Source organism: Bacteroidales bacterium (assembly GCA_016709865.1).
Classification (GTDB): Bacteria; Bacteroidota; Bacteroidia; order Bacteroidales; family VadinHA17; genus LD21.
Genome location: JADJLX010000001.1, coordinates 57,672 through 115,342, shown reverse-complemented (window position 1 = coordinate 115,342; position 57,671 = coordinate 57,672). Strand labels below are relative to the sequence as shown.

Annotated in this window: 56 protein-coding genes (2 of these 56 cut by a window edge); 42 read left to right on the top strand and 14 right to left on the bottom strand. The window is 37.3% G+C overall.

The features are described from left to right. Nucleotides 1-1,772, bottom strand: partial view of a fumarate reductase/succinate dehydrogenase flavoprotein subunit gene (locus tag IPJ16_00595; protein MBK7625698.1) — the 5' portion only. 148 nt of this gene lie to the left of the window's left edge; the window shows 1,772 of its 1,920 coding nt (coding positions 1-1,772); it begins with the start codon at nt 1,770-1,772; its stop codon lies off the left edge, out of view. 25 nt (nt 1,773-1,797) lie between these two features. Further along, nucleotides 1,798-2,442 carry a succinate dehydrogenase cytochrome b subunit gene (locus tag IPJ16_00590; GenBank protein MBK7625697.1) on the bottom strand — a complete coding sequence of 215 codons (645 nt, stop codon included), beginning with the start codon at nt 2,440-2,442 and terminating at the stop codon, nt 1,798-1,800. Nucleotides 2,443-2,665: 223 nt separating this feature from the next. Here IPJ16_00590 and IPJ16_00585 point away from each other — a divergent pair, with 223 nt between their 5' ends. After that, nucleotides 2,666-3,457 (top strand): alpha/beta hydrolase, encoded by a 792-nt coding sequence (locus IPJ16_00585; GenBank protein ID MBK7625696.1) that lies wholly within the window; start codon nt 2,666-2,668, stop codon nt 3,455-3,457. Between the two features lie 106 nt (nt 3,458-3,563). On the opposite strand, the gene IPJ16_00580 is transcribed toward IPJ16_00585, so the two are convergent. Both IPJ16_00580 and IPJ16_00575 read right to left on the bottom strand, forming a co-directional pair. Beyond that, nucleotides 3,564-5,162, bottom strand: a complete 1,599-nt coding sequence (locus tag IPJ16_00580) for a S41 family peptidase (GenBank protein ID MBK7625695.1) — start codon at nt 5,160-5,162, stop codon at nt 3,564-3,566. Then, nucleotides 5,149-5,619, bottom strand: coding sequence for a dCMP deaminase family protein (locus IPJ16_00575; protein ID MBK7625694.1), 471 nt, complete (start codon nt 5,617-5,619; stop codon nt 5,149-5,151). Before IPJ16_00575 ends, IPJ16_00580 begins: the two co-directional genes overlap by 14 nt. Before the next feature lie 294 nt (nt 5,620-5,913). Between IPJ16_00575 and IPJ16_00570 the strand changes: the two genes are divergently transcribed. The 14 genes from IPJ16_00570 to IPJ16_00505 all read left to right on the top strand — a co-directional run bounded on the left by IPJ16_00570 (nt 5,914) and on the right by IPJ16_00505 (nt 15,101). Continuing rightward, the gene (locus tag IPJ16_00570; protein MBK7625693.1) at nt 5,914-6,486 is read left to right on the top strand and encodes a hypothetical protein; all 573 of its coding nucleotides are present in this window, start codon (nt 5,914-5,916) and stop codon (nt 6,484-6,486) included. Nucleotide 6,487: 1 nt separating this feature from the next. Then, a complete protein-coding gene (locus tag IPJ16_00565; GenBank protein ID MBK7625692.1) occupies nt 6,488-7,180 on the top strand; it encodes a DUF4918 family protein in 693 nt (230 codons plus the stop codon). A gap of 71 nt (nt 7,181-7,251) precedes the next feature. Next, complete coding sequence (locus IPJ16_00560) at nt 7,252-7,554, top strand: winged helix-turn-helix transcriptional regulator (GenBank protein MBK7625691.1); 303 nt, start codon at nt 7,252-7,254, stop codon at nt 7,552-7,554. Between the two features lie 38 nt (nt 7,555-7,592). Further along, entirely contained in the window at nt 7,593-7,826 is a 234-nt protein-coding gene (locus IPJ16_00555; GenBank protein MBK7625690.1) for a TM0996/MTH895 family glutaredoxin-like protein, read from the top strand. Between the two features lie 23 nt (nt 7,827-7,849). After that, on the top strand, nt 7,850-8,272 hold the full coding sequence (locus IPJ16_00550; protein ID MBK7625689.1) for a hypothetical protein: 423 nt from the start codon (nt 7,850-7,852) through the stop codon (nt 8,270-8,272). A 4-nt stretch (nt 8,273-8,276) separates the two neighbouring features. Beyond that, a complete protein-coding gene (locus IPJ16_00545) occupies nt 8,277-8,975 on the top strand; it encodes a sulfite exporter TauE/SafE family protein (protein ID MBK7625688.1) in 699 nt (232 codons plus the stop codon). A gap of 16 nt (nt 8,976-8,991) precedes the next feature. Beyond that, nucleotides 8,992-10,008 (top strand): permease, encoded by a 1,017-nt coding sequence (locus IPJ16_00540; protein MBK7625687.1) that lies wholly within the window; start codon nt 8,992-8,994, stop codon nt 10,006-10,008. Nucleotides 10,009-10,054: 46 nt separating this feature from the next. After that, nucleotides 10,055-10,477: a rhodanese-like domain-containing protein gene (locus tag IPJ16_00535; GenBank protein ID MBK7625686.1), complete on the top strand. Its 423-nt coding sequence runs from the start codon at nt 10,055-10,057 to the stop codon at nt 10,475-10,477. Nucleotides 10,478-10,547: 70 nt separating this feature from the next. Then, nucleotides 10,548-11,318, top strand: a complete 771-nt coding sequence (locus IPJ16_00530; GenBank protein MBK7625685.1) for an NAD(P)-binding domain-containing protein — start codon at nt 10,548-10,550, stop codon at nt 11,316-11,318. Nucleotides 11,319-11,363: 45 nt separating this feature from the next. Further along, nucleotides 11,364-11,789: an arsenate reductase ArsC gene (locus IPJ16_00525; GenBank protein ID MBK7625684.1), complete on the top strand. Its 426-nt coding sequence runs from the start codon at nt 11,364-11,366 to the stop codon at nt 11,787-11,789. Between the two features lie 2 nt (nt 11,790-11,791). After that, nucleotides 11,792-12,826 (top strand): acetyl-CoA synthase subunit gamma, encoded by a 1,035-nt coding sequence (locus tag IPJ16_00520; protein MBK7625683.1) that lies wholly within the window; start codon nt 11,792-11,794, stop codon nt 12,824-12,826. An 8-nt stretch (nt 12,827-12,834) separates the two neighbouring features. After that, nucleotides 12,835-13,134 (top strand): 4Fe-4S binding protein, encoded by a 300-nt coding sequence (locus tag IPJ16_00515; protein MBK7625682.1) that lies wholly within the window; start codon nt 12,835-12,837, stop codon nt 13,132-13,134. 16 nt (nt 13,135-13,150) lie between these two features. Further along, nucleotides 13,151-14,221 (top strand): ACR3 family arsenite efflux transporter, encoded by a 1,071-nt coding sequence (gene arsB, locus IPJ16_00510; protein MBK7625681.1) that lies wholly within the window; start codon nt 13,151-13,153, stop codon nt 14,219-14,221. A gap of 43 nt (nt 14,222-14,264) precedes the next feature. Then, the gene (locus IPJ16_00505) at nt 14,265-15,101 is read left to right on the top strand and encodes a LysE family transporter (protein ID MBK7625680.1); all 837 of its coding nucleotides are present in this window, start codon (nt 14,265-14,267) and stop codon (nt 15,099-15,101) included. Here IPJ16_00505 and IPJ16_00500 read toward each other — a convergent pair. Together IPJ16_00500 and crcB are read right to left on the bottom strand one after the other, a co-directional pair. Continuing rightward, nucleotides 15,091-15,444, bottom strand: a complete 354-nt coding sequence (locus tag IPJ16_00500) for a DUF190 domain-containing protein (protein ID MBK7625679.1) — start codon at nt 15,442-15,444, stop codon at nt 15,091-15,093. The two genes, IPJ16_00505 and IPJ16_00500, sit on opposite strands and share 11 nt — an antisense overlap. 4 nt (nt 15,445-15,448) lie before the next feature. Next, nucleotides 15,449-15,826 (bottom strand): fluoride efflux transporter CrcB, encoded by a 378-nt coding sequence (gene crcB / locus IPJ16_00495; protein MBK7625678.1) that lies wholly within the window; start codon nt 15,824-15,826, stop codon nt 15,449-15,451. Between the two features lie 174 nt (nt 15,827-16,000). Here crcB and IPJ16_00490 point away from each other — a divergent pair, with 174 nt between their 5' ends. Further along, on the top strand, nt 16,001-16,444 hold the full coding sequence (locus tag IPJ16_00490) for a hypothetical protein (GenBank protein MBK7625677.1): 444 nt from the start codon (nt 16,001-16,003) through the stop codon (nt 16,442-16,444). 228 nt (nt 16,445-16,672) lie between these two features. Further along, the gene (locus tag IPJ16_00485; protein ID MBK7625676.1) at nt 16,673-17,551 is read left to right on the top strand and encodes a hypothetical protein; all 879 of its coding nucleotides are present in this window, start codon (nt 16,673-16,675) and stop codon (nt 17,549-17,551) included. On the opposite strand, the gene IPJ16_00480 is transcribed toward IPJ16_00485, so the two are convergent. After that, entirely contained in the window at nt 17,552-19,756 is a 2,205-nt protein-coding gene (locus IPJ16_00480) for an alpha-galactosidase (GenBank protein MBK7625675.1), read from the bottom strand. Between the two features lie 174 nt (nt 19,757-19,930). Here IPJ16_00480 and IPJ16_00475 point away from each other — a divergent pair, with 174 nt between their 5' ends. From IPJ16_00475 to IPJ16_00465, 3 genes are read left to right on the top strand one after another with little or no spacing between them, the layout of a single operon-like run. Further along, on the top strand, nt 19,931-22,597 hold the full coding sequence (locus tag IPJ16_00475) for a carbohydrate binding family 9 domain-containing protein (GenBank protein ID MBK7625674.1): 2,667 nt from the start codon (nt 19,931-19,933) through the stop codon (nt 22,595-22,597). A gap of 20 nt (nt 22,598-22,617) precedes the next feature. Further along, nucleotides 22,618-24,906 (top strand): carbohydrate binding family 9 domain-containing protein, encoded by a 2,289-nt coding sequence (locus tag IPJ16_00470; GenBank protein MBK7625673.1) that lies wholly within the window; start codon nt 22,618-22,620, stop codon nt 24,904-24,906. A 23-nt stretch (nt 24,907-24,929) separates the two neighbouring features. After that, nucleotides 24,930-25,421 (top strand): GNAT family N-acetyltransferase, encoded by a 492-nt coding sequence (locus tag IPJ16_00465; protein MBK7625672.1) that lies wholly within the window; start codon nt 24,930-24,932, stop codon nt 25,419-25,421. 3 nt (nt 25,422-25,424) lie between these two features. Here IPJ16_00465 and IPJ16_00460 read toward each other — a convergent pair whose 3' ends face one another. Further along, nucleotides 25,425-28,205 (bottom strand): TonB-dependent receptor, encoded by a 2,781-nt coding sequence (locus IPJ16_00460; GenBank protein ID MBK7625671.1) that lies wholly within the window; start codon nt 28,203-28,205, stop codon nt 25,425-25,427. 5 nt (nt 28,206-28,210) lie between these two features. Further along, nucleotides 28,211-29,020, bottom strand: a complete 810-nt coding sequence (locus IPJ16_00455; GenBank protein MBK7625670.1) for a hypothetical protein — start codon at nt 29,018-29,020, stop codon at nt 28,211-28,213. A gap of 163 nt (nt 29,021-29,183) precedes the next feature. On the opposite strand from IPJ16_00455, the gene IPJ16_00450 reads away from it, so the two are divergent. The 3 genes from IPJ16_00450 to IPJ16_00440 all read left to right on the top strand — a co-directional run bounded on the left by IPJ16_00450 (nt 29,184) and on the right by IPJ16_00440 (nt 33,597). After that, on the top strand, nt 29,184-30,407 hold the full coding sequence (locus tag IPJ16_00450; GenBank protein MBK7625669.1) for a DUF4249 domain-containing protein: 1,224 nt from the start codon (nt 29,184-29,186) through the stop codon (nt 30,405-30,407). 135 nt (nt 30,408-30,542) lie between these two features. After that, on the top strand, nt 30,543-31,766 hold the full coding sequence (locus IPJ16_00445; protein ID MBK7625668.1) for a DUF4249 domain-containing protein: 1,224 nt from the start codon (nt 30,543-30,545) through the stop codon (nt 31,764-31,766). 1 nt (nt 31,767) lies between these two features. Continuing rightward, nucleotides 31,768-33,597 (top strand): hypothetical protein, encoded by a 1,830-nt coding sequence (locus IPJ16_00440; protein MBK7625667.1) that lies wholly within the window; start codon nt 31,768-31,770, stop codon nt 33,595-33,597. On the opposite strand, the gene IPJ16_00435 is transcribed toward IPJ16_00440, so the two are convergent. The 3 genes from IPJ16_00435 to IPJ16_00425 form a co-directional block, all read right to left on the bottom strand. After that, a complete protein-coding gene (locus tag IPJ16_00435; GenBank protein MBK7625666.1) occupies nt 33,572-34,666 on the bottom strand; it encodes a hypothetical protein in 1,095 nt (364 codons plus the stop codon). The two genes, IPJ16_00440 and IPJ16_00435, sit on opposite strands and share 26 nt — an antisense overlap. Nucleotides 34,667-34,786: 120 nt before the next feature. Further along, nucleotides 34,787-35,899: an SPFH domain-containing protein gene (locus IPJ16_00430; protein ID MBK7625665.1), complete on the bottom strand. Its 1,113-nt coding sequence runs from the start codon at nt 35,897-35,899 to the stop codon at nt 34,787-34,789. 50 nt (nt 35,900-35,949) lie between these two features. Then, nucleotides 35,950-37,515, bottom strand: a complete 1,566-nt coding sequence (locus tag IPJ16_00425; GenBank protein ID MBK7625664.1) for a Gfo/Idh/MocA family oxidoreductase — start codon at nt 37,513-37,515, stop codon at nt 35,950-35,952. A gap of 547 nt (nt 37,516-38,062) precedes the next feature. Between IPJ16_00425 and IPJ16_00420 the strand changes: the two genes are divergently transcribed. Continuing rightward, nucleotides 38,063-39,361, top strand: coding sequence for a tyrosine-type recombinase/integrase (locus IPJ16_00420; protein MBK7625663.1), 1,299 nt, complete (start codon nt 38,063-38,065; stop codon nt 39,359-39,361). 187 nt (nt 39,362-39,548) lie between these two features. On the opposite strand, the gene IPJ16_00415 is transcribed toward IPJ16_00420, so the two are convergent. Both IPJ16_00415 and IPJ16_00410 read right to left on the bottom strand, forming a co-directional pair. Continuing rightward, nucleotides 39,549-40,514, bottom strand: a complete 966-nt coding sequence (locus IPJ16_00415) for a nucleotidyl transferase AbiEii/AbiGii toxin family protein (GenBank protein ID MBK7625662.1) — start codon at nt 40,512-40,514, stop codon at nt 39,549-39,551. Further along, the gene (locus tag IPJ16_00410) at nt 40,499-41,224 is read right to left on the bottom strand and encodes a hypothetical protein (GenBank protein MBK7625661.1); all 726 of its coding nucleotides are present in this window, start codon (nt 41,222-41,224) and stop codon (nt 40,499-40,501) included. The genes IPJ16_00415 and IPJ16_00410 overlap by 16 nt, the downstream gene beginning before the upstream one ends. A gap of 657 nt (nt 41,225-41,881) precedes the next feature. On the opposite strand from IPJ16_00410, the gene IPJ16_00405 reads away from it, so the two are divergent. The 18 genes from IPJ16_00405 to IPJ16_00320 all read left to right on the top strand — a co-directional run. Then, nucleotides 41,882-42,934: a DUF1738 domain-containing protein gene (locus tag IPJ16_00405; GenBank protein MBK7625660.1), complete on the top strand. Its 1,053-nt coding sequence runs from the start codon at nt 41,882-41,884 to the stop codon at nt 42,932-42,934. A gap of 329 nt (nt 42,935-43,263) precedes the next feature. Next, the gene (locus IPJ16_00400; protein MBK7625659.1) at nt 43,264-43,677 is read left to right on the top strand and encodes a hypothetical protein; all 414 of its coding nucleotides are present in this window, start codon (nt 43,264-43,266) and stop codon (nt 43,675-43,677) included. Nucleotides 43,678-43,760: 83 nt separating this feature from the next. Further along, nucleotides 43,761-44,291, top strand: a complete 531-nt coding sequence (locus IPJ16_00395; GenBank protein MBK7625658.1) for a hypothetical protein — start codon at nt 43,761-43,763, stop codon at nt 44,289-44,291. A 109-nt stretch (nt 44,292-44,400) separates the two neighbouring features. Next, nucleotides 44,401-44,526, top strand: coding sequence for a hypothetical protein (locus tag IPJ16_00390; GenBank protein MBK7625657.1), 126 nt, complete (start codon nt 44,401-44,403; stop codon nt 44,524-44,526). Between the two features lie 276 nt (nt 44,527-44,802). Then, nucleotides 44,803-46,146: a DNA phosphorothioation system sulfurtransferase DndC gene (dndC, locus tag IPJ16_00385; protein ID MBK7625656.1), complete on the top strand. Its 1,344-nt coding sequence runs from the start codon at nt 44,803-44,805 to the stop codon at nt 46,144-46,146. Next, nucleotides 46,146-48,332: an AAA family ATPase gene (locus tag IPJ16_00380; GenBank protein MBK7625655.1), complete on the top strand. Its 2,187-nt coding sequence runs from the start codon at nt 46,146-46,148 to the stop codon at nt 48,330-48,332. The genes dndC and IPJ16_00380 overlap by 1 nt, the downstream gene beginning before the upstream one ends. Then, nucleotides 48,298-48,696 (top strand): DndE family protein, encoded by a 399-nt coding sequence (locus tag IPJ16_00375; protein MBK7625654.1) that lies wholly within the window; start codon nt 48,298-48,300, stop codon nt 48,694-48,696. The genes IPJ16_00380 and IPJ16_00375 overlap by 35 nt, the downstream gene beginning before the upstream one ends. After that, nucleotides 48,697-50,892 carry a DEAD/DEAH box helicase family protein gene (locus IPJ16_00370; protein ID MBK7625653.1) on the top strand — a complete coding sequence of 732 codons (2,196 nt, stop codon included), beginning with the start codon at nt 48,697-48,699 and terminating at the stop codon, nt 50,890-50,892. Between the two features lie 35 nt (nt 50,893-50,927). Continuing rightward, nucleotides 50,928-51,110, top strand: a complete 183-nt coding sequence (locus IPJ16_00365; protein ID MBK7625652.1) for a hypothetical protein — start codon at nt 50,928-50,930, stop codon at nt 51,108-51,110. A 4-nt stretch (nt 51,111-51,114) separates the two neighbouring features. After that, the gene (locus IPJ16_00360; protein MBK7625651.1) at nt 51,115-52,416 is read left to right on the top strand and encodes an AAA family ATPase; all 1,302 of its coding nucleotides are present in this window, start codon (nt 51,115-51,117) and stop codon (nt 52,414-52,416) included. A 20-nt stretch (nt 52,417-52,436) separates the two neighbouring features. Beyond that, the gene (locus IPJ16_00355) at nt 52,437-53,192 is read left to right on the top strand and encodes a hypothetical protein (protein ID MBK7625650.1); all 756 of its coding nucleotides are present in this window, start codon (nt 52,437-52,439) and stop codon (nt 53,190-53,192) included. Further along, entirely contained in the window at nt 53,189-53,620 is a 432-nt protein-coding gene (locus tag IPJ16_00350) for a hypothetical protein (protein MBK7625649.1), read from the top strand. Before IPJ16_00355 ends, IPJ16_00350 begins: the two co-directional genes overlap by 4 nt. A 51-nt stretch (nt 53,621-53,671) precedes the next feature. After that, on the top strand, nt 53,672-54,226 hold the full coding sequence (locus tag IPJ16_00345) for a hypothetical protein (protein ID MBK7625648.1): 555 nt from the start codon (nt 53,672-53,674) through the stop codon (nt 54,224-54,226). Next, nucleotides 54,213-55,520 (top strand): DGQHR domain-containing protein, encoded by a 1,308-nt coding sequence (locus tag IPJ16_00340; protein ID MBK7625647.1) that lies wholly within the window; start codon nt 54,213-54,215, stop codon nt 55,518-55,520. The genes IPJ16_00345 and IPJ16_00340 overlap by 14 nt, the downstream gene beginning before the upstream one ends. 233 nt (nt 55,521-55,753) lie before the next feature. Next, nucleotides 55,754-56,341, top strand: coding sequence for a recombinase family protein (locus tag IPJ16_00335; protein MBK7625646.1), 588 nt, complete (start codon nt 55,754-55,756; stop codon nt 56,339-56,341). Nucleotides 56,342-56,361: 20 nt separating this feature from the next. After that, entirely contained in the window at nt 56,362-56,559 is a 198-nt protein-coding gene (locus tag IPJ16_00330; protein ID MBK7625645.1) for a hypothetical protein, read from the top strand. A gap of 9 nt (nt 56,560-56,568) precedes the next feature. Then, nucleotides 56,569-57,072, top strand: a complete 504-nt coding sequence (locus IPJ16_00325) for a hypothetical protein (GenBank protein MBK7625644.1) — start codon at nt 56,569-56,571, stop codon at nt 57,070-57,072. 343 nt (nt 57,073-57,415) lie between these two features. Next, nucleotides 57,416-57,671: the 5' end (the start) of a hypothetical protein gene (locus IPJ16_00320; GenBank protein MBK7625643.1), read on the top strand. Its footprint extends 350 nt past the window's final position; 256 of the gene's 606 nt are visible here — the first part of the coding sequence; its start codon is at nt 57,416-57,418; the stop codon falls past the right edge of the window.

Below are 57,671 nucleotides of genomic sequence, written 5' to 3'. Positions count from 1 at the left end.
TGAAACTCTTCCCTGAAATGCGCACCACACGACTCTCGTCTGTTAAGAGCATCTGTAACAAGCAGTTCTGCGAGTTCGAAATAATCCGCAACACGTCCTGCTTTTTCGAGTTCCATATTGAGTTCATTAGCCGGGCAAGGAATATTCAGGTCTTTATAGAATTCTTCTTTCAGATCGTTGATCAGACCAAGCGCCTTTTTGAGACCTTCCTCATTCCTTATCATTCCGCAATAATCCCACATAATCTTACCGAGACGTTTATGAAATGATCCGGCTGATTGTTTCCCTTTTATTGATATCAGTTTATTGATCCTGTCAACAGCCGCTTTTTCTGCTTCAGCGAATTCAGGTTTATCCGTAGAAATTTTTGCCACGCTTATTTCATTCGACAGGTAGTTGCTTATAGTATTCGGAAGAATGAAATATCCATCACCTGACGCCTGCATCAGAGAACTGGCTCCAAGTCTGTTTGCACCATGATCAGAGAAATTGGATTCACCGATTGAATATAATCCGGGTATTGTTGTCATCAGCTCGTAGTCGACCCATAATCCGCCCATTGTATAATGACCGGCCGGATAGATCCGCATTGGTTCCTCGTATGGATTTATTCCGGTAATGTTCCTGTACATTTCAAAGAGGTTGCCATACTTGTTCTCAATTGTTTTCACTCCCTGCTTCTTAATTGCGTCCCTGAAATCAAGATTTACGGCAAGTCCGGTTTCGCCAACACCATATCCGGCATCGCATCTCTCTTTTGCTGCCCTTGAAGCAACGTCACGTGGCACAAGGTTGCCGAATGTAGGATATCTGCGTTCGAGATAATAATCTCTTTCATCTTCCGGGATCTCGTTCGCTTTACGCTTGTCCCCTTTTGTTTTTGGTACCCATATACGACCATCATTACGTAATGATTCCGACATCAGGGTAAGCTTTGACTGGAACTCATTTAACTGAGGAATGGAAGTTGGGTGGATCTGGACAAAACTAGGATTAGCAAAGAAGGCTCCTTTTTTATGGGCTTTCCATGCTGCAGATGCGTTGGAATTTACTGCCAGTGTAGAGAGATAATATATAGTTCCATAACCACCTGTAGCCAGTACAACAGCATGAGCAGCATGCCTTTCAATTTCACCTGTTAAGAGGTTTCTTGCAATTATGCCCCGTGCTTTACCGTCGATTAGTACAAGGTCGAGCATTTCACGACGGGGGTACATTGTTACATTACCTTTTTTTATCTGCCTGTTAAGAGATGAATATGCTCCGAGAAGACACTGCTGACCGGTCTGACCTTTTGAATAGAATGTTCTTGAGACCTGCACTCCTCCGAATGACCGGGTATCGAGTGTGCCTCCGTAATCGCGGGCAAAAGGAACACCGAGTGCGGTGTAATGATCAATGACTTCATTACTTACTTCAGCCGCCCGGTATACATTCGCTTCACGAGCCCTGAAGTCTCCTCCTTTAATCATATCATAGAAAAGACGGTACACACTGTCTCCGTCGCTCTGGTAATTTTTCGCAGCATTGATACCTCCCTGGGCGGCGACTGAGTGTGCGCGGCGGGGGGAATCCTGATAACAGAATGTTTTTACGCTGTACCCGAGTTCTCCCAGAGCCGATGAAGCACCAGCACCTGACAGACCGGTACCAATTACGATAATCTCAAGCTTTTTCTTGTTGGCCGGATTGACCAGTTTTACCGATGCTTTATATTTTGTCCACTTCTGTGCAAGCGGACCATCTGGTATCTTAGAATTTAGTTTTCCCATGATTTAATATTTTTTCTTTTCTGTATTACCTGAAAAGCCATAAAGAAATTGATATGAATGCGAAACCTGCAGGAAGCAGAATTGCATAAATAATAGATATTACCTTAACAACCGGAGTCCAGATTCTGTGATTTAGTCCAAGTGTCTGGAAAGCTGATCCTAATGCATGATAGAGGTGAAAACCCAGCAGTGTAAAACATGTCAGATAGATATAATTATACATCGGAAGCTTGAAAAGGTTGTGTGCAATTGAGTAAAAATCTTCAGCATCTCCGGGGACTAATCCCAGCTTTACGAAATAGAAATTAAAGAAGTGAAGCACAAGAAATATCAGTACTGAGGACCCAGTCCATATCATAAACCTGGAGAAAAAGGAAGTATCTGCCTTGCTGCCACTTACATAACCAACAGGACGGGCAAGCCAGTTCTGTATCTGAAGCATAATCCCCCATGTAATATGGATCATTATTGCGCCAATCAGGACAATTTCGAAAACTTTGACCAGAGGGAAAGTTGCCATAAAATGGGCCGCCTTATTAAATGGTTCCGGATCGCTTTTAAGAAGCATAAAATTTATCAGAAGGTGAACTGGCAGGAACAATAACAGGAATAGTCCGGCAGTTGCCATCACAAATTTTTTCGAAATAGAAGAAAACAGAATCTTATTCATTGGTTGTGAGCTGTTTGTAAATTTTCTTATTGATGAAAGCCGAAGTTAAACAAAGTTAGGTTTATTATATCATAATTACAATTTTATGCTAATTATCACAACCTTCGGCGCCAATAATTATCTTTACAAGAAGGAAGTGACTAAAGTGCCTAGAGTGCCTAAAGTACTTAGAGTGCCTGGAGAACTAATAATTGAAAAAAAGATTTGGAAATAATTATAAAGTATGATTCATTTATTTGAAGACCATAAAATAAACTACAATGATTCAGGTAAGGGTATTCCGATTGTACTACTTCACGGGTACCTTGAATCCTCGGAAGTTTGGAATGGATTTGGAGAGAAGCTGGCTTCAGAATTCAGGGTGATATCAATAGATTTGCCCGGACATGGAAATTCTGAAGTTATAGGTGACGTACATACAATGGAATTGATGGCATCCATTGTTAAGGATCTTATTGATAATCTTGGACTTAAAAAAGTGTTTCTTGTTGGACATTCGCTTGGAGGGTATGTAACACTTGCCTTTCTGGAATATTTCCCGGAGTACCTGATTGGATATAGTTTGTTTCATTCTCAGCCATTACCGGATACTCCTGAAGCTATTGAAAAGAGGATGCGTGAGATTGCTATTGTAATTGCAGGGAAAAAGCATCTGATGTATCCCGACAATGTTACGAGAATGTTTGCGACTTCAAATCTTGATAAATTTTCAGTGGCTCTTCAGCGGTCGAAGGATATTGCATCGGGGATCCCCGGCAAAGGAATTATTGCAGCCCTTCAGGGAATGATACAGCGACCCTCAAGGCTGACATTTATGGAGGAAGGAAGGGTGCCTTGCCTGTGGATTTTAGGTTCGATGGACAACTATATCCCGGTTGAAGCTATTCAGAAAAGGGTAAAATTGCCCGGGAATGCTACCGTGATCGTACTTGAAAACTCCGGGCATTTGGGATTTATTGAAGAAGAAGGGCTTTCAGTAAAAATATTAAGTGAATTTGTTACCAGATTTTCTTGATTTTTGCCCCCCAACCCCCCTAAAGGGGGGCTAAATATCCACATTTAATGATTGATGATAAGTTGCAGAAATGAACCCCCCTTTAGGGGGGCAGGGGGGCAACATCTTATTTTTTCAAATACTCAATCGCATATTTCAGAGTGGTGTCTATGCTTTCCCATATTGGATAGAAACCTTTATTATCCAGAATATTACGGGCGATGTAGGCTTTTATCTGAGTATGGATTATTTCTCCGGAAGTTTTAAGTCCTGCTGCATCTTTGTTTATGCCATTCTTTGCAGCAAACTGAACAAACTGATCGAGAAGAGCCTGTTTGTCGAGGTATTTTTCCATCTCATCTGCCTCTGTATACTTCTTCAGTGTCTCCCTGTTTTTTTCAGTATAGTTCATGGCAAACCTGTAGATCTGCGATCTCACCTTCATGAAATATGAGGATACTCCTGAAGTATCTACTGGTACAAACTTATCAGGCATGATACCTCCGCCCCCATATACTGTGCGGCCCCCGATTGTTGTAAATTTCAGTGAATCTGAAAAATGTATACTGTCTGAAACTTCAAATTCGCCTCTTGAATATCTTTCGTTCAGATCGTCATAGTATTTGTCAAATCCATCTGAATAAGGCTTTTGTATAGATCTTCCTGATGGTGTATAATAACGTGCGATAGTAAGCCGCATTCCTGATCCGTCGGAGAATGATACAGGCTCCTGGACAAGACCTTTCCCGAAGGAACGGCGGCCAATTATGGTACCCCGGTCATTATCCTGAACCGCACCGGCAAGAATCTCACTTGCAGAAGCACTCCACTCATCAATGAGTATAACAAGGTCACCTGTTTCAAACTCACCATTGCCTGTTGCCCTGGCTTCACTTCTTGGCTGTGCACGTCCTTTTGTGTAAACAATCAACTGATCTTTTTTCAGGAACTGGTTGGCAATCTGAATGGCAGCTTCCATTATTCCGCCGGAGTTTCCTCTCAGGTCAAGGATCAGACTGGTCATTCCCATGCTCTTAAGGTCGCGCAAGCCTTTCATGAATTCATCAAAGGTTGTCATGGCGAAAGTGTTGATCCTCAGATAACCAATTGTGTTGGTAATCATATAATCAACATCGACGCTGTACATCGGGATCTTATCGCGGGTAATCTCGAAGGGTAGTAACTCCTTATGACCGTTTCTGAGTATTTTTATTCTGACAACGGTTCCTCTGGGCCCTTTCAGAAGACTCATTACTTTTTCATCGCTTATATTTTTCCCGGCAACAAGTGAGTCATTCACATAAAGAATCTTATCGCCAGCCTGTAGTCCGAGTTTTTCAGATGGACCGCCTGGTATTGTGCTTATTACTAGAATAGTGTCGGTGAGCATGTTGAAGGAGATGCCTATCCCATCGAAGTTTCCCTGAAGCGGTTCATTGGCTCTGGCAAGGTCTTTTGCAGGTATATAGATTGAATGGGGATCAAGCTTTTTCAGGATTGCAGGGATAGCAGTTTCGATTAAGTCAACTCTGTTCACAGAGTCAACATAGTTCGACTCAACAATATTGAGAATGCTGTTCAGCTTGTCATTTCTTGACCTGATATTCGAATTTTTTGGCTGTTGATCCTCGCCCGGAAGATATCTTCCGATTAATACGCCAATGGCAAGCGATATCCCCAGTAATAAAGGCAGAATAACACTTTTTGTTGAGTTATTGTAGTTCATAGATTTCTTTTTCGGGATCAATAAATACTAGTTCAATACCGGCCCGTTTCAGGAGATCAAGTCCGTCTGTTATACGGTAACGGTTACAAAACACTACGCGTTTTATTCCCGACTGGATGATAAGTTTGGAACACTCCATACAGGGAGATGTTGTTACATAAAGAGTAGAGTCTTCACTGGAATTATTTGACTTGGCAACTTTTGTTATTGCATTAGCCTCAGCATGCAAAACATATGGTTTAGTGATGTTGTTTTCGTCCTCGCAAACATTCTCAAAACCTGAAGGTGTTCCATTATACCCGTCTGAAATAATCATTTTGCCTTTTACAATAAGAGCACCAACCTGTCTCCTTTTGCAATATGAGTTCTGAGCCCATATCAGCGCCATTTCAAGATAGCGTCTGTCGAAAACTTTCTGCTTATCGCCATATGGTCTTATTAAATCCTTTTTTGGCATTTACCCTGAAAATTACACATATTATAAAAGCGAACAAAGATAATTATAAAACTTAAATTACTAATAAAAAGTCAATTGTCGTGCAGTCGTGCGGTCCTGCTGTCGTGCAGTCGAACTGCCGCTTGACGCCAGCTGCCTACTGCCTATTGCCTGGCAATGTTTATAACATTTTAACTTATCAACTGTTTTATATTATTGCATGATATAATTTTGCAAAGATAAATTCATATGGTACGAATTTTGCTTAATTGGTTTGTTGTTTCGGGATAATGTTATCTGAAAAAATTAAATGATATGAAAAAGATCTTATTGTTATTTGGTTTGTCAATAGTCTTTTCAGCTTTATCGGCACAGGAGAAATTTACAGATAAGAGGGATGGAAATGTCTACCGGACGGTAACTTTCGATGGTATTACATGGATGGCAGAAAATCTCAGATTCAAATCCCTTGATGGCGTATATTTTGATAACGACTCTAATAACAGCCCCGGATACGGAGTACTATATGAATGGAAGGCTGCAATAAAAGCTTGTCCTGATGGATGGCATCTTCCGACAGGACATGAATACCTGACTCTTTTCAACCATTTTGAACATAAGGAATCATGGGGCAAAAACGGATCGGATCCTGACGCATTTAATATTCAGCTGGGTGGGATGCAGGATTTTGAAGGTGTTTTTTCAGAAATGGATGAGAGCGGGTATTATTGGACATCAACAGAATATGGAACATATAATGCAGAATATTTCAGTTACCTCATTATTGAAGACAAGGCTGTAATTGATATATCCAGAAAAGAGGATGCAGAGGACATACACGGTACTGAAAAGATCAACAGGTATTCAGTAAGGTGTGTTAAGAACTGAGATGACATTTGCAGAGAAGATCATTTCATTCTATAAAGAAGTAGGTTACTCAGGCACCCTGCCTGACGGAATATCAATAATGAATCCTTTCAGGGAGAATCCGGAAATCTTACCTGTTACAGCACAATTTTATCACAAATTTTATAATGATCATAATCTGAGGCATCTCATTCTGGGAATCAATCCCGGACGACATGGTGCCGGGGTTACCGGAATTCCATTTACAGATACTAAAAGACTTATCGAAAAGTGCGGATTATCAATAGCCGGAGTTCAGACTTTTGAGACATCCTCGGTATTTGTTTATGAGATGATAGAGGCGTTCGGTGGAACTGAAAGATTCTATGGAAATTTTTATATAAGCTCTGTATCTCCCCTTGGATTTACATCAACCGGTAAGAATGGCAACGAGCTAAATTATAACTATTACGACAGCAGGGAACTGACTGATGCCGTATATGATTTTATGATTGAATCGATTGAAAAGCAACTGAATTTCGGTATAATCCGGGATGTCTGTTTTTGCCTGGGTACGGGTAAAAATTATAAATTCATCCATGAACTTAATAATGAGAAAAAGTACTTTGGCAAAATAGTACCCCTCGAACATCCAAGGTTTATAATGCAATATAAATCAAAACAGAAGCAGCTGTATATCTCAAAATACATCAAAGAATTATCTTCTGTTCTCTAAAATTTTCCTGAAACTGTGCGACTTTCAATTCTTATTGTTTATTTTTGTTTCGTAATTAGACGAAATACAAAATGAAAGTGAAAGTATATACTGAAAAGCAGGAGAGGCTGGCAAGGTATTCAAAAGCTTTAGGTCATCCCGCCAGGGTATTTATCATGGAATTTCTTGTGAAGAATACTGACAAGTGCTGTTACAGCAGTGACATGGTTGAGGAATTGCCTATAGCCAGATCGACTCTGTCACAGCATCTTAAAGAGTTAAAAAATGCCGGACTGATACAGGGTGAAATAAATCCGCCATATATAAAGTATTGTATCAACAAGGAAAACTGGGCTGATGCAAGAGAGATGTTTGGTCAGTTCTTCAACAGATAATTCAGGACAATTGGATGCAAAAAAATAAAAATACAGAAATGGAAATAAAAATTTTGGGCACCGGGTGTACTAAATGCAAAACACTGGAGCAACTGACACGGGATGTGGTAAGTAAGAATGCTATTGATGCTACGATAACAAAGGTTGAGGATATCATGGAAATAATGAAATACAACATCATGACAACACCTGCGCTAGTTGTTGACGGAAAAGTCGTTTTGAAGGGACGTATCCCTTCAGCTGATGAGATAAAACAATTGTTAATTAAATAACGGTACTTAAATCTTTTGATCAAATGAAAAACTTATTTATTGGAGGAATTCTATTGTTGCTTTTATCGGGAGTTTCATGTAATGCACAGACAGATAAAAAACAACAGATAGTTACTGCAGCCGGAAACGATGTGGAAGTTTATTATTTTCACATGACCACGCGTTGTGTAACCTGCAAAACCATTGAAGCTGAAGCCAGAAGAAATGTCGAAATGCTTTATCCGGAACAGTTTAAAGCCGGTAAGATCAGTTTTACAGCATTGAATATTGAAGAGCCTGCCGGAAAAGCAACCGGTGAAAGACTCGGTGTTAACAGTCAGACTCTGCTCATAGTTAAAGGGGATCAAAAGATAAATATTACAAACGAAGGTTTTCTTTATGCTGTTGCAAAACCAGATAAATTCAGAGACGTAATTAAAGAGAAAGTAGATCCTTTGATTAAGTAGGTACATGGAATTTCTTACAAATCTTCTTGATAGCAGTTCAATGCCATGGCTGACAGCTGTTTTGCTTGGACTAATGACAGCCATAAGTCCATGTCCCTTAGCCACAAATATTACTGCGATCGGATTTATAAGCAGAGATCTCGAAGACCGGAACAGGGTGTTTTATAATGGATTGTTTTATACCCTTGGCAGAGCAATTTCTTATACTTTGATTCCTTTGATAATATTTATTGGGGCAGATCAGTTTAAGTTTTCAGGGTTTTTCCAGAGGTACGGTGAAAAAATCATGGGGCCATTGCTGCTTATAATCGGAGTGTTTATGCTTGATTTCATCAGAATCAACTTTCCCGGATTGAGCGGATTGATATCCAGGATGGAAACAAGAAAATCCTGGCGTTATATCGATGCTCTACTTCTCGGAATGGTCTTTGCACTTGCTTTCTGTCCTTATAGCGGGGTACTCTATTTTGGTATGCTGGTTCCAATGACTGTAGTAAGCTCATCAGGTTTATATCTGCCTGTTTTGTTTGCAATAGCAACCGGAATTCCGGTTATCCTCTTTGCATGGTTGCTGGCTTATACAGTATCAGGGATCGGAGGCATCTACAATAAGATTAAAATTTTTGAGAAATGGTTCAGGAGGGTAATTGCGGTTTTATTTATGATAGTGGGGATATATTATATTATCAGAGTGTTTTTGTGATTTTCAAATAAATATAATGGATTGGAAGAAGATTTTTAAAATAGTTGGGGGGGTTGCAATATGGTATACTTTATATCATTACCTGCAATTCATTACCGATTTTATTGTTGATGATATATTTGGTATGCAAAAGGGAATGCATCTGACTGAGTCTCTTAGGTTTTTCATTTTTGAAGTGCCGAAGGTTCTGATGCTGTTGATCCTTATCGTCTTCTTTGTAGGAATTATCAGAACATATTTTACTCCGGAAAAAACAAGAAGGACTCTTGAAGGGAAATCTTTATTCACAGGCAATGTTATGGCTGCGCTGCTGGGAATAGTCACACCATTCTGCTCATGCTCTGCAATACCGTTGTTTCTTGGCTTTGTTCAGGCAGGTGTACCGCTCGGCGTTACCTTCTCTTTTCTGATTTCTGCACCTATGATTAATGAGGTTGCAGTAATACTTTTATTTGGATTGTTCGGATGGAAGGTGGCTCTGATTTATGTTGCCACCGGTCTCGTAATTGCGATTTTCTCAGGCTATGTTATCGGCAAACTTAAGCTTGAAAGACATGTTGAGAACTGGGTATATGAGAAAATGGGTTCATCAGACGAGGAGGCTGAGGAAAAAATAACATTCCCGCAGCGAATGGATATGGGATTTACAGCTGTTAAAGAGATAGTTGGTAAAGTCTGGATTTATATTGTTATCGGTATCGCAGTCGGAGCCGCAGCGCATGGTTATGTGCCGGAAAGTTTCATGACAAACCTTATGGGGAAATCTGTATGGTATTCAGTTCCTCTTTCGGTCCTGATAGGCGTGCCCCTTTATTCAAATGCTGCAGGTATTATACCAATTGTCAGCGTTTTTATTGAGAAAGGTGTTCCCCTGGGTACAGCACTTGCGTTCATGATGGCAGTGATCGGACTCTCACTTCCCGAGATAATTATTCTGAAAAAGGTTTTGAAACTTCCTTTGATACTGACATTTATTGGGATTGTCGCTTCAGGAATTATGATTGTTGGTTTTCTTTTTAATTCAATTTTTTGATGGATTTAATTCTGGCTTCGATTTTACGGACCCAGACTAAGATGTTATGAAAGACTTGTTTGAAGGTTTCGGAATTGTCAGCTGCGAAATTCTTAATGTTTCGCCCGGGGAAGCCTTTGAACTGGTTAAAAAGGGGGCGCTTCTGATAGATGTCAGGGAGGAAAACCTTAGAGGATTCAAATCATTTGATGTTCCCGGATTAATCTTATTCCCTAAAAGTAAGATTATTAATGAGTACGGAAATTTGCCTGTTGACTCCTGCTTAATTTTTGCTGATACTGTTGGGCTCAGAAGTAAGGAAGTGGTTATTTTCCTGAAAGAAAAGGGATTTAAAAAGATAGCAAACATGGCAGGAGGAATTGTTGACTGGGAAAGAGATGGTTTGCCTGTAACTATTGACATTTCAAGCCGTTTGACAGGTTCATGTATGTGTCAGCTTAAGCCCAGAGAGTCGGGAAAAGACAAATAAAAAAGTATACACAAAAGTTGAGTTATTGTATGCAATGATCAGCATTAAATTCATTTAAATTCAAATCATTATGAAAAAGTCAATTGGATTTATCGGCGGCGGAAGAGTAACAAAAATTCTTCTCCGGGGATTTAGTAACAAGAAAGTAAAATTCGGTAAGGTTGTCGTTTCAGATACAAATCCGGAAGTTCTGGCATCACTCAAAAAGAAATTTCCTGAAGTTGAAGGCGCTGATTCTTTAAATGCTGCAGGTCAGGATATTGTTTTTATATCATTACATCCTCCTGTTGTTATGGATACGCTTGAATTAGTTAAAGGGAGCATAAAGGCAGATTCAACCGTAATTTCGCTGGCACCGAAAATTAGTATCGCGAAGATGGCATCAAAACTGCCACACATTAAGAACATCGCAAGATTAATCCCGAATGCAACTTCTTATATCAATGAAGGGTACAATCCTGTTTGCTTTTCATCAGAATTTGAAAAGGGGGAAAAAATGGAAATTCTGGACTTGCTTAAAACCCTTGGTGAAACATTTGAAGTATCTGAAGAGAAACTAGAGAGCTATGCAATAATGTCGGCAATGCTGCCCACATATTTCTGGTTCCAGTGGAGAGAACTCGCTGCTATTGGACAGAAAATCGGACTTAACGAAAAAGAAGCAAATGCTTCAATAAATGATACTCTTATTGCGTCATTAAACTTAATGTACAAATCAGGCTTAACAGCACAGGATGTAATAGACCTGATTCCTGTGAAACCTATAGGCGAACATGAGTCCCAGATAAACGAATTTTATAACACCAAACTAATAGGTCTGTTTGAGAAGATAAAGCCTTGATAATATAATATTTGTAAGGGATAAACAATTGAAATATTTTTATATATGAAGATTCTAATACTTTGCACCGGCAACAGTTGCCGTAGCCAGATGGCACATGGATTTTTGCAGTCATTTGATAAAAGGCTGGAGGTACACTCTGCCGGAACCGAGCCTGCACGAAAGGTAAACCAGATGGCTATTGACGTTATGAAAAAGGCTGGTGTGGATATCAGTCATCATAAACCTAAAAATGTCGATCAGTATCTGAATGAAGAATGGGACTATGTGATAACTGTGTGCGACCATGCGAATGAAGTTTGTCCCGTTTTTCCCGGAAAAGTAAGGAACAGATTGCACATGGGATTTGAGGATCCTTCGGAAACAAAGGGAAACTATACCGAAATACTGAACGAATTCTACAGAATAAGAAATGATATCAGGGATGAGTTTTTTAATTTATTCGAAATTGAAATGAAGAAGAAATTATAGTCATGATTAATAAATCTTATTATAACGGAAGTATATCTGTTTCAGATACAACTGTTCCTGTTGTACTTGACTATCTTGGCTATAAAGATTATTTAGGAGCTATAATGGTACGCTGGGGGATCAACCGTAATAATTACAGAGTTAACCCCGGACTTTACGCTGTTGGCAAACCAAACGAATCATCTGATGTTTTTGTAACAGCCAATTATAAACTGACTTTCGACCATGTGCGAAAAAATCTTTACGGTATTGATGGCTGGATACTAGTTCTTGATACAAAAGGTGTAAATGTCTGGTGCGCTGCAGGCAAGGGAACCTTCAGTACCAATGAGCTTGTTAAAAGAATAAGGTCCGTTTCTCTTGATAAAGTTGTTGCGCACAGACGAATAATTCTTCCACAGCTTGGAGCCACCGGTGTTGCTGCTCATAAAGTAAAGGAGCAAACAGCCTTTAATGTACATTATGGACCAGTCCGTTCTTCGGATATTCAAAAATTTGTGGGCAATGGATACCGGGCTGATAAAGAGATGAGGAAGGTCACTTTTAATCTTTCTGATCGTGTTAAGCTGATCCCTAATGATTTTATGTATGGGAAATACTATCTCCTGGGAGCTATGGTAATACTTTTCTTGCTTTCAGGACTATCTGGTAAAGGATTATCCGTTGCGGATTTTTCAACAAATGGGTTAACTGCAATAGTAAATGTATTATTTGCTTATATGTCAGGAATTATTATGACCCCTGTTTTACTCCCTTTTATTCCAGCCAGGCATTTTTCAATTAAAGGTTTTTATACCGGATCGATGGTTTACCTTATTCTTTTTGTACTGGATTTTACCGGGGATAGTTTATTGGAAAACTTTTCCTGGTTTTTTATTATAACTGCAATCTCTTCATTTCTTGCGATGAATTTTACAGGCTCATCAACATATACATCACTTTCGGGTGTTAAGAAGGAAATGAAGTTCAGTCTTCCGTTACAGATAGCATTTGCTGCGTTGGGTGTGGTTTTACAAGTCATTGGCAAACTAATATGATCTTTACTATGAAAGAACTTGTTTATTTGTCGGATGTTGTGACTCTCGAATTATGTGAGGAAAGCTGCAATGGATGCGGAATGTGTATAAAAGTTTGTCCGCATGAAGTATTTGAATTATCCGGAAGGAAGGCACATATTGTCAGGCGAGATTATTGTATGGAGTGTGGAGCATGCGCTTTAAACTGTCCCCAAAATTCAATTAAGGTAAATTCCGGTGTCGGATGTGCTGCGGGAATAATAAATGGAATTCTGAATAATACAGAACCATCATGCGGGTGCTCCGGTTCGGATTCAAATTGTTGTTAATTTTCAATGTTATAATATGAAGCCAAAACTTAAGATTCTTGACAGGTACCTTACTCTTTGGATATTTCTTGCAATGTTTACAGGAGTATTTAGCGGATATTTTTTCCCCGGAATAGCCAGATTCTGGGATTCCTTAAAATCCACACCTGAGAGTACAACTAATATTCCTATTGCAATAGGATTAATACTGATGATGTATCCTCCTCTTGCAAAAGTTAAATATGAAGAGCTTGGTGGTGTATTCAGGAATTTTAAAATTCTAGGTCTTTCCCTGGTTCAGAACTGGATCATCGGACCGGTATTAATGTTTACACTGGCGATTGTCTTCTTCAAAATCCTGCCTGGTGAAAACAATGCCAACCTTCCATATATGTATGGAATAATAATGATCGGGCTTGCCCGCTGTATTGCTATGGTGATAGTCTGGAATGATCTGGCGAAAGGTGATACTGAATATTGTGCAGGATTAGTTGCATTTAACTCTGTATTTCAGGTTCTTTTCTTTTCGGTTTATGCATATGTTTTCATAGCTATTCTGCCGGGTTGGTTTGGTGTTCCGACAAATACCATTGTTGAAAACATAACAATCGGGCAGATCGCAAAAAGCGTCTTTATATACCTTGGAATCCCATTTATAGCTGGATTTCTCACTCGTTTTATTCTGATCAGGGTGAGAAATAAGGAGTGGTACCATACTAAATTTATTCCCAGAATAAGTCCGTTAACATTAATTGCTTTACTTTTTACAATTGTTGTAATGTTCTCATTGAAGGGAGAGTACATAGTCAGGTTGCCTCTCGATGTTATTTCAATAGCTATCCCTCTGATTATTTATTTCCTGGTAATGTTTATCTCTTCATTTTTCATGAGCAGGAAAGCCGGAGCAACCTATAGCCAGACAGTTACTCTCTCTTTTACTGCAGCCAGTAATAATTTTGAACTTGCAATAGCGGTGGCAATCGCAATATTCGGAATTAATTCCGGAGAAGCATTTACGGCCGTGATTGGACCACTGGTAGAAGTTCCTGTTATGATAGCCCTGGTTAACGTTGCCTTATACTTCAGAAAAAAATATTTTCTAATTTAGTACCCATTTTATGGTATTATCCGTTTAAGTATAAAAAGGGTTAATGTTCGAGAGTATACTTACAATTTGCATAACCGGGTTACTTGCCGGTTTTATCTTCGCTATGCCAATAGCTGGTCCTGTGAGTATTCTTATCACTTCAAATGCATTAAAGGGACGGTTGGCGTACTGTTTCCGTGTAAGTCTGGGTGCATCTATTGCCGATTTCACATTTGTTTTTATTGCGGTATTCGGGCTTACAAAACTGTATTCCTTTTATACCCCGATTATACCCTACATGTTTGCCGCCGGGTTCTTTTTCTTTCTCTTCCTCGGATACAAAATTTTCAAAACCAAAATAGATATTGAACATCTTGAAGATAAAACTCATCTGGTTGATAAGATTGAAAAGAGGGAAAAGGGAGGATTTTATACCGGACTTATGATAAGTTTTCTCAATCCTACCCTTTTTATCGGTTCGCTCACCTCATCCTTTTTCGTTATCACACTAATTGCTTCTCTTGGATTTCACACTGGCGGATTGGCGAGTAAGTTAGATCAGAATGTTAAGGAGGTTAAAAAAATTGAAGGGGTGGTAATCGAGAAACCGAGTGTTCCGGTGCTTGAAAAGTTCGATGAAATTCCACTGAAGAATAGGCCAAATCATGAAGCTGAACCAACCAGTTTCCCTCCAAGGTTCCATCTGGCGATTAGTATCTGTTATGCATTTTTTCTTGCGACAGGAAGCATTCTCTGGTTTTACCTGCTGGCTTTTCTGATTGCTAAATTCAGGTTAAGGATAAATATCAAAATAATTTCCGGCATAATTAAAGGGCTGGGAATTATTCTGGCATTAATTGGTTTTTATTTTGGTTACAAAGCGGTTACCCTTATTTTTTAATTCCCGGTTTATGGAAAACCACTGTAGTATCATCAAGAGTTACCAGGTGACCTTTACCCGCTTCATCAAAATAGTGGTTCATTGTTTCTATAAATGAATCAATTTTGTGTGATTCATCAATTATTTCCACAACCAGCGGGAGTTTTTCAGATATCTCCCACAACTTATTTGTAAGTACCTCACTGCTGGCACCATAACCCATAATTCCTTTAAGTACAGTTGCGCCTGAGATACCCTGGTTACGGGCTTCATAAATCAGTACTTCATAAAGAGGCGAATGGTGGTACTTATCAGTTGAACTGATATATATCCTTAACCGTTTTGCTTTGTCTGCAGGTTTCATCTTGTTACAGAATTTTTGTTAATAAGACTCCAAGGAAAGTGGCTGCGATTCCAAGAAAAACACTAAGTCCGGTATACAAAAAGAAATAATAGAATTCACCATCACGAAGAAGGGCAAGGTTTTCATTTGCAAAAGTTGAGAATGTTGTAAATCCACCGCAGAATCCAACTGCCAGAAACAATTTCCACCCCGGGGTTAATACTGCACTTCGTTCTGAAAAACCATATATCAATCCAATCAGGAAACACCCTGCAACATTCACGAAAAATGTCCCGAATGGAAATGCAGTCGGAAAATTTTCCTGCATATAACGCGAGGCAAGAAATCTGGAAACACTTCCCAGAAATCCTCCTGTTCCAACAAGAAGCAGCGTTTTGATCATAGCTGATTAAAATATTTCTCTTACTACAAAGGACACAAAGTATTACCTCACAACCGGCAGGTACAAAGTAACACAAAGAAATCATTCACATTAAACAGAATGAAGATTTATTTAAAACCGAAATTCTTATAAACTTGTAAATTTGCTTATATGTTGAACTAATTCACATTCAGTATGCTTTTAAAACTATCTCTACTGGCTGTTTTCGGTATCGCAATGGCACACCTTGAGGGCGTTGTTGTTGTTTATCTCCGAAAATCCCTGGGTATGCTTGACTCCGAATCAAATAAGGAGTCGCTTGGGAAAATTCCAGCCAATTATCTGAAAATTGAGATTTCCAGGGAGGCAGCCACGATTATTATGCTTGTGTTGATAGCATATCTGGTTGGTATAACATGGATTGAGAGGGGAATATTTTTCCTATGGACATTTGCCTTCTGGGATCTGTTTTATTATTTGTCGCTTTATATTCTCATAAAATGGCCACCGACTTTTAAAACAATTGACGTCCTGTTCCTCATTCCGGTACCCTGGATTGCACCTGTCTGGTTCCCGATAGGTGTTTCATCGATAACAATAATAGTAATTGCTGCATTGTATTTGTTACAAATCTTATAGTTTTTTTTACCACGGAAAACACGGATTAACACGGAATTTTAAATCCGTGCTTCATCAGTGTAACTCCGTGAAATCCGTGGTTTATTTTTGGAATTACATAGAATGCAACCTTAATATTTGTTTAACAGTCTTTATAATTGTCGTAACAAAACCCGGAAAAAGTAATAATTGCTTATTGGTTGAAGGAGCGACATAAATTTTGTAGTATTTTATGATAAAATATTTATTATGAGATCAATACAATTGTTTTTGTTTCTATTTGTAGCTATTATTTCCGGTTGTTCAAAAGAAAACAATCCGGATGATATTCCCGAAGAGAACCCTGCTGCTGCAGATATGATCATTGATCACAGATGCACTAAACTTTCATTAATTCCTGCAGCATCAATCACATCAGCGAAACAGACCCTCCATATTGCCTATGGTCATACTTCTCATGGCAGCCAGCTGACTGACGGGATGACCGGGCTTGTAACTTTCAAAGGATCAGCTTATAGTTGGAGCAACGGAGGTGCCGGAGGTGCCCTCGACCTTCATGATTATGCAATGACAGGTGACCTTGGAGCTCCTGACAGAACCTCGTGGGCGACAAGGACAAGAACTTATCTGTCAGCCAATCCTGATGTTAATGTAATAATCTGGTCATGGTGTGGACAGGTTTCCACTGCAACAGCTGCTGATATTACAACATACCTTAATCTAATGGCTGCTCTTGAAAATGACTTTAAAAATGTAAAGTTTGTTTATATGACAGGTCATCTCGATGGGACGGGATTGACGGGAAATCTCCATCTTAGAAACGAACAGATCAGAACTTATTGTAAAGAAAACAAAAAGATATTATTCGATTTCGCTGATATTGAGTGTTATAATCCGGATGGAACTTATTTTGGGGCTAAGAAACCAAACGATGCCTGTGATTATGATAACGACGGAAATGGCACACTTGAAAGCAACTGGGCAGCACAGTGGCAAAACTCACATACTGCAGGGGTTGACTGGTACAGTTGTTCGTCTGCTCACAGTCAACCCCTTAATGCTAATCAGAAAGCATATGCTGCCTGGTGGCTCTGGGCCAGGCTTGCGGGATGGGATGGTAATATATAATTATTCAGTTATTTCAAATACAGCACTGGTTAACGGTGTTGCCGAACCAACCGACAAACCGACTTTCATAAGATAATCACCGGTATAGCTTCTGACAGCACTGCCCCCTTCGGAAGGCATCCCCGGTCTTCTTCCTTCGGTTGAAGGATTAATCTCCTGAATTTTATATGTTTTTGCCGGATCGAGCCCCTGTAACCTTACACGATTAAAAGCTTCACCATATCTGGAATTAAGTGTGTACGAAAACAGAACAGCCTTGCTTCTGGTATTATTAACATACATGAGAACAGCCCTGTTCTCTCTATATGGCGAGATAAGCCTGTAAAGATCTCCGTGCCAGATAACATCACTTAATCTTTTATAGTTGGCGATTGCATCCTGACTGAATTTAAGTTCTTTTTCTGTAAGCTCATTAATCTGAATATCATACCCCATTTTACCCATCATTGCCACATCGGTTTTAAACTTCAGTGACTGTTTCCCCCATGAGGTAATGTGGTTACAAACAGATATAGCAGGAAAGAAATATGAGTAGCCCCATTGAATAAAGATTCTCTCGAGCGGATCGGTGTTATCGCTGGCCCAGAATTCGGTAAAATATCTGAGAGCGCCATAGTCAACTCTTCCTCCGCCGCCTGAACAAAGCATTATTGGCAGAGTAGGATATTTCTTGCGCAGGCGGTCAAGAACGCTATAAAGGCTATTTACATAATCAATATAAAGATGCGATTGCTGATCCTTCAAATATGCAGAATACGGATTTGTAATCATACTGTTGCAGTCCCACTTAATAAAAGCTATCCCGGGATTTTTTGTAAGCATTTCATCCACCATGTTATATACAAACTCCTGAACTTTTGGATTTGTAAGATCGAGAGTAAGCTGATTCCGGTAATAAACCTCCTGTCTGTTCGGGAACCTTAGTACCCAGTCCAGATGATTCTCATAGAGTTCACTTTTGGGATTGACCATTTCGGGTTCAATCCATATTCCGAATTTAACTCCTTTAGCATCTGCTTCTTTTACCAGGTATCCTAATCCGTTCGGGAGTTTTGCTTTGTTCTCCTGCCAGTCACCCAGTCCGGCACGGTCATTATTCCTGGGATACTTATTTGCAAACCATCCATCATCAAGAAGGAACAGATCGAGCCCCATCTTTTTAGTGTCGTCGAGCAGACCAGAAAGCTTAGGCTCATCAAATGCGAAATAGGTTGTCTCCCAGTTATTTAAGAGAGTGAGCCGTGTTTTATTCCCATCAAGCACACCATAATTTCTGGCCCACCTGTGCAGATTTCTGCTGGCAAGTCCTTTCCCTTCATCTGAATAAGTAAAGATGAATGAAGGAGTTTTAAATACTTTACCCGGCAGCAAGGAATATTCAGATGCAAACGGGTTTATTCCGCTTACAGCACGCAGTGAATTCTTTTCATCAATTTCAAAGAGGAACTGAAAATTACCAGACCAGCCTAAGGTCCCTGCAATAAGTTCTCCGGTTGTTTCATCAGATTTCTCATTGAGAGAAAGGAAAAATACAGGTGTCTGGTACATATGTGCCCGGGTTCCAAGCTTTGTATCAATTATTTTGATACCGCTGGTAAGCTCACTCTCCTGCATCTTCATCTCCTCAGCCCAGTCGCCATGAAACTGAGTCAGCCAGTACCTGTCGGCATCAAAATGAAGCATGGATGAGGCATAATTATAAATTTTCACAGCTTTGGCCTCCTTATGAACGATCTCAACCCACTGTTCCAAAACATCTTCTGCTGCAAAAGCTTTAATGTTAAGTGTTACCTCAACAGGGTAGACAGGGTCTTTTAGTAGTATTTTTGTAAGAGTGGTATTGGCATCCGGTTTATCAGTAGTATGACTCACATATTTAAGTTCAAGGGATTGATTTCCATCATTATGTGTCATTCTGACAGCCGGTTCAAAGAGATTATCATTTCCATATGTTGCATATGCCTGATGCCCGGCATCCCTTAACTGGTTTAATGATGCTGTATTAAGCAGTTTTGCTCCGAGGTACACCTGAAATAGCTTTCCGTTCCTCCCGTTTACCTTGTAAACAAGGTCGGTGTTTTGTGTTCCTGTGGAAATAAAAACATCCGGAACCTGTGTAGTCTGAGGTTGTCCCATGGGAGGCTGTCCCATTGAAATATAACAACTTGCAAAGACAAGGAATAAAAGGAATAATGTTTTTTTCATTTTTCTTGCAGATAAAATATTTGATATTTTCAATTCTGATTATTCAAATATAAATATACACGATTCTTACCAGAATTGATTTTCAACATATAGTTTTATAAAACATACTGAGTAATAAGTAATTCTTATAAATTTGAACGCAATTCCGATTGATTATTTCTTTCATATATATAAATGAAAATATTTGCATCTTATCTTCGCTCGGCTATTGTTATTTTATTAACAATAATAAGTTCGCTTTCTTACATTGTTAAAGGACAAGCAAGCTCTTTACAGCAGGATACCTTGTCGAAAGGAGCAACACTTAAGCAACCGGAATACACAACCTCCAGGCTCGTCACTGAAAAGCCTGTTATTGACGGCAAACTTGATGACGAATGCTGGAAAAAAGGTACCTGGGCAGGCGACTATCACCAGTTTATTCCGAATGAAGGTGCAAAACCGACTTATCCAACTGAAATGAATATTCAGTACGATGATAAGAATCTCTATATCGCTTTCCGGGCATATGACGGGGAACCCGACAAGATTGTAAGAATGGCGGGAGTTCGCGATGAAACAGTAGGGGATATGGTGGGACTCACATTCGATAGTTACAGGGATTACAGGACCGGTTTCGAGTTCACAATAACTGCATGGGGACAAAAAGTTGACCTTGTGTTATTCAACCCAATGAACTGGGACTTTAACTGGAATGCAGTCTGGAAGGGAAAAACCGGACTGGAAGACTCTGCTTGGGTGGCCGAGCTCGAAGTACCTCTCAGTCAGCTGCGTTACAGTAATGCTGAGGAGCAGGTGTGGGGGTTGCATACATGGCGTTGGATCTCAAGGATTTCTGAAGAGAGCAACTGGGAAAGACAATCTAAAATTGGTCCGGGTATGCTCTATAACTTTGGAGAATTTAAAGGGATCAGCGGATTAAAAAAATCGCGGCGGCTCGAGATAATGCCATTTGTACTTGGCGACATGAAGACTATGAAAGAAGTGCCCGGTAACCCGTTTACAAAAAACGGAAAAGCCTGGGGAGGTAATATGGGACTGGATGCCAAAATCGGAGTGTCAAGCAACTTCACAATTGACCTGACAGTTAATCCTGACTTCGGACAGGTGGAATCTGATCCTTCGGTAATGAACCTCTCCGCATTTGAGACATTTTATGAGGAAAAACGTCCGTTCTTCCTCGAGGGACTTACTATATTCGATTATAAATTTGATGATCAGAGCCTCTTTTATTCGCGCCGTATCGGGCATGCTCCATCATTGTCTATTGATGCGGATGATACCACCTTTGTAAAATCACCTGATAAAACAGCGATACTGAGTGCGGTAAAATTCAGTGGCACCACCTCAAAGGGTCTCTCGGTAGGTCTTATTCAGAGTCTCACTGCAAACCAGTTGGCTCACCTCAGCGATCCTGCCGGAAACAGGAGTACCCGACAGGTGGAACCTCTTACAAATTACATGGTTGCCCGTGTGCAGAAAGGATATAATGCCGGAAATACAGTTGTGGGAGGTATGCTGACTTCTGCTAACCGGTTTATTAATGATCCTTCGCTTGAATTTCTGAGCAGAGATGCCTTTACAGGCGGCCTTGATCTGCTTCATCACTGGAAAGACAAAGAGTTTTATGTTGATGCCAGAATGATCGGCAGTTATGTGAACGGGACAACTGAGGCCATCAGAGCTTTGCAGGAATCTTCAGCCCGTTATTATCAGAGACCCGGAGTTCACTACCTCGACTATGATACAACCCAGACAAATCTGAGCGGCTTCGGCGGTAAAGTTAAGGTAGGGAAGGGCTCAAAAGGATTCTGGAGATATTCAACAGGAGCAACATGGCTCTCTCCCGGACTGGAACTAAACGACCTCGGTTACTTACGGTCTGCTGATGAAATTAACCAGGAGAACGTTGTTTCCTACCTGATCAATCAGCCTGTTTCTGTATTTCACACATATTCAATAAGCCTCGAACAATTTAACACCTGGAACTTCAATGGTACTTATCTTGGATCGGGCGGCCATCTTTCATTTTCATCGGAGTTTAAGAATAACTGGAGTTTCAATACCAATCTTATCCTTCACTCAGAACAGGTTGACACAAGGATCCTTCGCGGAGGACCAGATATGATTGTTCCCAGCAGTATTGGGACTTTCGGAAAAGTAAAAACTGATCAGTCGAAAAAAGTAATTGCTGAGTTTTCATATCATTATGAAAGCAGAGGCAATAAATCAGCTTCAAGTTATCAGCTTAGCCCGGGCATTTCTGTACGTCCGGTTCAGGTACTTAAACTGGGGATTACAGCCGACTATTCTGATAATCGTGACAACCTTCAGTATGTTGCTGCCAGAGACTATTATACAGAGAAAAAATATATACTTGGAAGAATTGAGCAGAAGACTCTGGGTCTTACCTTCAGAGTAGATCTGAACCTGTCTCCTGAATTCTCTGTACAGTATTATGGCAGCCCGTTTGTCTCGAGGGGAAGCTACTCAGATTTTAAGGTTGTAACTACTCCGGATGCAAAATCAATAAATGACAGATTTAACTTTTTATTCAGTCAGAAAACAGGTAACAATTATATTCTTCAGGATTTTACTGATATAACATCTCCGCTGTATTCAATTGTAAACCCTGATTTTAACTTCCATGAGTTCCGCTCCAATCTCGTGGCTAAATGGGAATACCGTCTGGGATCTTTTATATATTTTGTCTGGTCAAGCGAACGATCGGGCAGAACTTCATCATCACAGGCATCATTTAGTGATTCTTACAAAGAACTGCAGAAGGTTTTTCCGAATAATATCTTCCTGATAAAACTTAATTACTGGTTCACCCTTTAGTAAAATATCTGATTAACTTAATGAAAAAGAGAAACAACTTAAATATTTTTCTGATCCTCCTTATGCTGGGATTAACAACGAGAATTGTCAATTCCCAGCCACCGAAACCCGCGTCGGATCTCAAGAATGCATTGGTGATTGAGAGGCTTGATCTGCCTGTAACTTTTGATGGTATCCCTGACGAAGAGGCATGGGAAAAAATTCAGCCAATATCTTTTACAATGCATTCACCCGTTTATGGAAAAGATCCTTCTGAGAAGACAGATACGCGTATAGCTTACGATGATAAGTACCTTTACTTTTCTTCAAGACTATTCTTTGAGGATCCGTCTGATCTCAGATCGGCGAGTCTCAAAAGAGACTACATGGGAATGGGCGGCGACTGGTTCGGGATAATACTTGATACATATAATGACAAGGAGAACGGACTAGCCTTTTTTACTTCACCCGATGGATTAAGATGGGATGCGACTATTCTGAAAGATGCTGTCGTGGGGATGCCGGATCAGTTGCCAATGAATATCAGCTGGAACACATTTTGGGACGTTCGTACCAATAAGGATAATAACGGATGGACTCTTGAGATCAGAATCCCTTTTTCAAGCCTTAGGTTTCAGGAAACAAATGGAGAAGTCAGGATGGGACTGATAGTTCAGAGATGGATCCCGGCAAAAAATGAAACCGACCTTTTCCCCGCTATTCCTCCCGACTGGGGCCAGACATCAGCAATGAAACCATCACAGGCACAGGAGGTTGTTCTCAGAGGAGTTAAGTCTGCAAAACCAATTTATATTGCACCTTACCTGCTGACCGGACTCCAGAAAACAAATGAAATAAACATAGCAGGAACCGAGTATTTGAAATCTACGAAACCAGCACTTGAGGCCGGTCTGGATGTGAAGTATGGCATCACAAACAACCTGACTATGGATCTTACTGTAAACACTGATTTTGCTCAGGTTGAGTCAGATGATCAGCAGACTAACCTTACCAGGTTTTCGCTTTATCTTCCTGAGAAGCGCACATTCTTCCTTGAAAGGTCAAGTGTATTCGATTTTGCACTAGGGGGGAACAGTAATCTTTTTTACAGCCGAAGAATTGGGCTTAGTGATGACGGTGATCCGATACGGATCTATGGCGGTGCAAGAATGACTGGACGTGTGGGGAAGTGGGATCTGGGTGTTCTGGATATGCAGACGGCGTCGCTGAAACTAAAAAACGAAGCCGGTATTTATGAAGATATACTTCCTTCTGAAAACTTCGGGGTACTTAGATTTCGCCGGCAGGTAATAAATGAGAATACATATATCGGGGCTATGATGACAAGCCGGCTTGGCGCTGATGGGACATATAATCTGGGTTATGGTCTCGATGGGATATTTAGACTTTTTGGCAATGACTACCTCGATCTTAAATGGAGTCAGACCTTTGAGAATGATGTTAAGAACGCATCATTTTCAGATCCGTCTCGTATTATGGCAAGATGGGAAAGGCGTTCGAGCAAGGGACTCGGATATAACATCGGATACTCACAGTCAGGATTACACTATAATCCGGGAATCGGATTTGAAATGATGAATGATTTCGCATCAGTCAGGGGCGGAATTAAATGGGGGTGGCTTCCGGAGGAAAAGGCAAAACTATACAGCCATTCACCTGAATACAGAATACTGTACATGACATATATTGATGACAGGTCGCTGATGTCAATGACCCATACATTGGGCTGGACATTTCAGACCAAAAACCAGTGGGAAGGTTCAGCAAACTTTATGCATAATACCGAGGTAGTCAGGGACAGTCTCGAATTACTTGAAGATGAGCTTTCTATCTTGCCCGGCACTTATAATTTCCTTTCTTTTGAAGGAAGACTGACAACTCCGATGACTCAGCCATTCTTCATTATGACAACCATTATGGGTGGCCAGTTTTATGGCGGTACGAGATTATCTGTAAACATGCAGCCTACATGGAATATTTCAAGACATTTTGAGCTTGGAGCGATTTATAATTTCGACAAACTTGACTTTAGCGGAAGAGATCTTCATATTACAAATCATATCCTTGGAATAAAAACTATGTATATGCTTGACACCCGCTTTTCATTAAGTGCATATATACAGTACAATACAGCCCTTAAGGGCGTTCTTACCAATCTGCGCATAAGGTATAATCCAAAGGAAGGGAATGATTTCTTTCTTGTATTCAATGAAGGGAGAAATACGAATCTTACCAGGGAAATACCTACTCTGCCACTTTATAGTGCCAGATCCTTATTATTGAAATATACATACACGTTCAGTTTATAGCATAAGTTACTGAGATCTGTAATATGGGAAATAATAATATAATCTTCCGGCTCATTGAAGAAAAAGACAATGAAGAAATTGCGGGATTGATCCGTAAAGTCTTCAGGGAGTTTAATATAGCCCGGCCGGGGACTGTCTATTTTGATCCTACAACAGATGATCTTTATAAGCTTTTCAGGACACCAGGATCTGAATACTGGATTGCTGAAGAAAATAACATAATTATCGGAGGATGCGGAGTATTTCCGACACCGAATCTGCCGGATGGTTATGCTGAACTTGTAAAGTTTTATCTCGCCGCATCTCACAGAGGCAAAGGAATTGGGTGGCAGCTTATGGAGAAGACTTTTGAGTCGGCAAAGAGAATGAATTACAGGCACATGTATCTTGAGTCACTGCCTGAACTCGGCAAAGCTATCAGTTTGTACGAAAGAGCCGGATTTAAGATGCTGAAAGCTCCTCTTGGGAACTCAGGCCATTTTGGATGTGATATATGGATGACAAAAGATCTTTGAGGATCAGAAGTCGGTGGAGGCGTTACCCAGTATTCTGAAATTATAAGTAATCATAAAAATAGGCTGACCGAAGATTGACATCTGATATCCTTTCACAACTCCATCCTCTACCTTGAAGAATATTGAATAGGGATTCCTTCTTCCCAGAGCATTGTATAAAGTAAAAGTAAGTGAGGAATGGTTCAGCTTATGCGCTTTCAGGTTCCCGTTTACAGTAGCTGCCAGGTCGAGCCTCAGGTAATGAGGAATACGAAATTCATTTCTGTCAGAATAAAATACCCTGTTAACATTAAGAAAATTATAATATGCAACAGGGTATGTGATTGGTCTTCCTGTATTGTAAACAAAGTTGGTTGTGAAATTAAGTCTTCTTAATAGTTTCGCATTTGCAACGAATTTAAGATCATGAGGCTTATCATAATTCGCCGGGAAGTATTTACCACCGTTCACTCTCTCTTCTTCAAATTTTCCATCAACCTTTAATAGTGTTCTTGAATAGGTATAACTAACCCAGCCTGTAAGCATTCCCATCTGCTTCTTCACCATCATTTCAATACCATAGGCTTTCCCATTACCGTTTATGATATCAGTTTCGAGATGATCGTTCATAAGCAATTCCGCTCCTCCTTTATAGTCAAGGACGTTTTTAATTGTTTTATAGTAAACCTCAAGAGAGGTTTCAAGTGCCTTGCTGTTTATATTCCTGTATATGCCAACTGAATACTGAACACCTCTCTGTGGCTTTATGAAATTATCGCTCAGTTTCCAGATATCAGTCGGGGTCATTGATGTTGTGTTTGAAATCATATGCAGGTACTGGTAATTCCTTTGAATTCCTGCTTTTACAGACAAGTCGGGTGTAAGAACATATCTTGCTGATAATCTGTATTCAATCCCGGGATACATCTTTAAAATTTCTCCTCCGTCATAAGAAATTGTATCAGTAATGTTTTCGATTGACCTTGGTCTGTTCTCGTTGTATAGCAGTTGAGTTTTAGGCCCGAATGCAGTAAACCCGGTAAGTCTTAATCCTCCTGAGACAAGAAGCAAAGGAGAAATTTCAACCTCATCGCTTATATAGAGAGAAGGTTCAATTGCTCTCTCTTTTTCAAGTGTTTTAGCTTCAATCCTGGAATACTCACCTACCGGATTCTGGATGCCCGGTAAGAGTGAATAATTTATTGCATCAAGTCCAAATTCGACCTTGTGTTTATCAAATGGACGATAGGTGAAATCTGCACGGAATATTTGCTGGTAAAGCTTATATTTTAAAGAAAAATATGTTGTTGAATCCTGATTGGAATTGTCTTCATAATCATAATTACTTACTATAGCAGAGAATTGAGCTGATAAAAGTGGATTAAAAACATGCCGCCATTTCAGAGTTGAGGCAAGATTCCTGTAATTAATTGCACTCTCCTTGTAATAGTCAAAATAGTCATTGCTTAAATAGCCCGAAAGAGAAATGGAATTCTTATCATTAGGATCAATTGTCAGAAGTCCCTGAAAATCGCTGAAGCTTGCCTTGCTTTTCTGGAGCTGGAGATCGTTAAGGAGTCCGAGCATCCAGTCAGAATATGTTGTTCTTGAGCTTAGTATGATAGAACTTTTGTTTTTTACTATCGGAGTTTCGACCATGATTCTTCCTGTAACCGGACTAATCCCCCCGCTCAGGTTGAATTTTTCGTAACTTCCTTTTTTGAGTACGATGTCCATAACTGATGAAACCCTTCCCCCGAATTTTGCAGGAATACCGCTTTTATAAAGTGTAACATCCTCTATCATATCGGAGTTGAAGGACGAGAAGAATCCGAAGAAATGGGATGGATTAATTATCGGGGCATTGTCGAGCAGGATAAGATTCTGATCAGCGCTTCCTCCCCTGATATTATAACCTCCCGATGCCTCACCCACTGAGGTTACGCCGGGAAGGAGCAGGGAACTCTTAAAAAGATCCACTTCACCTAGGCCCATAGGGATTTGTTTCAGCATTTTGACATTTATCTTTTCAACTCCCATCCTTACATTCCTCACAGCATTTTCCCTGTTTGCTGATACTATGACTTCATTAAGCTGATTGGTCCTTTCTGACATCTCCACATTTAGTATCCCGTCAGAATAAATGATGATGTTCCTGACGGTTTGCCGCATTCCCACCATCCTGTATTCTATCTGATACTGGCCTTTTGGCATATCTATCGAATAATAACCGACATTGTTTGTTACAGCACCGGCTTTTAGTTTCTCGATGTATACAACAACACCAACAAGCGGTTCAGAGTCATCAGGATTTGTTATTGTCCCTGAAAGAGTAACAATCTCATTATTTGCAGATCCTGAAGGGTTGCCGATTTTAAATACCATGTATTCATCATTAGCCTGAACACCTTCAGATTTTTTTGTCACACGTGCATAACTTGTTGTATCCTTTATTGCCTGATTTTTTTTCAGATATTCGAGGTACTCTTTCCTGAAATTGGTTTTTATATTATAGCCTTTTGAAAGAATGACCTTATTATCATCTGTAATTATAAAAGAGAGACCATTTCTGACCAGCGATTTATTGAGAAGGTTGTTAAGAGACTCATTTTCAGTTGACACATCGAGAAAAAGACTATCTACCCAGTTATCAGTGTAGAAAAGTTTTACCGGAATTGTTTTTTCCAGAGTGTCGGCAAAATTTTTAAAAAGGATCTGTTGAAGCTGTAGAGTAACTCCTTTCTCCTGTGCGGCTGCATCAAGTATTATGAAAGCAGTGAAAAATATGCAGATAAGTTTCTTCATTCAGTTCATTTTCCGGAAACAATCAAAGAATCGTAATATTTTAATATGCTAACAATCTGAAATTTATCAGCTTTTCCGATTTTAATTCCGGATGATTTGATAAATCGTTTAACATCCTCAGATTTATTACCGAAGAGCCTGAGGAATGATTTCCTGTTGTTAAAGGTCAGGAATTTTTCTCCGGTGTTAATGAAATACACTGGGCTGTATAAGTAATTATTCCTGCCCTCTCTGAGATATTCTTTTGATTCGTGTTTAATTACAAACTTAAATCCACCCTCAAAAACCAGTTCATAAAAGCCTTCTTTCAGATTTATTAAGGAAGCCTCAGGTTCCCGGTAGTTTATAAAGTGTATAACATCATCTTCAAAATACAAATAGAATTCATCAACATTATCTTTATTAAGTGCTATCTGCGGGAATCTGAAGTTTAAGGTTCTGCTTGTATCGGAATATACCACTTCATCAAGGTAAGTATCATACTGGAGCGTAAGATTTTCATACTTCCTTGTTTTTGTTATGATGCTGGCAGTTCGTTTCTTTTCATAGAACAAAAGTGGTTTTGCTTTTACCCTTGAATAGTACGATTCATATTCCTTCCCGTTCAAAAACTCTTTTGGCGTTTCAACTTTCGATGAATACAATTTTTTAATATCTTCCTCCTGCTGATCAGATATAGATTGTAATTTGCTATTTGAAGTGCTTAAAGATCTGTTATTTAACAGGTTACCATTTTGACCCTTAAGGGGATTTGTAACCAGAAAAAGGAAAAGCGGAGCAATTGCCGCCATAGTATAGACAGACCGGATTTTCATTACCCGAAATAACAAATTTTTATTGTCTGATCTGCATTTTGACTATTATTTTTTTTTATTCGATAAATTGTAAAATTCTTTTCGGGGGACATATTATAAATATTATTTTTACACAGGTTTCATCATCTATCTATCCCGAATGCATTCAATTCAGTAAAAGTGTATGTCAAAACCAGGTTCAGGGTCTATTATTGTCCTGATTATAATATTCTTGCTTACTACATGTATAGAGCCATATATTCCAAATATTGAGGGATACGAATCACTTCTTGTGGTGGATGGTCTCATCACTGACGAGAACTCTTCTTATTCAGTAAAACTTTCCAGATCAATGAAGGAAGACGGGGAACCAGTTATGGTTTCTGATGCTTCTGTTTCCGTTTCTGATGATATTGGCAACATATTCAACTTTGAAAGTAAAGGAGATGGATTTTACCAATCTGATGTCACCAGGTTTAAGGGAACTGTCGGACGGACTTATACTCTTCATATAACAACAAGTGAAGGTGTAGAGTATAAATCAGATCCATGCATGATGTTTGATGTACCTGACATTGACACTATTTTTTTCGAGAAGGATGAGGTGTTGACGAATAACGGTACAGAGTCGGATATTGGCATTCAGATATATCTGAGATCGAAGGAAGGAGATGATTCGAGATATTACCGCTGGGCGTTTGACGAAACATGGAAATTTAAAGTGCCTACTCCTTCAAGAAGTATATATGTAGATGAGCACCATATCTATATGAATCCTGATGTAAGGGAATATTGCTGGAAGAGCAGAAAATCGGCTGAAATTCTTATTAACAGGACCTATCCTAGTGATACTAAAACCATTCAGAAAATGCCGATTACGTTTATTCCTTCTGACAAATCCGACAGATTACTAATTCATTACAGTATTCTTGTCAGGCAATACTCCATTTCACGAGAAGAGTATGATTTCTGGTATAATTTATCAAAAGTTGATGTAATTGGAGGAGATATTTTTGCTGCGCAGCCCTATTCTGTTTCAAGCAATATTCATGATGTGAATAATTCCGAAAATAAGGTAGTAGGTTATTTTCAGGTTTCTGCTGTTAGGATGAGAAGAAAAGAAATCCCATTCAGAGATATTGTTGGTCTTGAAATGCCATATTATCATTACCCATGCATCAGAATTGAGGATTCGCCTGATATTCTTCCCTGGGTTAAGTTTAATCCACCACTAACATGGGACGATATTCACTATATGTATACAACTTCCGGATACACATTTGTGGAACCGAAATATATCCAGGGTACTCTGAAACTGGACCGGCTGGTGTTCACAAAAATTGAGTGTTCTGATTGCTCTGTTACAGGAACAACAATTAAGCCCGATTTCTGGAAGGACAGTTTCTAATAGATTTTTTGACTTTATTACTTTACAATTCGAGATTCTTTTTGGCTGATATGAGTTAGGTATATAATTAGTATTATTTTTGCTAGCCGGTAAATAATCTCAGTTTAATTTTTACCGGGATAGATTCACAGATTAATGTTTAAATTTTTAACAGGAATTTTTATCGGTCTTCTTTTGGCTATCTCATTTTCGGGATGTGTTGACCCTTATGTGCCGGAATTGAAGGGCTATGAATCGATCCTCGTAGTTGAAGGATTGATTACTGATGACAACTCTTCATACACTGTAAAGTTATCACGATCAGTTCAGGATCAGGATACTGTCCCGGAAGTCATTTCAGATGCAGTCATTTATATTTCTGACGAAAGTGCGAAAAACTTCTATCTCACTAATTTCGGGAATGGACTTTATAAGACTGACAGTACTGAGTTCCGGGGTATGATCGGGAATACATATGTTTTACACATTCAGACGGCAGAGGGAAACTTTTATGAGTCAGAACCATATAAAATGGAGGCAGTTTCTGATATTGACAATATTTATTACGCGCGTGATCAGGAATTAGGTAGTAACGGTACTGTAATGAATGAGGGTTTGAGAATATTCCTCGATTCAAGGGGAGGCATTAATAAGTACTACCGTTGGGATTATGAAGAGACATGGAAATTTAAAGTTCCTTCCCCGAAAAAATATGATTACGTAAATGAAACCATCTTTGTCCCTGTTGCTGATGTAAAGGAGTATTGCTACAAGATGAGAAAATCACAGGAAATTCTTATTTATTCAACTTTTGAAGGCAAGTCTGACAGGGTGGAGGGGCAGAACATTTCATTTATCGATCCTAAGAAATCTGACCGGTTACTTATTCAGTACAGTGTTCTCATGAAGCAGTACTCAATATCTGAAAAGGAGTATGACTTCTGGTATAATATGAAACAGATTAATGAGAAAGGAGGAAGTATTTACTCCATTCAGCCTTTCCCGGTTATCAGTAATATACATAATGTCAACGATCCGGATGAGCGTGTGTTGGGATATTTTCAGGTTTCAGCTGTGAAAGAAAAAAGAAAATTTATTACTTTCAGTGACCTTTCCGGTATGAATTTCCCAATCTACAGAAATCCGTGTAAGCGGGTAGAGATGGCGCCAAAGGATTATCCGAGATCTCTTTATTCTCCCCCGCTAACCTGGGATGATCTGTATGAAATGTATTCAACATCAGGCTATTATTTTGTTGAACCATTCTTCAAAGCCGGGACAGAAGTACTTGACAAAATGGTTTTTGCCAAACCGGAATGTGCTAATTGTGAATTTACAGGAACTATAACAAAACCAGATTTCTGGATAGATTTTAACTGAAATGCAAAACCTGACTCTGTTTGATGAATTTAAAACGTATATCAGAAAAGATGTATTGTTTTTCAGTGCTGTAGTGATTGTTGCCGCTTTATTTAATCAAAAATTATTTTCCCAGGTTATTATTGAAAACCAGGGGGTGACATATAAAGAGAGGCTAATATTAAATACCGATCGCAGTTTATATATAACCGGAGAGAAAGTATGGCTTAAGGTCACAACTTTAAATAGTCTCACCAATACTCCGTCGGACAACAGTAAGGTTGTTTATGTAGAATTCCTTGACAGGAATAACTTCCCACTGAGACAATTAAAAGTAAGAGTTGAGAATCATTCCGGATCTTCAGTTTTCAGCATACCGGAAAACCTGTTATCAGGTAACTATGTTATCAGGGCATATTCAAACTGGATGCAGAACTGGCCTGCGGATCAATTTTGTCATAAAACCATTTCTGTTGTAAATCCATTTGGCAGTTTTGAGAGCCTGGCTCTTCAATCACCTTCATCACTAAATGGTCCTGTTAAAGAAGTTTCCGGGAAAGGAAATACTATCGTTAAACCCGGATCAGAAGATGCCGGGGAGATTCTTTTTAAAATAACTCCGGACAAGTCAGAATATTCCACACGCGAAAAAGTAAAACTTGTGATTGCTGCAACTGACGTTTCGGGTAACCCAATAGAATCTGATCTGTCAGTATCGGTTGCAAAAACCGGTATTGTTAATTCTGAGGAGATGCAGAAATCAGGGTTGGACAATTTGCAGTCATCAACTTCAATGGTTCCGGAAAGTAAAGATCCGAAATATCTTCCTGAGCTTGAAGGTCATCTCATTTATGGTATAATAAGACTTAAAGAGACAGGGGAACCTCTCAGGAACAGCGGTATATCTCTCTCATATGTTGGTAAGATTGCCCGTTGCCAGTTCTCAAGTACAAATAACTTAGGTGAATTCTATTTTGTTGTCAGGGAACCTGGTACAAATGAGATAGTTATTCAGCCAATTAATCCGGATATTACCGGGTACTACATAGATATAAGACAGCCATTCAACAGCAATTTCAGTAACTATCAGCCGTCATTATTCAGAATCGACAGTACCAGTATTGATAAAATAAACAATGCTGTTATAAGTATGCAGATAAATAATCTTTACGAACCTTTCAGGCAGAAAATGCCAGCCACTCCGAAGAAAGCAATTCCTGATTTCTATGGAAAACCGGAGAACACAATTCTTATGGCTGACTATATTGAACTTTCTACAATAAGAGAAGTTGTTAAAGAGATCATTCCAAATGTTTATACCTTAAAGCAGAATGGCAAGCTTGAACTTAAACTGATCAATAAGTTACAAAGTTTGCCGTTCGAAAATAAACCCCTGGTGCTGGTTGATGGTGTCCCAATGTATGATTTTGAGAAAGTACTTGTAATCAATTCAAAGGAGATAGAAAGAGCGGATGTCCTGAACAAGAGATATTTCTTTTCAGAGTATATATTTGACGGGATCTTAAGTTTCGTTACCAAAAAAGGTAATTTGAGCGCCATGGATTTTGATAACACAATATTCAGACAGGTATATGAAGGCTGCTTGCCGAAAGAAGAGTTTTACTCTCCGGAATATTCTACAGATTCATTAAAATCGGGCAGAATCCCTGATTACCGAAACACTCTTTATTGGAGTTCGGATAAATCTACAGATAAGGATGGCAAAACTTTTGTTGAATTTTACACGTCTGACGAGACTACAGACTACACTATCGTTGTCAGAGGGATCTCAGCCGATGGTAAATCAGGTTTTTCAACTGCCTCCCTTAAAGTGAAGCAGGTTCCTTATTAACAAGGGTATATATTATAAAGATAATTACTGCTGCCAGTACTGATACAAGAGCTATCTTAACCCAGCTATAGGGTCTTTCACCCTGCACTTCACCGGTTTTACCATTAATAAGAAACCTGTATACTTTATCTTTATACATATAAGCACTTATCCAGATTGGAAGGAGAATATGCTTGAATGTGATGTTGTTATAAACAGTGTTTAGTGAATGGATCCTCTGGTGGTCACCTCCGATATCTCTGCAGACAGAAGCTCTTATCCTTTCATCCATCTTAATTTTGGCATCATCAAATCCCTCTTTAAGGTCAACCTGGTAACTCTCGGTTTTAAATCCGCTCAGATAACTTTCGCTAAAAGGTAACAGGTCTTCAAGTTCCCATGGTTCAAGTTTTTCCACATACTCCCTTGGAAGTGATTTGCTCGCTACAACCAGCACATCGTCAAATACATTGTCCACATGCCCGCTTACACTGCTCCATCTTATTTTTGTCACTGTACGGGTCTTGACTACCATTTTCCCCTTTTCCATTACTGGTCCGGTCTCTGTGGTTTGATAATTATCTCCCCTTTCTCCGGTATAATCTGAACTGGTATTTGAATCATATGTCCAGTATGGTATGTACAGGCCGGTCAGCTTATCAAGCTGTCTGGCATATTGCTTCAGTTTGTTCGGGGCGAACCATAGCTTATTTATCCAGAGACGGAACTGTTCAAAAGCCCTCTCCTGAGTTATCGAAAACGGTAATAGTGCCTTTGGCTGAATAGAGTGAGTGGAAGTAGCATTTTTTATTACAAGAGGGGACCCGCAGCAAGGACAGGAATCGGAAACTACATTTGGATTGAATGTTGTTTGTGCTCCGCAGCCATTACACTTAATTGTAACAACTTCCTGAACAGCTGATTCTTTCTCAAAATTGCTGAGAAACTGCTCAAAATCGAGTTCTTCTAATACCTGTGTCGAAACCTCTATTTCATTCTCTGTTCCGCATGCCGGACATTTAAGATGATTTGTTCCCGGGGCAAACTGAAGTTTGCCTGAACAACCTTTGCAGACCGTCTCTTTCTGGATGGTGTCAGCTGTTATATATTCTTTTGACATATACTACCAATGATGCGTAAGGCGTTGTATATTAATAGTTAAGCCCCTTCCCTTAAACAATAAGGGAAGGGGTTGGAATTATTTTAGTTATTATTTTGGAGGAAGTGGCGGAGGTACAGCCCCGAAAATATCTGTTAAATCAGCCTGTGTTCCAGCGGCAGACCATTGACCCATTCCCTGTTTCCATACAAGCGTTTCTTTTGTTATCTGTCCCTGGGCAGCCATCTGTTTAAGAGCGTTCAGATCGTAAGGTCCTGACTGTTGTCCGTTCACCGCAACAAAATAAGTTACAGCGCCTGGCACCGGAGGTGGACCTGCCTGTTGCTGCGACTGACCGGGTCCCATTGAGCCCATCTGACCCATCATAGCGTTGGCCATGCCAAAACCCATTCCCATGCCCATTCCAGCAGCGGCACCACCGCCAGCAGGGTTTTTCGCTGCTGCTTCCATCGACTCTGCTACCTGGAATTGAGTAAACTTGCTCATATCACCGATAATGCCCATGCTTGAACGCTTATCGAGTGCGGCTTCAACGTTTTCAGGAAGTGTTATACTGGCAACAAGGAATTTTAACAGATCAATACCATATTCGAGGAATTCCGGTTTCATTTTGTTTTCGCAGAATTTTGAGATCTCATCAAAATTTGATGCCATATCAAGAACCGGGATCTTGCTTTCACCAATGGCATCTGTGAATCTTGTAACAGCAACATTCCTCAATTGGTTGGAAATGCTCTCTGTAGTGAAGTTGCCATCGGTACCTGCAATTGTTTTAATGAAGAGACCGGGATCGGAGATCTTCATGGCATAGTTTCCATTGGCTCTGATTCTGATTGGACCAAACTCCGGATCTCTCAGCATTACCGGGTTAGGTGTACCCCATAACAGATCTGTAAACTGTTTAGTATTTACGAAATATACCTCTGCCACGAACGGGCTGTTAAAGCCATATTTCCATCCCTTCAGAGTGGTAAGTATCGGAAGGTTTTGGGTGTTAAGCGTATATAGGCCCGGAGTGAATATATCAGCAAGCTGACCTTCGTTTATAAAAACTGCGACCTGCGATTCCCTGACTGTCAGTTTAGCTCCTGTTTTTATTTCGTTCTGAAATCTCTCAAAACGATGAACCATTGTGTTATTTGTAGGGTCGAGCCATTGGATAATGTCGATAAATTCCCCGCGGATCTTATTAAATAGTCCCATAAAATCTCCTTTAAAAATTATTATTCAGAATAAGAATTTAAGTATAAATATTACAGCTCCCACCCCTTTCTGTATTCCCTGACAAGGAGTTTGTTAGCAGCTTCATTATTAGTTATCTTCCTGGTAACCGGATCAAATTCAACTCTTGTTCCGGCACGAACTGAAACTATACCAAGGTTTATCATTGTGGAAAGCGCTTCTGCTGAAGCAAAATTTCCCGGAGTATTTTTCGACCCGCCCCTGCAGGCTGCAATCCATTCCTCAAACTTCGGTGGTAAAGCCCCGATCCTTGGTGCCGTAGGTGCTGCCTGACCGGCAGCTGCCTGTGGTGGACGTTGTCCCATCCCTCGTGCTGCAGGCGGAGTGTAGTTTTCACCCATATAGGTTTTCATTTTACTTTCAGGTAATAACCTCCCATCAAGGATCTTGCCTTTGTCGCCTATGTACAAAATTCCGGAATTCCCCATCAGTTTTTTATCTTCCTCCAGCTCAGGAATTGCCGGTGGTCTCATACCTCCGTCATACCAGTATACATCAATTGGTCCTCTTGATCCTTTTGCATTATAATGTACGCGAATCGTTTCGGCAAGAGGAAATGAAAAGTCATTTGGAAAAGCACCTGTAGCGAAGTTCTGTGTTCTGCAACCCTTGCTGCCAAATCCTTCAGCCCATGCAGGAACATCAAGGTCCCAGGCATCGCAGACTGTCCACATAGTATAGTGACCCATATCAGCAAATGATCCTCCGCCGAAATCATACCATCCTCTGAATAGTGTATGAGTGTAGTCAGGGCTATAAGGACGGTCAGGAACCGGGCCCAGCCACATCTGCCAGTCAAAACCAGCCGGTACAGGAGGCAAATTCTTCGGCATTTCAATATTTTGTGTCCACATTGGTCTTGCGGACCATTCATGAACTTCTTTTAATGTGCCAATGGCGCCATCTGCAACCATTTTTTTAATCTGTTCACTTGACTGGTAGCTGTTGAAGGGCATGAAGTAGGTAGCTACGCCAGTCTCTTTTGCAGTTTTTATAACCAGGTCAGATTCATACATCCTGTTTGCCAGAGGCTTATGAGTAATTACATGTTTGCCTTTTTTCATTGCTGCTATGGCAATTGTGGCATGCAGGTGATCAGGTGTCATTATCTTCACTGCATCTATATCTTCTTTTTCGAGCAGTTCCCTGAAGTCGTTGTAAGCTTTTACTGACGGGAACTTATCGGCAGCTCTCTGATTGGCATAAAAGGTTTCGATAACCTCTTTCATTACCATACGTCCGCCCGGGACATAATTAATACCATCCCTCCATTTTGGATTACTCACCAGGTTCCTGATTGTATTCAGGGTTCCAGTTGGTACACTGGTCCCGTTTCCGAAGTTCAGATAATTCCTTCCGTCTGTTTCAGGGTCGCATACTGCAACAATCTGCAGATCGGGGCAATTGATAAGAGGTCCAAGCTCAGCGTGACCCTGCATACCGCATCCGATATGAGCAAGTCTGATCTTGTCATTTGGAGCTACAGAACCGAATTGCTTCCCCAGTACATTCTTAGGGACAATAGTGAAAGCGGTAACTGCTGCCGCAGTACCAACAAATTTTCTTCTGGTTAACATGCGTTTGATTTGTTTTTCCATGATTTAAGTCCTCCCGGTTGATTAGGTAAATGAAGTTCCTGCATTTAAATATACAAAGATTATTTAATATACAGGAAATAAGATGATTGTTTTAATGCCGGCTGAGTAGCAAAGACTAATGCCAGAAATACCAAAGACTATAAAAACTCAATCCTCTCTGTAATGACTCCGGGGGACTATTTAAAATCAGCAGGAACATTCACAAATTGAGAGAATAGAGATAAGAGTGCTCGCTCATTTACTTGGGCAAAGTGTGAGTGTGGGAGCGGGAGCGAGGAAAACAGAGAGAGAGCTCGAGTTCGAGCTGACTCGCTCTCACTCTCACTCTCACTCTGTTTTCAGTACCCGGAGCCGGACTTGAACCTATTTTATCTCATTTGACTTCATTATACTAATATATCAGATATACAGCATATTAAAGATATTTGTTTGTTTATTAGATTTCACTTTATTACATTTGAGTAATTATTAGCACCTAATTAGCACCTACTTTTAGTTTATGTAAAGAGGTATAAAACACTCAAATATGGCACAAATAGTATTTTATCTTAAATCAGAAAAGCTCGATAAACAAGGTAAGGTTTCTCTCCTGGCTCAAATAACCAGCGATTATAAACCCTATAGAATGAAGTTGGGAAAAGTACGAGTCCGTGACTGGAATAAAAAAAACCAGAGATTAAAGCTTTCTTCAGTAACTTCAAAAGAGTATGATGAAAACTCAAGAATGAATTCATTTATTGATGAAGTTGAATCACAGGCCAGAATACTGTTTAATAAGGTTACAAAAGAAAGAAGGAAGCCATCAGATTTTGAGTTGACAAATCTTCTGAATATTCCTGAGGTATCTACTGTCCTTAAATCTACTTCAGTAATGGATGTTTTTGACGATTTTATCGAATCAAACAAATCGGATAAAGCTAAAAATACCATAAAAGGATATACAACTATTAAAAACTTCCTGATAAGATTCCAAGATGGTACAAATTATACTTTAACTTGGGAGAATATGGATGTAAAGTTTATTGATAAACTTAAGAAATACACATATTTAACTGAGAAGAAACAACTTAGTTATTATGCAAAGATTACAAGAGTCCTATCGACATTTCTTCATTGGTCTGAAGACCGGAATTATTATCACGATAATATTTATCCTAAACTAAAATCTGAAGAAGCTGAAAAAGAGGTTGTTTTTCTAAGTATGGATGATTTAATGGTGTTAATGGATTATAAATTTGAAATAAGCCGATTACAAAAAGTTCGTGATCTATATTGCTTTGCTTCCTTTACAGGGCTTCGTTACAGTGATGTGGTTTCATTAAAGCGTGAGCATATTAATAATAAGATGTTAACTAAAACACAAGTCAAAACTGGGTATGTTAAAATGATACCTTTGAACGACTTTGCTCTCAAAATCCTTAAGAAATATGAAGAAGATGAAAATCCATTACCAAGAATGTCGATCCAAAAAATCAATGATTACATAAAGGAATGCTGTAAAGCCATAGCACAAAAGCAATTGCCAAATACCGGCTTTAATGTGCGGGTGATAAAAAAAACTGTGATAGGTAGTGAAACCACGGAAGAGTCACTTCCTCTACATGAAGCAATAACCTTCCACACGGCAAGAAAAACCTTTATTACAAATAGCATAATGTTAGGAGTAAACATAAAAGCATTACAGGATATGGGAGCTCCTAAAAAAGAAAAGGATCTTAGAAAATACTTAAAGATTACAGATGCATTCAAAAGCCAGGTAATGGACAATACCTGGAATGTTTTGAGTTTAAACCATATACCAAAAGAGCTTATTTCTCAAAATTAAAGTTCTGCTGTTTTTTTTTCTCACAAGCTAGGTCAAAATCTGAATCAATAATGTTTGTAGATTTATATTTGGTTCAAAAGTTAGCATTACTTTTTAATAGACTATAAACCCCAATTATTAAGGTTTATCATACAGTAATAAGTAATGGCAAGAAGCAACGCCCTTTCAAGAACAAATGGGCATAAGGCTAACCAAGAAGCTCGATTAAGAAAATAGATTGTTTGACTATTTCCTCACTTGAAGGGAATTCTCCAAACACCAATAGTCTGAAATCATTTTCATATGAATATTTTATCTGATCCCAGATTACAGTAAAATTTTTAAACAGAGGTGATTCCGTGTAATCGGAGTTATACCAATTCTCCGGATCAAAAAACCTGGTTTTTTCCTCCTCAAACATTCTTATAAAATCTGCTCTGAACCTTGATATATTCTCAGGATCTTGGAATGCTGGAGTATTTATTAAGTAGTAGATATCGTAGAAATGCCGGACTTTAGCTCTTATTCTTTCAACACCATCATCATAGAAAGAAAGCCTGATTAGCGAAAGAATTTTTTCAATAAGGGTAATCCTTGGATCTAAAACAAGTAGTTCGAATGGATGGAGATTAAATTCAGTAAGTGGTCCAATGTTTTCAGTCTCGGTTAGAAATTGAGCTATCATGGAGTTTACTGGATGTAAATTATACGGAACAGGGTTGGCAAATGAATTGATCTCAAGTATTAATTTGTCATGAAGGCCAATTGAATCATTTTTTGTAATCCTATCGTAATTGTAAGCTGTCTTCCGGAAGTTTTTCTGTTTACTTGTTAAGTTTGGAATTTCTATTTCAGTGAAACCTGAAGTTAATTCTTTCTCCACCTTCCTGATCATAACTCTCTGCTGAGTTTCTGTCTGTCCTTTTGATTTTAGGATTGCAAGATCTACATCCTCAGAAAATCTATTTATCAACTTATGAACCTTTGAAAGTGAGGTTCCTCCCTTAAAAATTACCTTATTTTTGAACTCAGACTGAGAAAGTCTTTTAAGAATAAGAGTAACCCAGTAATCTTTTTCTACAAATTCATCTCTGATCCCGAGATGCTCACTGGCGGCTCGTATTGCATCACTAAAAGTTTCTTTGTTTTCATGCAGTGTCATGATATTCTCCATTTTAGTTTATTATTCAGTACTGCCTCACTAATATTAAAGTTATATTCAGAAACAGTATTTAATGACTCAAGTAGCTGCTTTGTATTATTTTTTGAACTTATCTGGTCAACTATTGCCCCTGTCAGAGCTCTGGTCCCGGGATTGTATTTTAGAGCATATTTGATTAAAAGATCAAGATTTTTTTCTGGCAACATTCCGATTATCGGAATTAACCTTTGGCATGATTTAGAAACGTCTGAATCCGGAATCCTTTTTATGAATCTGATGGCATCAAGTATTTGAAGAATATTAATATTATCACTGGTGATTGTATTTTTCTGCCTGATGAACCGGATATTATATTTCCCTCTTTTTTTAGGTTTCTTGTCAATATTTGTTCCAATCTGGATGGTATTCGATATCTGTGTTGTTAGCCCAAGTTTATTAAATGCACTAATCCCGGTAAGATACCCTATTATCTTTTTATCGTCTTCAAGAAGATCTTTTACAATCTGATATTCTGCTGGCCTAAGCGATCCGAATTGTGATATTTCAGGTTTATAGAACTGTCCTTTTGAGAGCCTGACTATTTTCCCTGCTGAGACCAATCTGTTTAATGACATTTTAAGGGCACTCAGATTTTTCACCGGTATATCAAAATCACTATAGGTGAAGACATAACCAGTCTTAAACCTGTTAATCTTATTTATAACTATATCAGATACTTTCATCGAATTGTCGGTTTATTGCAAATATATGAAATGTGACGTATTTACCGGCAAAAACGTCACATATATTTTTTATATAGAGTAAAAGCATTTTTTTCTCACAAGCAACATCAAATTTCGATTTATAGTTTTAACACTTAAAATTACTTAGTCCCAAAGAGATGAATTTGTTGACACAGGAATTTAGCTGAGTATATCATCCGTACTTTATTTGAAGAAATGAAGAAGTTTTTAAGGGAAAAAACGTGATTAAGAATTTTTTCAAATACAAAATAGGTGTTAGTCACTACCATTTCGGCGCAAAAGCCCATACCGAAATGATTGATTATACATTTTTGCTCCCATGCAAAAATGAGATGGGAAGAGATAGGAATTATTTGTGAATACTGATAAGCCCCTGAAAAACAATAAACTATAATAATCAAATAAGCATCATTTATTATTAAAACAGGTATTGTTAATTGCTTGTAACATACAGATTATGAATGAGAAAGATTAAAAATATTTTGAAAAAAGATCTTAAAATGTTTGGATAACATCATTAATATTTGTAAATTTATGTATGTTAAGTAATTGACATACAGCGTTTAGAGTTTCATTTGAAACCATATTTAATTTGAATTTAGAAGGTGAGGCACACCGTAAAAACTGACTAACAAAATGAAAAAAGAACAGCTTCAGGAGATGTTTAACGAGATGTTAAACCGCAAATTAGATGAATCTTGGGAAAAACCTTGGTTCGTTCCTGTGACTCAAAATTCAGCCGCTACAAATTACAAGACCGGCCACCAGTACAAAAACGGAAATTTTATCTTTCTGCTTTTCGCTTCAATGTTTAAAAATTTCAGTACTCTTCAGTTTATGACTTTTAAACAGGGATTAAGCCTGGGTTATCTTGTAAACAAAGGAAGTGAAGGCTTACCGGTATATTTTTACAGTTTTTCATTTTACAAGATGGTAAACGGGCAGAGAAAAAATCTTCCTGAAAGTCCATATAATACCTGGACAACAAAGCAGTTAAACGATGCTAAGATTATAAAGCTTCCGTTTATTAAAATTCATCACGTTTTTAATGTAGCTCAGTTTTCAAACATCCAGACCGGAAAAAGCTTACAAACAGTGATCAATAACACTTTGTTAAATGAGACAGAAGGCAAAGGAAATATTAACTCAAATCCTGAAAGAATTCTGGAAGGTTGCGAAAAAGTTCTTAATGGCTGGGAATGCAAAATTAATCTGGTCCCCGGTTCAGATCGTTGTTTTTATAGTCCGATGGAAGACCTTATTCAGCTAACTGACAGACCGCAATTTAAAAACAATGAGTTTTTTTATGCTACGATGTTACATGAAATAACACACAGCACCGGCCACGAAATCAGAACCGGGAGAATAAAAAAGTTTAATGAGAGCTATAAAGACCATAAACAGGCCTATGCAATTGAAGAACTGGTGGCAGAAATAAGCTCCGCCTTCATTATGGCCAGCAATAATTTTGCTCCTGAACAGCAAAAAATTAACTCAGCTGTTTATCTGCAGGGCTGGAAAGAGAGCCTGAAAGAAGATGAAAATCTGGCTTTCAAAGTATGCGGTGAAGCTTACAAAGCTATCAGTTATATAGCTGAAAGATTTCCTGAAGCAGTTCCACATTTCAATATTAAATCAGAAAGCCATAACGAGGTTGAAGAAGTGGAAGAAGTTGAAATGGTCAGTTAAAAAAAAGCGGGGGTGGGAACCCCATCCCCGCTTACTTTTTTTAAACTTTTAATTATAAAAAGGTGAGACACACCGAAAAAACTGTTTAATCTTATGAACTTTATTAATGCAAAATTCAAAAGCAAATGCGCTGAGACAGGCGCAACAATCGCAAAAGGCGAAAACTGTTTATTTGACAGGATTAGGTAAAAGGTTTACTGCAGATCTTCAGAATTTCTGGCGCGGACAGAAACACTGCTCTGGCGAAACGCTTTTTGATAATTTTTGCCAAACAAATAATATTTAATTTAACCTGAAAGGTGAGACACACTGGAAAAACTGTGTAAAACATGGAAAATTTAGAAAATGTAAAACCCGAAAAAAGATCCTTAAACAATGAGTTTTTAGGATTCCGGGGATCTGAAAATTATTACAGACATTCATCCATTTTTTCAAAATTCTTTTTAACTGATGGGGTGAAGCATATAACTGATAAAATAGGACTATGCTGGTTTTTAGACACGGTTCTTTCTTATCAGGGTGAAAGGGTGGTTAAGTCTATAAAGTTTCAAATTTGGACCCTTGAGAGGATTACAGAGGGAGAAAACGCCGGGCAGTGGAAGGTTGTCATGTATTTAGATAAAACGCCTGTTATAAAGCAGCTTTTTAGTTCAATTTCGTTAACTGATGATTACGAAGAAAATTTTGACGTCTTTAAAATCTACCTGGCTGATAATGTTCTGTTTCTTCCGTCAGAAAACTAGGCGGGCGGATGGCCAGCCGTTAACATCGAGAAACGGCTGGCCATTAATGTTTTTGACCATGGGACGATAAAAATCTTAAATTTGTGGAAACGATGGAAACAGATATGAAAGAGGTAATTTTCAGAAACGACTGGAACCAGCTTGGGGAAAAACAAATCGTGGGTGTATTTAATGAACACTTCACCGGTGTTACAATTCAACCTGGCGAGAGTATTATCAAGCGCTTAAAAATGATGGAGGTTTGCACCCTTGAGATTCTGGAGGACAGGAGCAGCTCCACTGTTTACCGTATCCGACAGACTGATGAAGTCTTCCATGTCTTCCAGCCTGACGGGAAACTATTTAGTTACACGACCGAAGATTATTACCTGCAGAAGCCAATTGATGATCTTGTAAAAGAATACTCTAAGAAAGATCCAATCTTTAAAATTGAAAAGGTCAGCGATTTCAAAGAGATCATTCATCATTTAAAAACTCCAAAATTCCGTGCTCTGTTTGTCGATGGGACGTATGATAAGATGGAATGGATCGATCAGCCGCCGGAAGATATAACTCAAATAGAGAAGCTTATGAAAAAGATGGGTGCTTTTTACACATCTTACGTTAAAAAATAGCTGTATGCCCAAAAGGAATTTTAATACAAATTTAACCAGGCAGGAGAGGGAACGGATCGGGGAACTGGTTTAAGCTCTGCGGAGCGACTCAGGGATTAGTCAAAAGGATATGGCTTTTAAGGTTGGGGTTTCTCCGGCGCGAATCAGCCAGATCGAGAAGGGAATGTTAGACTATCGAGTAGACACGTTGATAGTAGTAATGGGTCACTTTGGGCGTAAGATATGTTTTATGTGATATTTCTTAGACTTTCTAAAAGAGCTGAGCATCTTCATGAGTCTTTCACCCTACTTTTTTGGTGTGATCCTAATTTCTGTAAATATCAGAAATTTTACATTTACCTCTTTCTCTGGCCAAAGTTGATTAATTTAATCCTCAAACGTGATTACTAAGGTTTATCCTTCCTTTATTCACTTTATGTCTTAATAAGTTTGCTAGAACTGTTGAAATTAATCGAATACTTCGGATTAAACGACCTCTATGTTTCATATATTTGTGTATATTCTTCCTGCTATGAAAAATGATCGATTCGATAATATTATCAATGAAATTGTTGATCAGTATGCTTATGCTGACAACACACAAAGACCTTGGATTATAGGATTCAGTGGTGGTAAGGATTCTACAGTCTTACTTACTTTAGTGTGGAAGGCGCTTGTAAGGATAAAAGAAACATTCCCCTTCCCATTTCAGTTGAGAAGGCAGATATATGTAGTTTGTAATGATACGATGGTAGAAAATCCAATCATTACGGAATACGTATTTGACGTTCTGAGGTATATAGAAAGAGCTGCTAAGGAACAGGATTTACCAATTTTTGTTAAAACCACAACTCCGAAACTAGAGGACAGCTTTTGGGTTAATGTTCTTGGTAAGGGATATCCTGTCCCAAATAGTTCATTCAGATTTTGCACAGAGAAACTTAAAATCAAACCAACATCCAAATTTATTCTTGATCAGGTCGATGAGATGGGAGAAGCAATTGTACTCATCGGAACACGATCTTCTGAAAGTGCCAGCCGAGCTAAATCTATTAAGAAGCATGAAATCAAGGGGAGAAGACTTACCAAACATCCATTAAATCCCAACACTTTTACTTATGCTCCAATAAAGGAACTATTACTTGAAGAAATTTGGTATCTTATAAATTCTTTCCCTTCACCATGGGGTTATGATAATTCTCGACTATTTCAGATTTATTCTGATGCAAGTGCAGATGATTATGAATGCCCTACTTTAGTGACGAATAAAGACCATTCTTCATGTGGACAGAGTCGATTTGGATGCTGGATCTGTACTGTAGTTAAGGAAGATAAGTCAATGAGAGCTTTAATTAGTAATGGTTTCAACTGGCTCCAACCTTTGTTGACTTATAGAAATGATCTTAATGCTGGAAGGAATGTATCAGAAAACCGTCGACCAGAAAGGAGAAATGGTCAAAATGCAGTTGATGAGACTGGACATAATCAAGGTAATTATACGGATGTATATAGAGCAAAAATGCTTAGAAAGCTACTTGAAACTCAAAAATTGGTTCAAGAAACGAAACCTCATATAGAGTTGATTTCGAGTCAAGAGTTAATAGCTATCCAGGTTACTTGGTACCGAGATGGAATATTTGATTTCAAAGTAAGTGATATTTATAGTTCTGTATATGGACGTGAAATTTTTATTGATAACATGAAATTCAAAGAAAAGATTATTCTTGAAGAAATTTGCCAATCTAATCCTCAAGACTATCATTTGATAAATGATCTTTTATCACTTCAAAGAAGTAAAACGATATTAATGAATAATTATGGCCTGCAATCAGATCTTGAAAATCGCTTAATTAAAGCTTATAAATTGAAGAAATAATGTTTATTAATGATATAATATTAAGGAATTTTAGGATATACAAGGGGGATCATCGAATTTCATTTGAACCCGGAAACAAGAAAAATGTATATGTAATTTCGGGAGATAATGGATTTGGGAAAACAACCATCTTAACCTCACTAGTTTGGTGTTTGTATGGTAAATTAATGGGTGATGTTGATGAGAAATTTAAAAGAGAAATTGCTGACTCCCTAGGTTATAAGAATTTTGCTATTACAAATTTAAATAAATCACTTTTACTCAAAAGTAGTCTTTATGAAATAGGGGATGATGAAAAAAATAGCATAATTAAAAATGGATATTTAAATTTAGACCCTCTTCATTCAGAATTTAAAGCTTACAACGAATATTCGGTTTCTGTTGTACTTTCTGGTGTTTTTCTTCCCACTGTACAATGTGACAAACTTACAATAACTCGTTCATACGATGTTTTTCTAGGAAAGGAATCTATATCAATCTTAGTCGACGGTAAGGAGAACGAATTAACAAAAGAGGTAGGTCCGGAAATATTTATAAATGATTTTATTCTTTCAAGGGAGATTGCTAAGTTTTTCTTTTTTGACTCAGAAAAAATTGTATCATTAGCTGAAATGAAATCTATTGAAGATAAAAGGAAATTAAGTATTGCTTATAGTGAAGTTTTAGGGATTAAGAAATACGAGGATTTGAAAAATAACTTGGAAAATCTGAGGATAAAATTTCGACGGAAATCTGCTGATTTGAATGACCGTAATAAATTAAATAAACTACTGAAGGAGTGTGAAGATCTGGAGAAGCTTATGGATCTTTTAAAAAATAAGCAAATTAATAATGATGTTGAAATATTAAATAAGCGCCAAATTTCTGAACAATATCAAGAAAAATTAATTCGCGAGGGGAATGGGATAAGCGTTGAAGATCTGATAAAAGCAAAAGCTTTAAAAGATGAACTGAAATCGAAAGATATTCAAATTAAAAATAAACTTAAGGAATTGTTGGAACTAGCCCCATTTGCTATTGCCGGTAAAAAATTTATCAATACGTATAATCAAGTTATTCTTGAAAAATCTAATATTCAGGGTAATTATGATAATACCAAACTCAATGATAGGATTAAAAAAATTCAAAAAGAATTAAGTAAACGACTCAAAAATAAGTCAAATGGGTTTAATAACACCAAGGTGTCTAAAATAATCGAGGAAGTTTTCAACGATTATCTGTTTGCGAATAGCCCAGCCCATGAGAATACTTCTTCACTCTTAGATTTCACTTCTAATGAGTCTGAAGAATTCAAATCGATTTATGAGAATATTAAGTTTTCTTATAATCACATATTCAGGCAGTTGGTCAAAGATGATAAGAATAATAAAATATTTCTTTCTAAGACAGTTCGAAAAATTTCTATGGCAGAATCAAATGAAAATGATTTATTAATAAAAGAAATACGTTCTGCAAAAGCAAAAGTTGATAAAGGGATTCTAGATCTTGAGAAGGATAATCGAAAAATTTCGGAGGATATTGGCAGTTTTCAAAGAGAACTTACAATTAAGAATAAACTAAAAGCTGAATTATCTAAAAAAGTGAGTGTTGATGAGAGTGATAAGTTAAAAGATGAAACTGCTGCAAGATTGATCATTGAGTTGGATGAATTCTTAGTCAGATTAAAAACTGAGAAAAAAGGTTCATTAGAATTTAATATAAAGCATGAACTTAATCGACTCATGCATAAGTCTGATTTTATTGATAGTGTAGTTGCCGATATAAAAGGAGATATTATCGATATCAATTTATTCGACAAGGAGAAAATTGAAATTAAAAAAGAAAAACTCTCCAAGGGTGAACAACAACTTTATGCCACAGCAATACTTAAAGCACTTGTTGATGAATCTGAAATTAAGTTTCCTATTTTCATTGATAGTCCACTCCAAAAGTTTGACAAGAAACATTCAAATAAGATTGTTACTGAATTTTATCCAAGTATTTCAGAACAAGTAGTAGTTTTTCCGTTACTTGGAAAAGAATTGTCTGCAGACGAATATTCAGCTTTGCTTCCATGTGTTCAAGGAGCGTATGTTATTCAAAATCAACTTAACTATTCGTTAATTCAAGAAATTGTTCCTGAGACATTATTCAACAACATACAAGAAATCCATGTTTACTCATATAAAGACATCAAAAAAGAATAAGTTAATAGTTACTGACCTTAGCCGTAAGCTAAATCTGGGGACAGAGAATATTGTTGCTAGAATCGCCTTTGCTTATTCAATTTCAAAAGATAGAAAATTTACTGTTATTGAGATAAAAGATTCTCAAGGTAAGGAATACAGCAAAAATGTTCTTTTTGGGAACAACTATCCATTTTATTTAGCACTTCTATGTACACACTATGGAATACATAAAACCAATCGAGATATTCCAAAATATTTTAAGATACATATTGATGATGGTCTAGAACTTTTAGATCAAGAACTTAAATCAAATCCGAATTTAAATGGATTTGATTTTATAACTGAGAAAATAGAAAATGGATTGGCTGAAATAAATTTTTAGATGTTAAAAGATGTCCCTTTTAATATTGTCTATACAACTGGAGAATTTGAACCTGCAGAATTCTTCTTAGATGGTCTATTAGAAAGTAATCAATTTGATCTTGCTTTGGGTTATTTTAGTTCTTCAGGAATTCAGGCACTTTCATTGGGTTTTGCATATTTTATCTATAATGGAGGCACGATGAGAGTACTAATTAATGATACTCTCTCATTTAAAGATAAAGAAGCAATTCTACATGGCATTGCTGATCCGACTCCAGAAATGCTTGGTTTTGAAGAGGAGATTACTAGGGATGTTTTGAAACTTGCTGAAGTACTATCGAAATTTGATTTGCACTTTTTTAAATGCCTTTCTTGGTTGATTTCGACAAAAAGAATTGAATTTAAGGCCATTGTACCATTAAACGAATCGATTGGAATTGCCCATCATAAATTTGGGATTTTCAAGGATAAAAATAGAAACAAAATTGCATTCACTGGGTCTACTAATTTTTCCCGGCAAGCTTTATTTAATAACTTAGAGTCAATAAGTTGCTTTAAATCTTGGACAGAGGAAAAAACAGAAAATGAAAGATTGAATTATTATGATAAACTTTTTTCCAAAATCTGGGATGGTCTGTCCACGGCAACAAAATTGATCCCAATTGAAAAGGTTAAGACTATTATTACAAATAATTTTCAAGTTAATAACATTGACGAATTGATCGAAGAGGAAATTAATCTAATTGAAGATTTTAGGAGCAGGGGAATTACATCACCTTCACTTGCTTACAAGCTTAGTATATTATTGGACCGCTTTAAAAAGGAAGAATTACATCCTCATTTTCCAGATCATAAAGAACCTTGGAGTTATCAAAATGAGGCCCTTTCGAATTGGGAAAAGGCTGGAAATGTTGGGTTTTTCGAAATGGCAACAGGAACTGGAAAGACCATAACTGCATTGAATTGTGCACTAAAGTTATATAACATTGAAAAGCAAATACAAGTATTAGTCTTAGTTCCCACAATTACTCTAGCTGAACAATGGAAAACAGAAATTGAGGCTTTTAGATTTGATAATATTATTATCGCTAACAGTAGAAATCCAAACTGGGCTGAAATTATTATTCAGCAAATCAATAAGTCTCTTCTAACTTCCTCCTCCTCATTTATTATTACGACTTATGCCACTTTTAACCTTCCAAGATTTCAAGCAGTTATTACTCGATTATCACCATCTACGTTAATAATTGCAGATGAAGCTCATAACCTAGGAACATTTAAAACACAAAAGAATTTTCCACTCAAGTTTAAACGACGAATTGGATTATCTGCAACACCAGAAAGGCATTTTGATGATGATGGTACTAAAAGCATTCTTTCTTTTTTTAACGCTCTTGAAAAACCGACATTTGAATTTAGTATGCAGGAGGCTATTGATAAGGACTTTCTTTGTAAATATTACTATTACCCTAAAGTAGTTGAACTTACCGACATTGAACTAGAGGAATATATTAGAATCTCAAAGAAACTCTTAAAGTTCTTTAACTCAACAAGAAAGGATTTTATTAATAATCCCATAGTTAGTGCTTTGTTGTTAAAAAGAAAAAGAATTATTCATAAAGCTCAAAGAAAGCTTCAGGTATTTCGCGAGTGTTTGGAACAAATCTTACTTTTAAAAGGGAAGATTAACTTTACATTAGTCTATGTACCAGAAGGAAAGTCTAATTCAATAGATCAGGAGGATAGAATTTTGATAAATGAATATTCAAATGTATTATCAAATGAGTTTGGAATTAAGCAACATCAGTTTATTGGGGCAACAAAAGATAGAGAGGAAATTCTAAGTCAGTTTGCTTTAGGGAAGATTCATGTTTTGACAGCTATGAAATGCCTGGATGAAGGAATTGACGTAAAACGTACTGAAGCCGCAATTTTTTGCGCAAGCACTAGTAATCCAAGGCAATTTATTCAGAGAAGGGGAAGAATCTTGAGAAAACATCCTGATAAAAAGATAGCATATATTTATGATATGATAGTAGTCCCGGAGCTTAGTGAGGTGAATTTTTCTTATAGTATTGGAATGGAACGTACTATTCTGCAGAATGAATTGAATCGGGTTAGAGAATTTGCGTCAATGGCTGAAAACAAATGGCAGGCGTTGAAGTCCTTGGAGGAAGTAGCATCTTTATATAACATTGATATATTTTCAACATAAAATCTATTCTTATGGCAATAAAAAATGCAGAGGTAATGCGACAAATTGAAGAGATGTTGCATGAACTCAAAAAACAGGACAAACAACAATATAACATTGTTCTTGCATTGCTGAGCGAAACATTTGTAGAATACAATACAGGCAAGAGCAAAAGTATTGATAAAAAATTGTATGAGATGATAGATGTTGAAGTAAGGTTTAAAACGGCTAAGAACTAAATATATGATCATAAGAAGAATTGAAATAGAAAATTTTCTTTCCTATTATGGGAAGAATAATTTCGAATTCGAGATTGGACCATCAATTATAATCGGCCAGAATAATACGGGGAAATCAAAACTGTTTGATGCTTTTAATTGGGTTCTTTTTGATCGTGCTTATAAGACAGAGATTGAGAAATGGGAGTGTACAAAGGATTGGGGGAAAGAGATTATAAATAATCTTGCTAAAAAAGAATGCAAAGCTGGAGGAACAGCTGAAACTTCAGTAAGTATACTATTTAATGATGAGGAAGAGAATAAATACTATTTAACTCGAGAATTCAGAATCAAAAAAAACAATGATAAAACTTGGGAAATTCCCAGAAATAGTGAACTATCATTAAGTATTACTGAGGCTATAACAGGAAACAGTAAGAATTATTATGAAAATGATGCTGAGGAATATTTGAAATCTATATTTCCGGAAAACCTTTCAAAATATTTTCTTTTCCAAGGTGAAAGTATAAGTCAGATAATGAGTTTGAATAGTCGATCAGCATTTTCTAAAGCTCTGACTGATTTGTCAAGAATAGAGGTTTTTGAGAGTGCAAAAAGGTATACAGAGAAGGTTGTTAAAATCTGTAAAAAAGAATTTGAAGAGAAGGAAGATTCAGATAAAGCGCTGCAAACAAAAAAGAATGACTTGTCCTTAGATATTCAAAAATTTAAAATAGACCTTGGTGATCAAGATGATCTCTTTAATAATAAATGCCGAGAAAGAGACATCGCAAAAACAGTTTTTGACAAAAAAAGTGATGAACTTAAAAAATATGAGGAGTGTGCCAAAATTCTACGAGAGATTGATTATTTGCAGAGCCAGTGGCAGCAAAGAAATGAACTCCGCCAAGCAATAGTTGATTCTCAGAAAAGGGAAATTTTTGATCGTTGGATGTATGCTGGTACTGAAAACATATTAAAATCCTTTCTAGATTTTTATAAAAGAAATAAAACTGACAAAAAAATTCCGGAACCTATCCGACAAGAATTTATAAAAGAAATGCTTGAGGATAAAAAATGTAAAGTCTGCCTCACCTTGGCACCATTAGGTTCTAGGGAGTATAAAAATATTCAAAGCCATTTAAGTGATAAATCACTTGATAAAGAAACTGAACTAATAAATCAGTTGAGTATGGTTGCGGATAATATGCAGGACAAAGTAAATAATATAGTCTCTGAACTACAGAAATATTACGAAAAATTGGAAAAAATTGATGAGGAGATTAAAACTTTAATGAAAAGAAAAAAGCTAAAGATGATGAATTAAAAACTGTTAAGCCGTCAGATGTGTCTGAAGATGAATTAAAATCAAAGAACTTTAGCCAACTACAAAGAGATTATGAGACCGCTAAAAACGATTGGGAGAAATGTAAATTTGCTATAGATCAAATTACAGGAAAAAGAGAGTATATAAAGAAACAATTAGATGAAAAGCAGGAGGAATATGATTCACTTATTGGACATTCTTCAAATATTGTTGAAAGGGATAAATTTCTCTTAGCAGAAAAAATCAACAAAAGTGTTAGTCAATTCCACGCTATCTTTCTTTCGAGACTTATAAGCGATATAGAAAAAGAGTCAAATATTTATTTTCATAAGATGACTGAAAAAAATTCAGCTCTATCAGGGAGTGTTAAAGTTGATTATGAAAATCAGGAAGTTTATACAGTTGATGAAGCAGGGAATAGATTGCAAAATATTAATCAAGCAAATAAGGTTTCCCTTCAGATTGCTTTTGTTGCAGCAATTCTTTCTGTTTCAAACAAATTCTGGAATACTTACTTTCCCTTTATTGCTGATGCTCCAATTTCAGCACTGGGTGGAAATAATAAGGTGACAGCTGTTGAAACTATGATTGAAATATTCAATCAATCTATTATTATTTTGAAAGATGATGCTGTAACCGAAGATCCAGATAATCTTAGAAATGACTTGATTAGAGGCCTAGTTCAAAAGAATAAAGGCATAAAAAATGCATATGAACTTAAAATGACTGGAGATACCCTGCATGAACAACAAACTAAATCTTATAAAATAAAATGATAGAGCCAACTGTATTTATGAATATAGATTCTTTTCATTACGAAAACACCTATAAAAGACTCTGTCAGTCTGAGACTGGTAAGTCAAAAAAAGAATTGACCTTTCCGACTATGTGGGAATTATTTGTTTGGGGGGCGATTCTAGGATACCTGAATCAGTGCCAAAAAGATATCGAAAAACGATATCATAATCCTCCATTCAGATGGCAGATGGTAAAAGATCCTCATCAAAAACTGTTAATTTTAATGGCTATTGAATCTGTCAAATCATTTGATATTCTTAAAACACCTGAAGAACTTAAAAAGAATATCGAATTGCATTCGAATGGAGGTCTTGATTTAATTCATAAAGAAATGGCTCTTGATCCTTTAGCTTATCAGAATACAGAAAGTTTAATTTATGAAATCCAAAAGAGATTTCTGGGGTAGTAAAAACCAATATTTAAAAATTGTAGAAGTTTAATATTAAATTATATCTAGATGGTTTCAATACTATTTAATAAGGAACAAAACGAAGTTTTTGATAAGCAGCTCGGTGAATTTTCTGATGAAATAAAGGTTTGGCGAATAATTAATGAATTTGCCCCATGTATTATAATACTTATCCCTACTTTTTGCCTAAGTTTTTTGCCGGATGATAGAGTCTCCTTTCACAATTTGTTTCTAAATGGATCATTTTCATTATTAGGAATTAATATACTTTTTAGCATGTCTATATTTCTTATTAATTCGGTAAGGCTAAAAAATGTAAAAATTGAATCACAAATTATTCGCTTAAGAATTAAGTTAATAGTATATCTCTGTTTATTATTGATTTTAGGAACAATAATTTACTTTATACAGATAGCTTTTGCTATTGATACATGGCCGAAAATAGTATTTGTAGTAGTTACTTCATTTCTAATTTTATACTTCTCTATGGGAATTGGAAAAAGAATCTTTTTAACAAGAGATGAGTTAGTAGGTAAAAGTTATGGAGAAGATGTAATTGACAATGTTAATGAATTAAAAAATTCAGTAGATGACCTCAAATAACAATTTTATAACTGCAAAACGAGTTATTCAGAATAACCAAGAGTTCCTGATTGGTACTTTCCAAATTCGGCAAATAAGAAACTTTACTAAATATACTCAACATTTAATTGTTGGATTTGAGGAGGTTGATGGTGATCAAAAAGTATTTGAGAATCAGAATCAAATAAAGCCTATATACAATCCTGAAATACAAAGGAGAACTAATAGTAGTAAAGTGGAAAGAATTGCAGACTTTTTAACTAGTGATCCTAATGCAATGTTTCCAACTAATATTGTAATTGCTATACCGAGTCAGGTAATTGATGATTTCAGTGATGAAGATGGAACCATAAAGTTGACTCTAAATCAGATTGTAAAGGCCGAACTTGAAAAAGAAGATGGTACGGTATATCTTACCATAATAGATGGACAACATAGGATTAAAGGGATTGAAAGAGCAATTGAAAGGCTTAATTCTGAGATAAACGATCTTTCACAAGTACTAAAATCGAGTACAAATGATGTTTTAATAAAAAAACTTGAGTATCAGCAAAAACTATTGGATAGGTTATTAAGTTTTGAACTTTTGGTTACATTCTTTATTGATCCAACATTAGAATATCAAGCTATGATATTTTCCACTATTAATAAAACTCAAACAAAAGTGCCTGAGAACTTAGTGTATAGCCTATATGGGTTAACTAAAGATGATTCTCCTCAAAAAACTTCATTAGAAGTAGTTCTTGCATTAAATGGAATTGAAAACTCTCCATTTTTTAATAGAATTAAATTAGTAGGTGGTAATTATAAGAAAGGGTTGATCGTTCCTTTATCCCAAGCTACTATGGTAAAATCTATTTTAAATGACATTTCAAATAACTCCAGAGAAGCAGAGACAGATCGATTTAAAAAGAGGACAGAGTTAAAAGTAAATCCCAAAAACCTAACATTTAGAAAATATTATGCTAATAATCAGGATTATATGATTGTTCGGATACTATACTCATATTTTAATGCTGTAAGAAACTCCTTTATAGATCAAAATGGAAATTCATTTTGGGAAATAAATACTGATGGTAATATTTCAAACATCTTACATACAAATGTAGGTTTTCAGGCTTTACTTAAAGTTTTATTTGATTTATTAAAGATTATTCCAGAGGAAAAAAGAGATGATAAAACAACATACGAAGCTTATTTGTCAAAAGCACAAAAGATTAATTGGGCAGATACAGGTGAACAGAAGAGATATCCATTTACCAGTGGAACAATAAATCTTTTATATTCAGATATTATAACGATGATACTGAAATGAATTTTGCTTGGTGCGAACCAAAAGTGATTATATACTTATCCGGTAAATTTCTATTAGGTATAGAGCCGAATAAATATAATTGAATACTTAAAGACGTTTTCGTGAAGTTTCATTTAACGACCATTTAATCAAACTATTTAAAACCACATATATTACTAATAAAAAGTTCGATTAATCGCTTTTTATTAATCAAAGTTCTTTTTATCTTTGCTGGTACATATATTAGAACTATTATGATTTTTGGGTATGCCCGGGTTTCTACTAAGGAACAGAATTTGAATTTGCAAATCGATGCTCTTAAAAAAGCCGGTTCGGACAAGATCTTTCAGGAGAAAGTTTCCGGTAGATCTCCAAAAAGGCCCGAACTTTTAAAACTACTTGAACAAATCAGACCTGGTGACACTTTAATAGTTTTTAGTGTAGACAGATTGGGCCGAACTACGAGAGAACTGATAATCCTATTAAATGATTTTAAAGAGAAGGACATAACATTTAAAAGTTTATCTGAGGGGATTTTTGATACATCAAGCCCAATGGGAGAGGCAATATTTCAAATTATTGCCATTCTTAAAACTATGGAAGTAAACGTGCTAAGAGAAAGAACAATTAAAGGAATAGAAGCAGCCAGGGCACGAGGTATGAAGGGAGGAAGACCGGCCGGATCTTACAACAAAAAGAAAGCTTCTGCTGTTGTTGCGCTCTATAATCAGAAAAATACAATTAATTTTATTGAGGATAATCTAAATATAAGCAGATCAACAATATATCAATATCTCAGAAATGAGGGTGTAATAGTTAATGGTTTTACAAAAAGCAGGTAAGTTTTCAAAACAATAAGACAGTGGAAAATAAAAAAATACGAAATCTGGAGAAGAAGCTAATTGAGGAAAACGCCTTTTTGTCTAAGGAACCAGGATCTGAGAAAAATGGTATTAAGAAGAAACCGAAACTTTACCCAATCCCTGATGAAGATAGTCACATGCCAATTCAGGAAGATTCGGAGGAGATAAAATATCAAACTAAGAAAGATGTATCTTAGCAAAAGATCATGAAAAGGAATTTATTAATCATATCGTTTTTATTTTTTTCACTAGCTCAGGCTTATTGTCAAAAGTTCAAAAATGTCAGAATAATCGAGCCAGATTTTTCCGAGACCGCAATTTTTGTAAATGATTCTATAGGTTACGGTATCCTACTGGAACATCAGACTGCAGTAAATCCAAAAATTAAATACATGACAACGCAGTTGATATTAGAATTTAAAATGTGTTGTTCCACTGTCTCTGTGGATTCTTTAAATTCACAGTTTATTGTCCGGGTTTCAGATAATTCAATTAATCCAAATGACCTGGTAAGTATTGTTAAAATGAAAATTGAAAACACCAAAAGAGTCTGGAACACTTCAAAATCTGAAAAGGTAGAGTTTAAAGCAAAAAAGTACGGGACCAGTTCATACTTAATTACTGTTCCACGGTTTACTCCTGGTCAATATGGAATTTGTTTTAAGAATAGTAATTCTGTTAATCTTTTTGGAGTAAAGCTTATAAACTAGGATTATTGAATTTGAACAAAAGCATTCAAAATTGTAATTGAGAGATCTTCAAATGAGGATCTCTTTTTTTCATTTCCCCAGAATTTATTGAGCTAAGAAAATTCCCTACGGTACTAATGCAAGTAGTAAAAATAAAGTTAGTAAAACCCAATATTCACGTTGTATAGAAGTGTTTCTTAAGGAAAGCAAGATGGAATCAGGCAAACCTGATTCTGCTATCATGCTACGCCTGATAATCAAGTAATTAAAAAATAATTATAATTAGTAAATAATGATATATATTTTTAAACTCCAATAAAATCAATATATTTGTGTGAAAATCTAATTAATTAATAATTATTTTATGCAAAAATACGTCACAATAAGCATAACTCCAAAGAGCAAAATAATTATTGACCGCCTGGCCGACAAATTCGAAATGAGTCAAAAAGATTTTGCTGAAGCAATGGCCAAATACTTTGACACAACGGGGGTAAATCCTAAAGACCTGCAGGTACTTTCACCGGCGGAAGAACTTAAGAAATTCCGGGATACGATAATATCATTCATGCGCAAGCAGGAGAATGATTTTATTAAACCCACCTTCGGGAAAATGGATA

Coding starts and splice junctions, on each gene's coding strand:
- IPJ16_00590 (MBK7625697.1), bottom strand. CDS start 2,442: ATGAATAAGATTCTGTTTTCTTCTATTTCGAAAAAATTTGTGATGGCA.
- IPJ16_00585 (MBK7625696.1), top strand. CDS start 2,666: ATGATTCATTTATTTGAAGACCATAAAATAAACTACAATGATTCAGGT.
- IPJ16_00580 (MBK7625695.1), bottom strand. CDS start 5,162: ATGAACTACAATAACTCAACAAAAAGTGTTATTCTGCCTTTATTACTG.
- IPJ16_00575 (MBK7625694.1), bottom strand. CDS start 5,619: ATGCCAAAAAAGGATTTAATAAGACCATATGGCGATAAGCAGAAAGTT.
- IPJ16_00570 (MBK7625693.1), top strand. CDS start 5,914: ATGAAAAAGATCTTATTGTTATTTGGTTTGTCAATAGTCTTTTCAGCT.
- IPJ16_00565 (MBK7625692.1), top strand. CDS start 6,488: ATGACATTTGCAGAGAAGATCATTTCATTCTATAAAGAAGTAGGTTAC.
- IPJ16_00560 (MBK7625691.1), top strand. CDS start 7,252: ATGAAAGTGAAAGTATATACTGAAAAGCAGGAGAGGCTGGCAAGGTAT.
- IPJ16_00555 (MBK7625690.1), top strand. CDS start 7,593: ATGGAAATAAAAATTTTGGGCACCGGGTGTACTAAATGCAAAACACTG.
- IPJ16_00550 (MBK7625689.1), top strand. CDS start 7,850: ATGAAAAACTTATTTATTGGAGGAATTCTATTGTTGCTTTTATCGGGA.
- IPJ16_00545 (MBK7625688.1), top strand. CDS start 8,277: ATGGAATTTCTTACAAATCTTCTTGATAGCAGTTCAATGCCATGGCTG.
- IPJ16_00540 (MBK7625687.1), top strand. CDS start 8,992: ATGGATTGGAAGAAGATTTTTAAAATAGTTGGGGGGGTTGCAATATGG.
- IPJ16_00535 (MBK7625686.1), top strand. CDS start 10,055: ATGAAAGACTTGTTTGAAGGTTTCGGAATTGTCAGCTGCGAAATTCTT.
- IPJ16_00530 (MBK7625685.1), top strand. CDS start 10,548: ATGAAAAAGTCAATTGGATTTATCGGCGGCGGAAGAGTAACAAAAATT.
- IPJ16_00525 (MBK7625684.1), top strand. CDS start 11,364: ATGAAGATTCTAATACTTTGCACCGGCAACAGTTGCCGTAGCCAGATG.
- IPJ16_00520 (MBK7625683.1), top strand. CDS start 11,792: ATGATTAATAAATCTTATTATAACGGAAGTATATCTGTTTCAGATACA.
- IPJ16_00515 (MBK7625682.1), top strand. CDS start 12,835: ATGAAAGAACTTGTTTATTTGTCGGATGTTGTGACTCTCGAATTATGT.
- arsB (MBK7625681.1), top strand. CDS start 13,151: ATGAAGCCAAAACTTAAGATTCTTGACAGGTACCTTACTCTTTGGATA.
- IPJ16_00505 (MBK7625680.1), top strand. CDS start 14,265: ATGTTCGAGAGTATACTTACAATTTGCATAACCGGGTTACTTGCCGGT.
- IPJ16_00500 (MBK7625679.1), bottom strand. CDS start 15,444: ATGAAACCTGCAGACAAAGCAAAACGGTTAAGGATATATATCAGTTCA.
- crcB (MBK7625678.1), bottom strand. CDS start 15,826: ATGATCAAAACGCTGCTTCTTGTTGGAACAGGAGGATTTCTGGGAAGT.
- IPJ16_00490 (MBK7625677.1), top strand. CDS start 16,001: ATGCTTTTAAAACTATCTCTACTGGCTGTTTTCGGTATCGCAATGGCA.
- IPJ16_00485 (MBK7625676.1), top strand. CDS start 16,673: ATGAGATCAATACAATTGTTTTTGTTTCTATTTGTAGCTATTATTTCC.
- IPJ16_00480 (MBK7625675.1), bottom strand. CDS start 19,756: ATGAAAAAAACATTATTCCTTTTATTCCTTGTCTTTGCAAGTTGTTAT.
- IPJ16_00475 (MBK7625674.1), top strand. CDS start 19,931: ATGAAAATATTTGCATCTTATCTTCGCTCGGCTATTGTTATTTTATTA.
- IPJ16_00470 (MBK7625673.1), top strand. CDS start 22,618: ATGAAAAAGAGAAACAACTTAAATATTTTTCTGATCCTCCTTATGCTG.
- IPJ16_00465 (MBK7625672.1), top strand. CDS start 24,930: ATGGGAAATAATAATATAATCTTCCGGCTCATTGAAGAAAAAGACAAT.
- IPJ16_00460 (MBK7625671.1), bottom strand. CDS start 28,205: ATGAAGAAACTTATCTGCATATTTTTCACTGCTTTCATAATACTTGAT.
- IPJ16_00455 (MBK7625670.1), bottom strand. CDS start 29,020: ATGAAAATCCGGTCTGTCTATACTATGGCGGCAATTGCTCCGCTTTTC.
- IPJ16_00450 (MBK7625669.1), top strand. CDS start 29,184: ATGTCAAAACCAGGTTCAGGGTCTATTATTGTCCTGATTATAATATTC.
- IPJ16_00445 (MBK7625668.1), top strand. CDS start 30,543: ATGTTTAAATTTTTAACAGGAATTTTTATCGGTCTTCTTTTGGCTATC.
- IPJ16_00440 (MBK7625667.1), top strand. CDS start 31,768: ATGCAAAACCTGACTCTGTTTGATGAATTTAAAACGTATATCAGAAAA.
- IPJ16_00430 (MBK7625665.1), bottom strand. CDS start 35,899: ATGGGACTATTTAATAAGATCCGCGGGGAATTTATCGACATTATCCAA.
- IPJ16_00425 (MBK7625664.1), bottom strand. CDS start 37,515: ATGTTAACCAGAAGAAAATTTGTTGGTACTGCGGCAGCAGTTACCGCT.
- IPJ16_00420 (MBK7625663.1), top strand. CDS start 38,063: ATGGCACAAATAGTATTTTATCTTAAATCAGAAAAGCTCGATAAACAA.
- IPJ16_00415 (MBK7625662.1), bottom strand. CDS start 40,514: ATGGAGAATATCATGACACTGCATGAAAACAAAGAAACTTTTAGTGAT.
- IPJ16_00410 (MBK7625661.1), bottom strand. CDS start 41,224: ATGAAAGTATCTGATATAGTTATAAATAAGATTAACAGGTTTAAGACT.
- IPJ16_00405 (MBK7625660.1), top strand. CDS start 41,882: ATGAAAAAAGAACAGCTTCAGGAGATGTTTAACGAGATGTTAAACCGC.
- IPJ16_00400 (MBK7625659.1), top strand. CDS start 43,264: ATGGAAAATTTAGAAAATGTAAAACCCGAAAAAAGATCCTTAAACAAT.
- IPJ16_00390 (MBK7625657.1), top strand. CDS start 44,401: ATGGCTTTTAAGGTTGGGGTTTCTCCGGCGCGAATCAGCCAGATCGAG.
- dndC (MBK7625656.1), top strand. CDS start 44,803: ATGAAAAATGATCGATTCGATAATATTATCAATGAAATTGTTGATCAG.
- IPJ16_00380 (MBK7625655.1), top strand. CDS start 46,146: ATGTTTATTAATGATATAATATTAAGGAATTTTAGGATATACAAGGGG.
- IPJ16_00375 (MBK7625654.1), top strand. CDS start 48,298: ATGTTTACTCATATAAAGACATCAAAAAAGAATAAGTTAATAGTTACT.
- IPJ16_00370 (MBK7625653.1), top strand. CDS start 48,697: ATGTTAAAAGATGTCCCTTTTAATATTGTCTATACAACTGGAGAATTT.
- IPJ16_00365 (MBK7625652.1), top strand. CDS start 50,928: ATGCGACAAATTGAAGAGATGTTGCATGAACTCAAAAAACAGGACAAA.
- IPJ16_00360 (MBK7625651.1), top strand. CDS start 51,115: ATGATCATAAGAAGAATTGAAATAGAAAATTTTCTTTCCTATTATGGG.
- IPJ16_00350 (MBK7625649.1), top strand. CDS start 53,189: ATGATAGAGCCAACTGTATTTATGAATATAGATTCTTTTCATTACGAA.
- IPJ16_00345 (MBK7625648.1), top strand. CDS start 53,672: ATGGTTTCAATACTATTTAATAAGGAACAAAACGAAGTTTTTGATAAG.
- IPJ16_00340 (MBK7625647.1), top strand. CDS start 54,213: ATGACCTCAAATAACAATTTTATAACTGCAAAACGAGTTATTCAGAAT.
- IPJ16_00335 (MBK7625646.1), top strand. CDS start 55,754: ATGATTTTTGGGTATGCCCGGGTTTCTACTAAGGAACAGAATTTGAAT.
- IPJ16_00325 (MBK7625644.1), top strand. CDS start 56,569: ATGAAAAGGAATTTATTAATCATATCGTTTTTATTTTTTTCACTAGCT.